Source organism: Candidatus Chlamydia sanziniae (assembly GCF_001653975.1).
GTDB lineage: Bacteria > Chlamydiota > Chlamydiia > Chlamydiales > Chlamydiaceae > Chlamydia > Chlamydia sanziniae.
In genome coordinates, this window is the sequence record NZ_CP014639.1 from 57,672 (window position 1) to 115,342 (window position 57,671).

The window sequence follows — 57,671 nt, forward strand, 5'->3', positions numbered from 1 at the left end:
CTTCTTCCATATTACAATCAGAAATTCCCAAGTAATCGAGTAGGGAGACGAGTGCTGTGACATAGGCAACAGCATCATCAGTACAAAACATACAAGGTTTCGAGACAATTTCTATGAGAGGTACTCCGGCACGGTTGTAGTCTACACCGGCGAATTCTCCAAAATGCTTTAACATGCCTGCGTCATCTTCCAGGTGTGTTTGTGCTAGTTCGAAATAACGTTCTTCACCATGGATGAGAGCTTTTACCCGACCCCCACGCACGATAGGATGGTCAAACTGGGTAATTTGGAAATTTCTAGGGCTATCGGGATAAAAATAAGATTTCCTATCAAAACGACTGAGCAAGGAGATTTCCCCTTCGATAGCACAGCCAAAAAGTACAGCTTTCCTCACAGCAGCTTTGTTCAATACAGGTAGAGAGCCAGGCAAGCCTGTACATACAGGAGAAATATTGGTATTAGGTTCATCTCCAAACCGATTTAGAGCAGAACTGAATAACTTCGATGTTGTATTCAACTCAACATGGACTTCAAGTCCAATAACGGCTTCCCAATCTGCATAGGTAGTATCCATTATTTATTCCCTTTGTCGAGAGGTTGGGCAAATTTTTCAGCACAGAGGTTTTTTATTTTCGCATGTTCTTGAAAACTGTAACCTACCTGGCATATGCGCTGATCTTTGCCTTGTGGGCCGATGAGTTGGAATCCTAAAGGAAGTCCTTCCTTAGAGAAACCTGAGGGAACAGCAATGGCAGGAAGATACGCAAGATTCATACCCACAGTATAGATATCTTGCAAATACAACGAAACTGGATCTAAGATCTCATCATACTTAAACGCAGGACTAGAACAGACAGGCATTGCGATGACGTCACATCTTTCAAAGGCAATAGCAAATGTTTGTGTAATTTTTGCTCGTATTGCTGTAGCTTTTTTATAATATACATTTTGCCTATCTGCAGAGAGAACATAGTTTCCCAACAAAATTCTACGTATGACTTCCTTTCCAAAACCTTCATGACGTGATAACTCATATACCTCACGCACCGTATGCGCGTCCGTCGAACGCAAGCCATAGCGGATGCCATCAAACCTCGCAAGATTCGTCGCTGCTTCTGCAGAAGCGATGACATAATATATGGCAACTCCATGTTTCACAATGTCTAAGTCTACGTCTATGATGTGACTTCCCTGACGTTCTAAAATCGCCAGTGAGGAGAAGAAATTTTCTTTTACATCGTCACACAGGCCTTCTAAAAATCCTCGGCATATACCGATAAGTTTTGGCACCTCAAGAGATAAGCTCTCTGTAAAAGAGCTTGTGAAGAACTTCCGTGAGGTAGCATCTTTACTATCTTTGCCAGCACAGACGTCCATGATGAGAGCTATGTCTTCAACTATAGTAGCTATAGGACCGATCTGATCTAATGAGGAGCCAAAAGCTACGAGTCCGTAGCGGGATACAGCCCCATAAGAAGGTTTAAATCCTACCACACCACAAAAAGCGGCGGGCTGGCGGATAGAGCCTCCGGTGTCTGAACCTAAGGTTATGGGGCAAAACCTTGCAGCTACGGCAGCTGCAGAGCCCCCGGAAGACCCCCCGGGGACTCGAGATACATCCCACGGATTGTGTGTAGGATGAAATGCAGAATAGCGCGTTGTCGATCCCATGGCAAACTCATCCATGTTGAGTTTTCCCAAAATAATTCCATCTGCAGCTTCGATTTTTTCTACGACAGTGGCGTTAAAGGGAGCCTGATAATTTTCTAACATACGCGATGCACATGTAGTACATAAACCTTCTACATGAATGTTATCCTTAATTCCTACAGGCACACCTGCGAGTTTTCCTAAGTTCTCCCCACGTGTGCGCTTGGCATCGATAGCTGCGGCTTTTTCTAATGCCCGCTCTTCACACAAAGAAAGGAAAGCGCCTATTTCTTCTTCCCCTTGTTGGATCCTATTTAAAAAATATTGTGTAATTTCCGTTGCTGTCAGCTCACCAGAAACTACAGCATGTGTTAAGTCTAAAGCGCTATTTTGATACATTGATTCCTTTAATCCTGACCTACTTAATCACTGTAGGAACTTTCACTAGCCCACCTAAAGATTCGGGAACGTTACGTAAAAATTCTTCACGAGAGAAATTGTCTTTAGCAATATCGTCCCGCAAATCTTCAGGGTTAATAGTATAAACAGAAAAAGATTCCGCAGGGGTATCTAGGATATCGAGAGCGAGAGCTTTTTCCATAGAAGCAATCACCTCATTTAATGAGATTTCATATTCCCGAATCATCTCCTCACTCAACTGTATTGCTGAGCTTTTAGCTAAGATTGCGATTTCTTCCTTATCCACATAGGATCGTTTCATAAAATATCATCCTAAATTGTGGTTTCTAAGACTACAAAAGCAATCTTTTGTGCGGTCCAAAAACTTCCTGCCCAACATAACCCTTTGTATGCAAAAAGTCAATGCTCCCCGAAAATTTTGAGAAAGAAGTCTTTTGAAAAAAAGTTTATTAAATTACAAAAAAGATTAAAGATGAAATTCAATACACATCACTTAGGAGAAAAGCAATGCTAGGCAAATTTGTTCGGGGATTATCCTCACTTATCCTTGTTCTTTCTGCATTGAATGTAGGAATTCTAGGCATCACCCATCAAAAAGTCAACCTGATTGCCAAGTTGTGCGGAGGCGCTGCCACTTCAGCTACGCAACTTGCTTATATTGTCATTGGAATCGCAGGAATCATTTGCTTGTTTAGCTTTTTCCGTGGTTGCTGTATCAAAAAGTCCTCGTGTTCAAAGGGTGACAGTTGTTCCACAGGCAGCTGTTCTACCCACCACCCCACAAGGAATGAGTAAAATTTCTAACCCTCAAGTTCCTTGAGGGTTAGCTGCTTTTCATTATTAAGTTATCCTTTATACACAGTGTCCTTAACCAGAAAGTTTTTTCATGTATAACCCTATATAACCCTAACCAGTGCTGAGAACTAAATGAAGACTCTCTTATGCTATGCATTTATATATGCAGCTCCAATGTTTTTCATGCCGTGTGTCATCGCAACAGACAAGATAACAAATTTAACATCATCTGATAGCTTCGACGGTTCTTCAAGTGTTAGTGGAGGGAAAAGTGAGGACAAAGCCTTTACTGCGAAACAAACTTCAGAGGCCTCGGGAACGACTTACCACCTCAATGATAATGTTACGATCCAAAATGTCTCTTCCATAACTCCTAGCGGCAAAAGTTGTTTTGACAATAGTATGGGAAGTTTGACTTTTATAGGAGGAGCACGTTATTTTATCTTTCAAGCTCTAAACTTATCTTCCCCTCCTGAGGGCGCAGCGATTAAAAATACAAACACAGCTCTTTCTTTCTCTAATTTCTCTGCTCTCGTATTTAAAAATGCCTCTGGGCGCAAGTCCAAAGCACAAGGTGCTGTTTTTGTAACAAACACAGCAGGTGGCAAAGTTACATTTACTACAAATGCAGATATAATTTTTGATAGCAATCACTCAACAAAAGAAGGCGGAGCCGTATCTGCTCATACTATTGATTTAACCAAAACAAGTCGCATAAGCCTCCTCAAAAATTCAAGTAACCAAAATGGCGGAGCACTAGCTGCAGCGGACAAGATAAACTTCCAAAATGTTGTGAGAATAATATTTGATTCAAATACTGCGAAAGAAAAAGGAGGGGCCCTTTACAGCAAATCTGGAGAGATAACTTTCACTTCCAATATACTTAATAATAATACGGTTGGTAATGAGTATACTACAACAATTAAGGCAAATAAGGCAAAAACCGGAGGCGCTTTGTATGTGGAGGAAAACTGCTCAATTACTAAAAGTGGTCCAATCCAATTTGCTAAAAATAAAGCTACAAGCACGACAACAACCCCTACAGATCATGAAGGCTGTGGCGGGGCTATTTGCTGTTTTATCCCTACTACAAAATTAACTTCAAAAACAGGCCTCACAATCTCAGACAATCAACGGCTTAGCTTCGACGGCAATACGGCTACAGAGAATGGGGGTGGAATCTATGCAACAAAGGGTGTTCTATCAAAGAGTCCATTCACAGAGTTTATAGGCAATACTGCAAAAAGAGGAGGCGCTTTGTATGCAGAAAACGACTTCTCAATAACCAATAACGTCCTGTTCTTCTTTGGTAGCAATCAAGCTAAAGTCACGTCAACATCTCCTACAGATCATGAAGGTTGTGGAGGCGCGATTTATAACATTACCACGGATCCAGCCTCAACAGGCCTTACAATCACAGAAAATAGAACCCTTAACTTCACTGGCAATGTAGCTATGGCCAGTGGAGGTGCAATTTATGCAACACAATGTACTTTGTCAAATCATGCATCTTTAACATTTTTCACAAATTTGTCTACAGAAAAGGGAGGTGCGATCTGCACAACAAAGGGCACCCTATCAAACAATCCCTACGTGGAATTTATGTTCAATAATGCAAAAAGAGGCGGTGCTTTGTATGCAGAAAACACCCTCTCAATTACCAATAGTGAGTACATTTTCTTGAAGGGCAATCAAGCTAAAATCACGTCAGCATCTCCTACAGATCATGAAGGCTGTGGAGGCGGGATTCATAACATTCCCACGGATCCAGCCTCAACAGGCCTTACAATGACAGGACATACAATCCTCAACTTCACCAATAATAATGCTTTCTTCAGAGGGGGCGCAATTTATGCAACAAAATGCACTCTTTCAGATAACGCATCTTTGACATTTTTCCAAAATTCTTCTGCAGAAAGTGGCGGTGCAATTTATGCGAAAATTCTTCACCTGACTTCAGGAGGTCCGACTCTTTTTACCAAAAACCAAATAGGTACAGGAGGAGTTATTGAAATTTCTGCCGACGGAGAATTAGAACTGGTAGCTGCTAAGGGAGATATTACTTTTCTAGATAATGAGACAGGCAAAGTAATTGGAATTCCGAAGACCTATATAAAAATGGGACATGCGAATAGCATACATTTAGGAACGGGTGCTAAGATCTCAAAGCTGGATGCTCGAAAAGGGTATTCTATCTATTTCTATGACCCCATTACGACTGAGCCTCCTAAGAGTGGTGCCGTAGTAGAACCCCTAAAAATCAATGCTCTTAAAGTGACTCCTTCTACTATCTCGTCTGGGGAGAAACCTACCCCAGCAGCTCTAAAAATGAGTATTTCCAAGGAGACTTCTTCTGGAACTCTAGTATTTTCGGGGGAAAAACTTACTCCTAAAGAAGCTGCCCTACCTGTGAATACAACAAGCACAATTCACCAAGATATTAGTTTTGAATCTGGAAATTTAGTGTTGAAAAGTGACGCAGTTTTAGCGGTACGTTCCTTTATACAACAACCCGATTCTATGCTTTTTATGGATACAGGAACAAGCTTGGAAACTACCACAAAAAGTAATGCAAAGGGTGACATTACCGTAACAAATCTATCTGTAAACCTTAAATCCTTAAGTGACAAGAAACTAGCAAAAATCGCTGTAAAAAGTCCCAACGGAAAATTAAAGCTTTCCGGAGATTTAATCCTCTACAGTCATAGATACGATTATTATGAAAATCCCATCTTAAATAAAGACCTATGTGTGCCACTTCTAGAGCTCTCCGCACTTTCAGGAGATGTAAATACAAGAAACTTCAATTCCCTCATACCTGAAGAGCTAAATACTACAACTTATGGATATCAAGGAACATGGAGCCTAATCTCCAAAAAACTCCCAGATAGCACGATGACACTCTCCTTGCTTTGGAAAGCTACCGGATACAAACCTACTCTCGAACGCCGTGCTTCTCTAGTGCCAAACAGTTTATGGACTGCAGCGATCGACCTTCATTCTATTCAAGATGCCTTGACTACACACATGCACAACGTCAGTGCATATCAAAATTTATGGGTTATAGGCATCTCCAATTTCTTCCATAAGAATAGGACTGCAAGCAATGCAGGTTTCCGTCATATCTCTGGAGGCTACATTATCGGAGGCAGTATGCTCACCCCTTCCGATACTGCCTTCGCTATCGCGATAGGACAGCTCTTCGGTAAAGCCAAGGATTATGTCGTCTCTAACATCAAATCCCGAATTTATACAGGCTCCTTATATGGACAACATCAAGGAAGTTTGCGACTCCATTCTTCACTACGTCGCTATGCCCCATCAAAAATTCTCCTTAAAATCCCTGAAGAACTCCCCCTCGTCTTAAACGCTCAAGTCACTTATGCAAGAAATCGCAACAACATGACGACAAAATATACCGTACCACCTCCAGGGATCTCTAGCTGGAACAACCAGGGCTTTGCCGCAGAACTCGGAAGTTTCCTTCCCATAGACATTAAAGATTCTTACTTCACGAGCTCTACTCCGTTCTTGAAACTACAATTGGTTTATGCAAACCAAAAGAGCTGCGAAGAAAAAGCAACAACCGCAAGAGGATTTTCCAGCAGCCATCTCGTTAATCTCTCCATGCCCCTAGGAGCTACCTTCACCCAACGCTCACCATCATCACGCCATGCGATCCAGGGTACGTTAAGCTACATTCTAGACATTTATCGTATCCAACCTCAGTGCTTAACCTCTTTACTTATCTCGGGGGTTTCTTGGATGACATGGGCAACGAATCTTGAGCGACACGCAGGTAAAATACAGATAGCCTCACACCACAGCCCCCTCCCCAACTTTAACTTTTCCATGCAGGGAAGTTTTGAAATCCGCGCCTCCTCAAGAAATTACAATGCCAATTGCAATGGAAATTATTCCTTTTAATACCTTTTTCTCAAAATTTTATTTAAGAATATCTCGATTCGCAATTCGTATCGCAATTGCAGACAAAAAGCTTATCTTATCAGAATCTTTTATGTAAAAAACCAAAGATTCTAGAAAATTTTGAGAAAGAAGTCTTTTGAAAAAAAGTTTATTAAATTACAAAAAAGATTAAAGATGAAATTCAATACACATCACTTAGGAGAAAAGCAATGCTAGGCAAATTTGTTCGGGGATTATCCTCACTTATCCTTGTTCTTTCTGCATTGAATGTAGGAATTCTAGGCATCACCCATCAAAAAGTCAACCTGATTGCCAAGTTGTGCGGAGGCACTGCCACTCCAGCTACGCAACTTGCTTATATTGTCATTGGAATCGCAGGAATCATTTACTTGTTCAGCTTCTTCCGCAATTGCTGTGCCAAGAAGTCCTCGTGTTCAAAGGGCAGCAGCTGTTCCACAGGCAGCTGTTCTACCCACCACCCCACAGGGAATGAGTAAAATTTCCAACCCTCAAGTTCCTTGAGGGTTAGCTGCTTTTCATTATTAAGTTATCCTTTATAGATGCAATACTTTTAGCTAAAAAGCTTTGAATCTTTAAGTATAACCTTAACCAGGACTCAGAACTAAATGAAGATGCACTTATATTATGCATTCACGCATGCAACTTTAATATTTTTCATGCCGTGTGGTCGGGCAGCAGCCGCGGCAATAAATTTAGGATCATCTGATAGCTTCGACGGTTCTTCAAGTAGTAGTAGCGGGGTTAGTAAAGGTGGATTTACTTCAAAACAAACTTCAGATGCCTCAGGGACAACTTATACATTCACTAGTGATGTTATAATCCAAAATGTCTCTTCCATAATTCCTGAAGGCAAAAGTTGTTTTGACAATAGTGCAGGAAGTCTGACCTTTATAGGAGGAGGACACAGTCTTACCTTTCAAACTCTACACTCCCCTCCCTTCCAAGCAGCAGTGATCAAAAATACAAACACAGCTCTTTCTTTCTCTAATTTCTCTTCTCTTACAGTTAAAAATACCACTAGAATCTACGATAGTATCTACAGCATTCCCGATGACGAGAGCACTGATTTTGTAACAAATTATGAGAGTGCTGTTTTTGTAACAAATACAACAGGTGGCGATGTTACATTCACTCAATGTAATTTAGAATTTACAAATAACGTTTCAAAACAGTCGGGGGGATGTATATCGGCTCACACCATTACAGTCACCGAGTGTGGTGTGACATTTGAAAACAGCCGAAGCGAACAAAATGGCGGAACACTAGCTGCAATAGGAAACATAGTTTTCAAAAATAACAAGAAAATAGATTTTAAGGTTGGTATGGCAGAAGAACATGGAGGAATTCTTTATAGTAAATCTGGAGAAATAGCTTTGATATCCGAGGGCCATAATAATGCTGAGTTTTATTTTCATGACGGTGGGGCAAAAGCTGGAGGTGCTTGGTATGCAGAAAACAACTGTTCTATTATCAATACGAATCTGACCCACTTCCATCTTAATCAAACTATAACTTCATCAATAGGATCTCTTCCAAATCATGAGGGCTGTGGTGGAGCCATTTGCTGTTATATTGCCCCCACGGATTTGGATTTAAAAACAGGTCTCACAATCTCAAAAAATCGAAAAATTGATTTCGATAGCAATGGAGGAATAAACGGGGGCGCAATCTATGCAACAAAATGTAACTTATCAGAGAACACAACTCTAATGTGTCGTAACAATGTGGCATCTAGAGGCGGGGGTTTGTATGTAGAAAATGACTGCTCAATTAACAATAACGTTTCTTTCCTTCTTTTCAAAAATTTCGTTAGGAAAAACTTACCATTCTTTATAGATCAGGAAGGCTGTGGAGGTGCGATTTATAACATTACCACGGATTCGGCCACAACTTCAGGCCTCACAATCTCAGGAAATCAAGCCGTCGTCATCGCTAAGAGTGAAGCTGTTATAAATGGGGGTGCAATTTATGCAACAAAATGTACTCTTTCAGATAATAAATTTTTGTACTGTCAAGGAAACTCAGCATCTTTAGGAGGCGCAATTTATGCTAAAATTCTTCATCTAATTTCGGGAGGTCCGCATATCTTTTTCAGCAATACAGGGGGAGCTATTGAAATCACTTCCGACGGAGAATTAGAATTGGTCGCCGCTAAGGGGGATATTATCTTTCTCGGCAATGGAACGGGAGTTCCTGTTTCTATTTCCGAAGAACAAGCATCCGAGATACTTACCTTAGCTACCGCGGATCCAAACAACCCCTTTCCTAAATCGATGGGTGGAGATATAAAAGGTTGGGAAGCTTGGATAGATAAAGAGTCAAAAAAGAATCTCGATCCTTCAAGTTTATATTTATTCAGTGGCATACATTTAGGAACGGGTGCTAAGATCTCAAAGCTGGATGCTCGAAAAGGGTATTCTATCTATTTCTATGATCCCCTTACGACTGAGCCTCCTAAGAGTGGTGCCGTAGTAGAACCCCTAAAAATCAATGCTCTTAAAGTGACTCCTTCTATTATCTCGTCTGGGGAGAAACCTACTCCAGAAGCTCTAAAAATGAGTATTTCCAAGGAGATTTCTTCTGGAACTCTAGTATTTTCTGGAGAAAAACTTACTCCTAAAGAAGCTGCCCGACCCGAAAATAGAACAAGCACAATTCACCAAAATATTAGCCTTGAATCTGGAAATTTAGTGCTACAAGGTGACGCAGTCTTAGCAGTACATTCCTTTACACAACAACCTGACTCCATGCTTTTTATGGACACGGGAACAAGCTTAGAAACTACCTCAAAAAGTAACGCAGAGGGTAGCATTACCATAACAAATCTATCTGTAGACCTTAAATCCTTAAATGACAAGAAGCTAGCGAAAATTGCTGTAAAAAGTCCCAACGGAAAATTAAAGCTTTCCGGAACCCTAACACTCTACAGCAACAGCGCCGATTATTACGAAAATCTCATCTTAGGTAAAGACCTAAGTCTACCACTTCTAGAGCTCTCCGCATTTTCAGGAGATATAAACACGAAGAACTTCGATCCTATACCTAAAGGAACAGATGTTTCAACTTATGGACATCAAGGAACATGGAGCCTAGTCTCCAATACAAAGCCGAATGGTACGATGACATTTTCCTTAATTTGGAAAGTCACCGGATACAAACCGGCTCCCGAACGCCACACGTCTCTAGTGCCAAACAGCTTATGGAGTGTAGCCATCGACCTCTATTCTATCCACGATGTCTTGACTACACATATGCACAACATCCCCTCAAATCGAAACCTATGGATCGTGGGCATCTCCAATTTCTTCCATAAGGATAAGACCACCACAAATACAGGTTTCCGTCATATCTCTGGAGGCTACATCATTGGAGGCAGTAGGCTCACCCCCTCCGACACTGCCTTCGCTATCGCTATAGGACAGCTCTCCAGAACAGCCAAGGATTCTGTCATCTCTAATATTAAATCCCGAATTTATACAGGCTCCTTGTGTGGACAGCACCAAGAAAGTTTACGACTCCATTCTTCACTACGTCGCTATGCCCTATCAAAAATTTCCCTTAAAATTCCTGAAGAACTCCCCCTCGTCTTAAACACTCAAGTCACTTATACAAGAAATCATAACGACATGACAACAAAATACGCCAAGCTCCCTCCAGGGACTTCTAGCTGGAACAACCAGGGCTTTGCCGCAGAACTCGGAAGTTCCCTCCCTCTAGACTTTAAAAGTCCTTACTTCACAAGCTCTACCCCCTTCCTAAAATTGCAACTGGTCTATGCAAACCAAAAGAGCTTCGAAGAAAAAACAACAACCGCAAGAGGATTCACCAGCAGCCACCTCGTCAATCTCTCCATACCCTTAGGGGTTACCTTCACCCAACACTCAACATCGTCATACCAGGCAATCCAGGCTACGTTAAGCTACATCCTAGACGTTTATCGTATCCAACCTAAGTGTTTAACTTCTTTCCCCACCTCAGGAGTCTCTTGGATGACATGGGCGACGAATCTCGAGCGACATGCAGGTAAAATACAGATAGCCTCACACCATAGCCCCCTCCCCAACTTTAACTTTTCCATGCAGGGAAGCTTTGAAAGCCGTGCCTCCTCAAGAAATTACAATGCCAATTGCGTCGGAAGTTATTCCTTTTAATATCCTCTCCTCAACCCACAGGATAAGGAAATCCCCTTCCCTAACTCTTCCACAACATTTACGAAATCAGCGTTTTGTATTTTCCTTGATTTCTTTGTTTTTTTACAGTATCTACTGAAATCATTTCTTTGTTTCAAAAAGTATTTACAATGAAACTCTCCATTTTCTGGTTACTTCCTTTTGTCTTATTCTTGTCCCCTCGCGACTTCTCACTAACTGCTGCAGAAGCAACATTAGACAGCAGTGATGGCTATGAAGGAACTGATGGAACAACATTTATCCCCAAAAGCACAAATGATTCTGCAGGAACCCGCTATTCCCTGCTCAAGGATGTCTCGATTAACCACGCGGGATCTACAACCACACCTTTAACTACGAGTTGCTTTAAAGAAGAAGGTGGCGACCTTGCCTTTATAGGAAACGGCTACTCGCTATTTTTCAACACAATTAACGCCGGTGCTCAACCTGGCACAGCAATCAGCACGACAACTGCGGACAAAAATCTTACCTTATCCGGATTCCACACTCTTTATTTCTTCTCTAGCCCCGCATCCACAGTGACTACGGGCCAAGGCACAATCAAGTGCAGTGGAAACGTAACTTTTGAGAATAACACCCGGATTACATGTACACAAAACTTCTCAACAGAAGATGGGGGCGTAATCTCTACAAAAAACTTTTCGTTATTAGAGACCTCAGGATCTGCAGTTTTCATACAAAACCAAGCGACAGCAGCAAAGAAAGGCGGTGCCATCTATGCTAGTGGAACTATAAACATAGCAGACAACACAGGATCTATTTTCTTTATTAAGAATACTTCTGGAGACGCCGGAGGAGGATTATCTAGCGTAGGCAACTGTTCTATAAAAAACAATACCTATGTGATGTTCGATGGGAATAGCGCACTAGGAACCGCAGCAAGTGGGGGTGCGATCTCTTGTCATAGTACAACAGGAACTCCTCCTGAAGTCACTCTTATTGGAAATAGTGCTTTAACTTTCGTAGGCAATTCAGCAGTTGTGCAGGGTGGGGCAATCTATACCACTAAACTGATTCTCTCTTCTGGAGGTCCGACTCTCTTCTGGAGGAATACGGTGGGCAATACTACAGCAGGGAAGGGAGGAGCTATTGCTATTCCTAATAATGGGGAATTGCATCTATCCGCAGATAATGGAGATATCATCTTCGGAAACAATACAACGACAACAAGTGGTGTATCTACAAGAAATGCCATAGATCTAGGAGATACAGCTAAAGTCATCAAGCTACGTGCCAGTGTTGATCATTCGATCTTTTTTTACGACCCTATAACTCATACAGGCACTTCAGCAGTCACCGAGGCTCTTGCTTTAAACTCTTCGGATGCAAGTAGTGATACTATTTATTCTGGCTCTATAATCTTTTCTGGAGAGAAGCTCTCCCCTACGGAAATCACAAATACTGCCAACCTCATATCTAAGATAAAGCAAGAAACTACACTCACTAGAGGAAGCCTAGTTCTCAAACAAGGAGTCACTGTTCAATTTAAAGGGTTGACACAAAGCCAAGATTCGATGATCTTTCTGGATGCTGGAACAACACTAGAAGCTCTAGAGGAAAGCCTCTCGCTTACAAACTTAGCCATCAACTTAAATTCGTTAAAGAACAAGAGTATCGTTACTTTAAAAGCGCCGACAACGAATAAAACCATTACCCTGTTAGGTCTTATTCAATTAGTTGATAACAATGGGAATTTTTATGAAAGTCACGCGTTAAAAAGCAGGCAGGACTACCCTCTTCTGACGCTTTCTACACCAGGAACGAGTACGGTAGCTGCGGTCCCTCTTCTTCTTCCTCAGGAGCCTACGTCACACTATGGCTATCAAGGAAATTGGACTTTGGTGTGGTCAGACGCTGCACACGCGAAGATGGGCCACATTACTTGGACAAGAACGGGTTATGTCCCCAATCCTGAGAGGCTTGCTCCCCTAGTTCCCAACAGCTTATGGGGAAACTTTGTAGACATACGCTCCCTCCATCAACTTATGGAAACTCGAGCTTCGGGAATTCCTTACCGTCGAGGAATGTGGGTTTCAGGAATGGCAAATTTCTTTCATAAAGATCGATCCGGGAAACACCGCGGCTTCCGTCACATAGGAGGGGGTTATGTTCTAGGTGTTACGGCAACCACGGCCTCCGAAGATGTTTTAAGCGCTGCCTTCTGTCAATTCTTTGATAGAGATCAAGACCATTTAATTACTAAAAATCACTCTGACGTTTACGGTGCTTCACTCTATTTTCAACATACCGATCTGTTATATAACCTAGCCCAATTCCTATGGGGAAAGGCAGCTCAATCTCCCCCTGTACTTACAGCAATATCCCAGGATACGGAGATATTTTTTAATATGCAAATCAGTTACCTTCATGCTGACAACCATATGAAAACCCGTTATACGGCTTATCCTCTTGTTAAAGCGGCCTGGAAAAACGAATGCCTTGGTATTGAGTTTGGAACGAGCTTACCTTCTTCAGTAGTCTCCTCATTCTTTTTTAAAGCCTACGCTCCTTTTATTAAAATACAAGGGACCTATGCCCACCAGGAAGATTTCCAAGAACGTGGTAGTGAAGGACGTGCTTTAGGAAGCAGCCGTCTTATTAATATTGCCATCCCTATAGGTATTAAACTAGAAAAAGACTCTCATACAGAACCAGGCACCTATGATCTCACTTTGATGTATGTTATCGATGCTTACCGACAACATCCGCATTGTTCAACTTATCTTTTATCCAGCGATGTACAATGGACGACAGAGGCCACGCATCTTGCAAGACAGGCTCTCATTGTACGCGCAGCAAACCATTATCAGTGGAATCCTTACATGGAGATGTGTGGACAATTTGCGTTTGAATTGCGCAGTTCTTCGCGCAGTTACAACGTAGGTCTTGGCACCAAATTCCGCTTCTAATTCTATTTATATTTTTGAGTGGAAATTGCTTATTAAAGACCCACTTTCCACTCTATACAAAATCTTAATCACCCTTGTATTAATAAGCATGAAACCTTACGTCAAGTATGTTCTACAACATCTTCGTTTCACAAATGCTTAATTTCTTCGATATACTTTACTCTTCATTCCAGAATATAACACAGAAGAATCTCTTTCTTTTATCACTAGTCTTGTTGGATTCGACGATGAACCTGAAATCCTCAAATCACTCCCGATACCTTTAAACCCTAGACTCCCTCTCGCAATAACCTAGCGAGGCAAGCTTCCTTTATCCATGTAAGCAATTATTCTTTGTTCCAAGAAAAGGTAGAATTCTCAAGCCAAGTTGCTCTTAACATCTGCAGTTCCTTCTACATCTCTAATCTTTAATACTTCCATTTCTATTGCTTTCTTTATTTTATTAATGTAATTCGTAAAATAATTTGTTAAACTGTCTGTAGTATCCTCAGATGAAGTTCTCATTTTATTGGTTGCTAATTACTTCTTCTTTAGTACTTCCTTTATCCTGCAGTTTTTCCACGGTAGGGGATGCGGTAGAAAGTACATTAAGATCTAATAAAAACTTTCAAAGTCCTGGTACTTTTACCTCTAGGTCTACGAGCAATGTTGATGACACTATCTACAACCTAACAAACGACGCTACAATAAACAATGCGAAGATTTCTACAACTTTCAATGTAAGTTGCATTAAAAAGATTGACATTTCCAAATTTGAACTCAGTTCTATACAGATTATTGAACCTCACTTTGGATATCCAAGTATCTGGGCTAACAATCGTAAAGAACCTAGAAAAGCCGTTGTTCCTACCTGGGAAAAAACGGGGTACATTCCCCACCTTGAGAACCAAACTTCTTTAGTTCCTAACATGCTTTGGGGAGCCTTCATCGACATCCGCTCCTTGCAACAACTAGTTCAAACTAGTGTGCGAGGAGAAAATACAAGGCAAAATCTCTGGGGTGCTGGTCTCTCCAATTTCTTTCATAGAGATCATACTAAAGAAAATCGTGGATTTCGCCATGTCAACGCAGGTTATGCTGTAGGTATAACAACATCTACGTTTTCTGAAAATATTGTTAGCTTAACTTTTTGCCAACTTTTTGGAAAAGATAAAGACCACTTCATCACCAAAAATGACTCTCAGGTCTACGCAGGTTCTTTCCTTTTTCAGCACATAGGACATCTTTATTGTCCGGTTTGGTTTCTTTTTAGCAACTATTCCGCAAAAGACCCGATTCTACCTTTCATTTTCAATACCCAATTGAGCTACAGCTATACAAGCAATAATATGAAAATAGATTACTTCGAGGCTCCTCAAAGTAAAAGCACCTGGAGTCATGATTGTTTTGCTTTAGAATTTACTGGTATGGTACCTACCCCACTCTTTGATGATATCTACTTTCTTAAGAAATACACTCCTTTTCTCAAGGTAGAGGTTATCTATGCCCATCAAGAAAAATTCAAAGAGCGTGGGAACAACACACCAAGAGTTTTCGAAAGCAGCAATCTTATCAACGTTGCTCTCCCCCTAGGAATTACCTTCGAAGGACAATCAAGGAATAACAAAGCTTCATACGACACTACAGTTATGTATATTCCGGATATTTACCGTAAAAACCCTGACTGCACAACTTCTTTTCGTATAAAAGGTACATCTTGGGAAACTTTAGGGACGAATCTTTCCAGGCGAGCTGCTGTAATTCGCATCGGCCAAGGTTATGCCTTCACACCAAACACGGCTATGTTTAGTAAATTTACTGTTGAACTGCGTGGATCATCACAAAGCTATACTGTTAACCTTGGAAGTAAATTATTCTTCTAAGTTTAGAGTTTATCTTAAAATATCATCCAAAGTGTGAAAAAACTTGCCTGAAGGAAAACACAGTTTTAAACTAGCTTCCAATCAATTCAAACAGAAAACTTTAAGATTTTTCTTGTTTTTTTTTACTTTATTTGTTTATAGGCTTGACTAACCTTTACTATAAACAAAGTCCCATATGAAATCTTACCTTCCTTGGATATTTATTTCTTCAGTGATTGTCTCTTCGCATAGTTTCTCTTCTCTAGCTACAGTGGTAGAAGAAAGCCTTGGCCCTACCCATAGCTTTAACCAAGAAACTAACTCCACAACATTCAGCCCTAAAAACACATCCACCGGTGTTATTTATACTTTGACGGGGGATGTATATTTTATGAACCTAGGAAAAACAACACCCCTAACCAATGGATGTTTATCCGATTCTGCAGAAGGTCTCACCTTTATAGGAAATGGTTACTCCCTTCTCTTTAGTAACATCGCGTCTTCTGCAACAGGTGCGGCAATTAGTGTTTCAACAGCAGACAAAAACATTGCTGTATCAGGCTTTTCAAAGATTTCTTTCCTCCAAAGTCCTTCAACAATAGGCTCTTCTCCTAGTGGAAAAGGAGCGACTAAATGTGGTGGCAATCTTACATTTAAAAATAATGTGGATATCGTATTTTTTCAGAATTTCTCCTCAGAAGATGGTGGAGCGATTAATACCAAAAAACTGTCTTTAACAGGGAGTCAAGGTTCTATAACGTTTGCTGAAAATAAAGCAACTACAGCAAAGAAAGGCGGAGCGATTCATGCTTCAGAAACTATAGATATTTCTTCTAATTCCGGGTCTCTTATTTTTAAAGGTAATACTTCTGAGGAAGGTGGAGCGATAGCAAGTACAGGAATTTCTTCTCTTAAAGACAACCAACACATTTTGTTTTCTAATAACAATGTGACAGGGACTACAGGGAAAGGTGGGGCAATTTCTTGTGGGGATACTTCAGACTTGGTCTGTACGGGCAATGGGACTGTTGTCTTTATGAATAACTCTGCTATTGTAAGTGGCGGTGCAGTGCATGCTAAGAAAGTTCTGCTCTCTTCTGGGGGGGGGGGGGGGTCCTCTTTGTTAACAACACTGTTTCCAATACAACCGCGGGTAAAGGCGGAGCAATTGCTATAGCTGCAAGTGGAGAGTGTAGTCTTTCTGCTACAAGTGGCAACATTACTTTTGACAGCAATACGATTGTCGCTACTTCTGCAACGCCTTCAATAACTAGAAACGCAATTAATTTAGGTAGTAACGCGAAGTTTACAGCGTTACGAGCAGCACCAGGAAATACAGTTTTCTTTTATGATCCCATTACTGGTGAGGGCACTTCAGCCGATGTATTAAGTATCAACGCTGCGGATACAGATAGTTCTATAACCTATAGTGGTTCTATAGTATTTTCTGGAGAGAAGCTTTCTAAAGAAGAAGCTAAAATTGCTGGGAATTTAGCGTCAACATTCAAACAACCTGTGACGTTAGCTGCGGGAAGTTTGTTTCTTAAGGATGGAGTGACGTTTACTGCAAATACGTTTACACAGACTGCAGGTTCTGCTCTTGTCATGGATGTGGGCACAACGTTAGCCGCTGATACCGAAGGAGTTACCCTTAATCACTTAGCAATCAATTTAGCGTCTATGGAAGGTACGAAGGTAGCTTTAGTAAAAGCTTCTGCAGCAGATAAAAATGTTACAGTATCGGGTCCTATTCATTTTCTAGATAGTGATGGCTACTATTATGAAAACCATAGCTTATCCAAGTCTCAGGAATTTTCTTTTCTTGAGTTTTCCGCTTTGGGAACCGTCACCCTCACGAATGTTCCTGCGGTTCCTGTGGAGAGTCATCCTCAGCACTTTGGCTACCAAGGGACTTGGGCGTTGACATGGGTTCCGGACACGACAAGTTCTCCTAAAACGAATAAGGCTACAGCAACTTGGACGAAGACGGGCTACATTCCTAATCCTGAGAGGCGGGGACCTTTAGTTCCCAATAGTCTATGGGGTGCGTTTGTCGATATTCGCGGTTTACAGGCTATGTTAGAAAGAAGTGCCAATACTCTTTACCAACAGCGAGGATTCTGGGTAGCAGGATTAGCAAACTTTTTACATAAGGATAAAACAGAAACGCGCCGTGGATACCGTCACACGAGTGCAGGTTATGTCTTAGGAGCAGGCACACAAACAGCGAGTGAGGATGTGTTTCAAGTTGCTTTTTGCCAGCTTTTTGGTAGGGATCAGGATCATTTAGTGGCTAAAAACCGTGCCGATATGTATTCCGGTGCCGTGTACTACCAACATACAGGAGTTACGAAAGATTTTTCTCGATTTTTTTCCCAGGACGCGGGGTTAGAAACGCATCCTTTAGTTTTGGAAGCACAACTTGCGTATGGCCATACGAGCAATGAGATGAAGACACGGTATACGCGGTATTCTGAAGTACAGGGAAACTGGGGCAATGATATGCTTAGTGTGGAGCTTGGGGGTAGAGTGTTGTACTCCCCCAAGTCTGTGTCATGGTTAGACAGTTATGCGCCGTATGTGAAGTTACAAGTGGTGTATGCACATCAAGAAGATTTTGAAGAACAAGGTCGGGAAGGGCGTGTCTTTACTAACAGCAATTTATTTAATGTTGCTGTGCCTTTAGGATTACGCATGGAGAAATTTTTAGAGAATGAGGAGGGCTCTTTTGACGTTACGGTGGCGTATGTTCCCGATGTAATTCGCAGCAATCCAGATAGTACAACTTCATTAGTGATTAGTGGGGTTTCGTGGAAGACTTTGAGTGCAGATTTGTCAAGACAAGCGGTGGTATTCCGTGGAGGAAGCCATTATGCTTTAGGTTCTGAGTTGGAAGTGTTTGGGCAATGTGCTTTTGAGTTGCGAGGTTCCTCGCGGAGCTACACTATTGATTTGGGTGGGAAACTGCACTTTTAAAGATAGTGGAAGTTTGTAGAGTTTAAGGGAACTTCGATTCAAGTTTTTATCCATAAGATGTGTTTTGCAGAGCAGGAATTTTTTTGGTTTTGTTATTGTATTTTTGTACGACCAAGATTAACCTTGCCATTAAAAATGTGATAAAAATTTTTGATATGAAGTTTTCTTTTTTTATTTCTCTGCTGTTTTCAATCTACCTCTATTCTTTACGTGCTGCACATGCTGCTACTGAGCTGCCTCTAGGTTTCAGTGATAGCTTTGATGGAAATGCACATAAGGAAGCTTTTGTTCCGAAAACGACGACTGGAGGAGCTACCTATACTCTTACGGGAAACGTCGAATTTTTTAATTTGGGGCAAAGCACATCCCTGTCTAGTTCATGTTTTAGCGATAGCACCGGAGACTTAACATTTATTGGTAGGGGCTATGATCTTTCCTTTCGTTCTATAGATGCAGGGGCTAATGTGACTGCGGTTTCTGTTTCTGGGGCGACACAGACGCTGCAGTTTTCAGGATTTTCTTTGCTTTCTTTTATTTTGTCTCCTTCAGTGCGTGTGACTACAGCACGGGGGGCTGTGAAATCTACACATGCTTTAGTATTTCAAGACAATAAAGACTTAGTGTTTGTGCAAAATTTTTCTATCGAGGATGGGGGCGCTGTAAACACAAAGACATTGACGTTGACTGGGACGCAAGGACAGGTGTTATTTCTTCAAAACCAGGCCACTACGGGAAAGAAAGGTGGGGCTTTGTATACTTCCGATGCTGCTACCCTAACAGGAAATACAGGAACACTCACCTTCACTGCCAATACTGCTGGAAGTGATGGAGGTGCCTTATCTGTTGCTAAAAATTGTACGATTACAAACAACACTTCTGTAGTTTTCTCTGCCAATAGCGTTGCCTCAGGGCACGGTGGAGCTTTATGTTGTGATACCGAACCTCTAATGCTTTCTGGGAATGGCACAGTAAAGTTTGAAGAGAATGTTGCGACAGAAAAAGGCGGAGCGATTTATGCAAAACAATTGACGCTTTCTTCTGGAGGTCCTGGGGGCATCTTCTTCGTAAATAATAAGGTGGTAGGAACAACGCCATTAGGAGGGGGCATTGCGATTGCTCCTCAAGGGACAGTATCGCTTTCTGCCGACGCTGGAGACATTACTTTTGTAGGCAACACTACGGCAACAACGGGAAGCAGTGCGATAACGAAGCGTAGCGCCTTAGATTTAGGGTCTACAGCGAAGTTCACGGCGTTGCGAGCAGCTCTCAAGGCCAATCGATTTTCTTTTACGATCCCCTTATAGCAAATGCTACGGGGTCTTCCGAAGCTTTTAGCATGAACAAAGAAGATGCACGTTCTTCCTTAATGTATACGGGCTCTATAGTATTTTCTGGGGAGAAGCTCTCTGAAGAAGAAGCTAAAATCGCTGAGAATTTAGTTTCAACATTCAAGCAACCTGTGATGTTGGCTGCAGGAAGTCTAGTTCTTAAAGACGGAGTGACATTAATTACACACACGTTTACGCAGACCGCGGGTTCTGTTCTCGTTATGGACGCAGATACAACGTTAGTCGCTAATACCGAAGGGATAACTCTTACGAATTTAGGGATTTCTACGGATTCTCTGAATACTACGAAGGGAGTGAACATCAAGGCTACGGGTAAGGATAAAGGTGTCACGCTTACAGGTCCTCTTTTACTTTTGGATAGTTCGGGGAATTTTTATGAGCAACATAGTTTGCATCTTCCTCAAGAATATGCTTTGTTGAATGTGACTGTAGGTGAAGGAGGCTCTGTTGTTTATACCGAGGTTCCTCATGTTCCCGAAGAGAGTGCTCCAAAACATTACGGTTATCAGGGAAAATGGGAGATTCTTTGGACCCCAAACACTGGTACTGGAAATCCTACAACAGCAAAATTAGTTTGGACGAAGACGGGCTACCTTCCTAATCCTGAAAGACGCGGGCCTTTAGTTCCCAATAGTCTGTGGGGAGTTTTTTTTGATATGCGAGCTTTTCAAGACGTCATGGAGAGCACCAGCCAAGTTCTTCATGAAGGGAGAATTCTTTGGTCTTCAGGAATGGTGAGTGTTTTCCAAAGAAGGAAGCACTTCTGTACATAAAAGATACCGCCATGCCACTGTGGGGTATGCTGTAGGTGCAAGCACGCGCACCCCAGAAGAACACGGTTTTAGTTTTGCTTTTTGTCAACTTTTTGGTGGAGATAAAGATCCTGTAGTTGCGAGGAATCAGACTAAGTTCTATGGAGGAGCGCTATATTTTCAACACTTTGGTACATTGCAGGATTCTCCTTTTCTTTTCAGCGGACAACTCACTTATGGCCATACAAGTAACAAGATGAAAACACGCTATACCCTATACCCAGAAGCTCAAGGAAGTTGGGGAAATGATGCCTTTGGAGTGGAACTCTCTGGGACTACTATCCACATTCCGGGATACACACGCTGGTTTGCTACCTATGCGCCCTATCTAAAGCTACAACTTACCTACGCACACCAAGAAGATTTTAAAGAGACAGGAACAGAAGGTCGCACCTTTGAGAAGAGTGATCTTTTCAATCTTGCGCTCCCTATGGGTATGAAATTTGACAAAGCTTTAGCGGACAACAAGGTTGCTTATGGAATTTGTTTAGCGTATGTTCCTGATCTTGTTCGTGTCAATCCCACAAGCACTACAACACTTGTCACTAGTGGGTTTTTCTGGGAAACACCAGGAATACGCTTAGCGCGACAAGCCTTTCTTGCTCATGCGAGCAGTCACTACGCACCAAATCAAACTTTTGAGATCTCCAACCAATGTACCCTGGAATTGCGAAAATCCTCACAAAACTACAACATACATCTTAAAGGAAATCTATACTTCTAACTCATGTATATGCACAGTAAACTTCTTCCCCCAACTACAAGTAATTCTAAGGGGAACTCTACTAAAAATACGAAAACTCTGATCCTGAGGGTTACCTAGGTATTTTAGTTCCCAAAGACTTGGTATTGATCTTGATTTCTTTATTTTCTTTATTTATTTATTCAAATAGTTCCAGAAAAAACAACAAGCATATAAAATGAAACCTTCTTTTCATTGGTTTTTGATCTCTTCAACACTCGCATGTCTTTTAAACACGTGGTTAGTCGCAGATGACCCTCAGCTTAGTCCAACAAATAGTTATAACGGAACTCTCACTTCAGATGCTTTTGTAATTAAATCTACGAGTGACACTCAAGGCACTACCTACTCTCTAACCGGGAATGTTTCCTTTCTCTATCCTGGGAAAACAACTCCTTTAACAGATAGTTGTTTCAAGCAAACCGGAGGAGATTTAACTTTCATAGGGAATAACTATGCCCTACAGTTTGGCTTTGTTAATGCGGGAGCACATGCAAGTGTAGCTTCTACTAGTACAACGAATAAAGCACTGACATTCTCAGGATTTTCCTCACTTACTTTTGATCTTTCCCCCTCCGTTGGGGTAACCACAGGTCAAGGCACACTTTCTAGCACAGGTGCTATGGTGATAAAAAATACTGGAAACGTAATAGTCTCTGGGAATTTCTCTACAGAAGATGGTGGAGCAATTAAAGCAGACTCCTTCACTCTTAAAGAAACTGTAACTCGAGCAATTTTTACCAATAATACATCGTCAAAAAAGGGAGGGGCTATTGCTACAACAAATGGGGCTACAATATCATCTAATTTAGGGTCGGTAAGATTTACATCAAATTCAGCCCCAACTTCGGGTGGAGCTATAAATTGCGAAGCAAACTCTACATTGTTTGATAACAAAAATCTTTTTTTTGAAAATAATACAGCCCTAGGAACCTCAGGAATGGGTGGGGCAATTTCTTGTACAAAATCGGGAGCCACTCCTGTTTTATCTTTACATCACAACGAAAAAATTACTTTTATGAACAATAGAGCTTCAAGTGGTGGAGCTATTTATGCGAATAAGCTTACCTTTGCTTCTGGAGGCCCTACAGAGTTCTTACAAAATCATGCGTCAGGAGCTACACCTAAAGGTGGGGCAATCAGTATTGCAAGTTCTGGAGAGCTTAGTCTCTCTGCAGACAGAGGCGACATTATCTTTTCAAAGAATACAACTACTAAGACTAACTCAACAGCAACAAGAAATGCAATTCATATAGGAAGTAATGGAAAAATCACCCAATTGCGGGCAAGTACAGGCCATAAAATCGCTTTCTATGATCCCATTACAACAGAGGGCACTTCATCAGATGTATTAATTTTGAATCAACCTGAAAAAAGTCCGACCACTTACCATGGTACCCTACTTTTTTCTGGAGCTAATCTTACAACAGAAGAACAAACTGAAGCCAATCTAAAATCTTCTTTTACACAGCCTATTCGGTTAGCCGGAGGCAAACTTCTATTACAAGATGGTGTTATCTTAGAAGCTAAAAGCTTTTCACAAGATGAAAGCTCTTTATTAGGGGTGGATGCGGGAACAACGTTGCAAACAACAAGCGGAAACATTACCCTCAATGGTTTGGGAATCAATGTACATTCTTTACATATAAAGAAACCTGTAAAACTCGTAGCCAAAGGAAGTGGAAGCCAGGTCACCTTATCAGGACAGCTTAGTCTTATTGATCCTTTGGGGAATTTCTATGAAAACCATACCCTCAGCCAAGATCAGATATTTTCTCTTTTAGAAATTACTGTTGATGCGAGTGTAGATACTAACGTTATCACTACAGATCTGACGCCTACTCCGGAAAAAATTCCTAGTAAGGAATATGGATACCAAGGAACTTGGACTTTGGGATGGACAGAAGATACAGCTAAGAATACAAAAGAAGCCTCCATTACCTGGACAAAAACAGGATTTATCCCCAATCCTGAAAGAAAGGCTGCTTTAGTCTCCAATACTCTATGGGGAACATTTATAGATGCGCGTTCTTTTTTTCAACTCATGGAAATCAGTGCTGAAGGGATGGAACACCGTCAGGGATTCTGGGTCTCCGGACTCAGTAACTTCTTTTATAGAGATGATACGAAAGATAAGCAAGGATTCCGCCATATTTCTGCAGGCTATGCATTAGGAGGTAGTGCCCACACTCCAAAAGACGATTTATTCACTTTTGCCTTCTGCCAACTTTTGACAAGAGATAAAGATTACCTTGTAACTAAAAATCATGCAAAAACATATGCTGGAGCCTTTTTTTTCAAACATACCCTTACCCTAACGCCCCGAGATTACTTTAAATTAGGAAGATCTAAACTTCCCGCAGCAGCTACAGACACGCTTCCTAAGGAAATCCCCTTAGCTTTAGACATACAATGTTTTTTCAGCCATTCTGACAATTCTATGAAGACCCTCTACACAACTTTCCCCACTCCTATGGTTAGAGGTTCTTGGGGAAATGAATGTGTAGCTGGAGAAATTGGTACTAGCTTACCTATAACAATTTCTCATCCTATGCCTCTTTTTGAAGAGTTTACTCCCCTCCTCAAAGTCCAAATGGTTTACGTAAATCAAAATAAATTTTCAGAATCTACAGTAGAAGGACGTTCTTTCGATAGCGGAAAACTCCTAAACCTCTCCATTCCTGTAGGAATAAAATTTGCCAAACAAAATGTAGGAGATAAAAATTCTTACGACCTTTCCATCCTCTATGCTCCTGATGTATATCGTTATAATCCCCGCTCACGAGTTTCCTTAGTCTTTAGTGGAGATAGCTGGACGATACACGGTACAAATCTTGCGCGCCAAGCTGTCGTAATCCGCGCTGCCAATAATCATATATTCAACCCTTATTGCGAGCTCTTTGGCCATTACGCTTTAGAACTTCGAACCTCATCTCGCAATTACAACGTAGATCTAGGAGGAAAACTACGCTTCTAAAATTTCGTTATCTTCAAAAATGATGAAACTCTTCATAAAACGAAAGAAGGTCTCCCACTCTACTTAACGAGAAGGATCCGTTTTTTATTATTAGTTTCTTAACTAAGTAAATCATGATAAAGCATTTCCCTTGATTTCTTTCTTTAGCCTTCGCTAACATCTTCTTTTTTCACTTTACCAACACTTAGAGACTGTATGATTTCTTGGCGCTACTTACTTATATCATCTACTTTAGTCTTAACATTGCAAGCATCAGCAAATGTGATTTACCTTTCTGAACATGATAGCTATGATGAGACTACCAGCAATACAAATTTTACTCCCAAAACTACACTAGACGAAGGAGGAACTTCTTACATACTCAAAGAAGATGTGTACATCGCCAATTTGGGAGTAAAAAATAGCACTAAATCTCGTGTTTTTAATAACCATGCGGGGAATCTCACCTTCCTAGGCAATCACCATGTCTTAAAATTTGATAACCTCAAGACAACAGCTTTTGGTTCTGCTATCTGTAATAACATTGGAAATACTACCTTAACCTTATCAGACTTTTCAATTTTAGCATGCAATGCAGCCCCATCGTTTAATGAAGGATGCGGAGCTATTTACAGCCTTGGCTCTATTGTTATGCAAAACAATGATTCCATAAGCTTTACGAATACTAGAAATAAAATGAAGGGGGGTGCAATCCAAACTCCTTATCTTCTTGGTTCTACAGTAGACCACCCTACAGTTACTTTTTCCAATAATGGTCATATGATCTTTGAAAATAACACAACAGAAGAAGAGGGGGGTGCCATCTTTGCCCACAAACTCATCATTTCTGCAGGGGGTCCTACTATTTTCAAAAATAACCACGTCCATAGGAATGTGAATGCTAGAGGCGGTGCGATCTCCATCCCTCCAGGAGGAGAAATTTCCCTTTCCGCAGACCAGGGGGATATCATTTTTTTAGGTAATACCGTAATTTCTACATCTAAAGCTGTGAAAAACTCCATCCATCTTGATAGTTACGCTACCTTTACCCAACTCCGTGCCAAGGAAAAGTATGGGATTACATTCTATGATCCCATTACAAGCTCAGAGCACTCTTCCACTCCTACAAAGCTGATCATCATCAATGCTCCGGGTCTGGATGCACAAGCTTATAAAGGTCGCATTTGTTTTTCTGGAGGCCTGTTATCTGATGAAGAACGCACCCTAGATAACCTTACCTCAACACTCCCACAAAATGTACAATTAGCAGGAGGAGTTCTTGCTTTAGAAAATGATGCTATTCTAAAAATATCTTCCTTCACACAAAACGAAGACTCTAAATTATTTATGGATCGTGGAACAACATTACAATGTAAGGAGCATGTTACATTACAAAACCTCTGGATTAACTTGGGTAATCTTGAGAACAAAAAAACAGTAAAGATCACAACAGAGGGCACGCATACCAAGATCTTTTTAGCCAATCCCCTGGTCATTTACGATCCCACACAACTATGCTATGAAGATACAAAATTTAAAGATGAGTTTACCCTAGACACTTTGGAACTCTCGGGAGCCTCTTTAAATAATCTCACTATTGAAGATCAAGCTTTACGTACTGTCCTCGAGGAAGCTCCTCACCATGGTTACCAAGGAAACTGGTCTCTATCGTGGGAACACCAGCCTTCTTCTTCAGAAGCCTATGCGGCTCCCGCGATGGCAAGCAAAAAGGCACAGCTGAGTTGGTATCCTACGGGCTATAACCTCAACCCTGAACGTTTAGGTTCCTTAGTCCCTACGAGTTCATGGGATGCAACTCTAGATATGCGCGCTGTTCATCAGCTTATAGATACAAATGCTGACAGCCCGCGTCATGCTGCAGGGATCTGGGCTGCGAGTTTAGCTACTTATTTCCAACAACAAGGAGAAAATAAAGAGAAGCTATTTCGCCATGAAAGTTTTGGTGGGGCCTTCGGAGCCAATGCTTACTTCTGTTTAAATCATGTTTTAGGCGTTGCTTTTGGCCAACTTAAAGGACACGCTCAAGACTTTGCCGTAGCTAAGAACACCTTCACCACGAGGTTTGGTGTTGTCTATGCGCGTTTTAATAATCAATCTGGCTTGCCGCTTTTCTTATCTATACAAGCGGGATACAGCATGTTAACAAACGACCTAGCTACACGCTATACGTTTACAAATACGCAGAATAGCTCTTGGACAAATGTCTGCTTGTCTGGTGAAATTGCTATGGGGCTTCCCTTCACCATGCATAACAATTCTTCAGAATACAAAATTACACCCTTTGTGAAAGTCAACAGTATTTACGTAGACCAGCCAGCAGTGGAAGAGCAGGGTTCTGATGCCCGAGATTTTACAGGCACTACTTTAACAAATATTTGGGTACCTGTAGGATTCAAGTTAGAGAGGCACTCTACAATTTCTCCTAGCTCCGTACAGCTATCTGTAGCTTGGACCTCTGACGTCTATCGTAAGCAAGCAGCAAACCAAGTGACCTTGCATAGGAACAACATTTCGTGGAAAACACAAGCTACAGACTTTGATCACCAAGCTCTGGTTCTACAACTTTCCAATCATCATCCGCTTTTCTATAATATTGAGCTCTTCGAACAAGGCACTTGGGAGTTAGGATTACATTCCCAGTCCTATCATGCAGGTATTGGAGCTAAAATCCTCTTTTAATTCTCAACATTCTAGTTCTCTCTTCTCTCTTAGGGGAGAAGAGAGGGCTTTCTTCCTACCCATTTCCACTCGAGATGCGTGCTTATTTAAATGAATCTAATGGGAATACAGTTCTTAAAGATGTCCTAAAGTTTTCTTTATAAACACCATTGCTTTTTTACTTTTTTTCTTTTATTTGTAGAGCAATTCAGTTATTTCTTCACCCGAAAATGAAAATGTTTCTTCGCAAGTGCTTAACTTCTACGGCTTTAATCATGCCCTTTACCATGCAAGCTATCGAGATCTTTATGCCTTCGGGTAACTTTGATGGACTCCAAGGAAGTCTCTTCCCCTACACAACACTTGCCAATCCTGAGGGAACTACCGCCCGGTTCTCCGGGGATCTCTTTATTGCGAACGTTGACGATTCGATTTCAAGAACAGCTTCTAGCTGCTTTAGCAATACAAAAGGCGCCCTTACGGCAATTGGGAAAGGATCTACCCTATCTTTTACCAATATCCGCACTTCTACTAACGGTGCAGCAATCAGCAACCTAGTCACTGACTCTCCAGAAACTTATTCCCTAAGTTTTTTCGGTTTTAAGAGACTCATTTTCTCCAATTGTGAAGCGTTAACCTCAGACACAGCAACAGCAGGAAAAACATTAGTACATTCCTCTGCGATTTACTCTACAACGCCTACGATCTTCAAGAATAACTCTACTATCCTATTCCAACATAACCGTTCTGCAGGTAGTGGTAGTAGTATAAATGCTACTAGCATTACCCTACAGGGTACAGAACACTCTATCATTTTTAAGGCTAATGGTTCGATTACTTTTGGAGGAGTTCTAACAAGTACAGGACCGATTACCTTTACTAAGAATACAGCTCCTATTCTCTTTGACAGCAATGCTGCTGCGATTTATGGAGGAGCAATTTTCCTTGGAGTTCCTACAGCTTCTCTGACCTCGTTAGGAAATCGCCAGGGCTTGACATTCCTGAATAATAGTGCACGTACAGGAGGGGCGATATTCTCCTACGGGAATCTCACTTTCACAGACAATAATCAACTTATCTTCTGGAATAATACGGCGTCTCCAGAAAATTCTGTTCTCCCACTGCCTACTACAGTACCGCCAATTATCGCAGGATATGGAGGAGCGATTTACTGTACTGACCGGCCTACAAGAGAAAGTGAAGAAGCAGGAACAACTCCGCGAGTCACACTCAAAGGAGAACAGTATATTACTTTTAAAACAAATGTTTCTGCTTTAGAAGGAGGTGCTATCTATGGTAAAAAAATCTTCATACTATCTAATGGTCCGACAAATTTTACCAGAAACATTTCTGGTAAAGGAGCCGCTATTGCAATTGCTAGCTCTGGGGAGCTCTCCTTATCTGCAGACCAAGGCAACATCATTTTTAATGAAAATGTCACTGTAAAACAGGGTAGCTCCGTAACAGTAACGCGCAATGCCATACATTTCAATGAAAATGCAAAATTTGCTCTTTTAGGAGCAGGTACAGATCATGGTGTATTTTTCTATGACCCCATTACCTCTGCATCTCTTGCTTCTGGGACTACAGCTCCAAATCTTATTATCAACCCTAAGCCTGTAGGAAACGCTAACATTAACTATCAAGGGAGGATTGTTTTTTCAGGAGAGACACTCACCCCAGGCCAAATAGGAAATGCTGACAACTCTACATCTACACTGCATCAAAAAGTAACCTTACAGGGGGGAACTTTAGCCTTAAAAAAAGGCGCGACTCTTGCCGTACATACTTTGATACAAGAAGAGAATTCTACAATCATTATGGATGCGGGGACGACGTTAGCGACAACAGATGGGACCACGGACAAAAATACAGACGGCAATATTATCCTGACTAACCTAGTGATCAACTTACGTTCTCTGGATGCTACGAAAGTAGCACGCGTTGATGTGAGGAGCACAAGCGGTACTCTCACCCTGTCAGGGAGTCTAGGTCTTATAGATGACAAGGAAGACTTTTATGAAAACCATGGTCTTCTAAATCAAGAATCCCTTACGCTTCCTATCGTAGAGCTTAAAACCTCTACGGGGACATCGACTCTCTCTGACTTCTCACTCAATCCAGCAGGATACACAACTTCTCCTTATGGCTACCAAGGCTCTTGGAAACTTACCTGGGACGCCACGAATAAGAGAGTCATGGGAACATGGACTAAGGCAGGTTATATTCCTAGTCCTCGACGTTTAGCTCCTCTTGTGCCTAATAGCCTATGGGGAAATCTTGTTGATTTACGTGTTGTGAATCAGGTAGCAACAGCGGGAAGTGATGGCTTCTCTTATAGCAAGGGCTTTTGCCTTACAGGAATTTCCAACTTCTTCCATAGCGATCGTAGTGCGGAGGCTCGTGCCTATCGCCATATGAGTGGGGGGTACCTGATCACTGCAAATTCTCAAACAGTCTCTGATTCTATTTTTGGTATCGGATTTGGCCAGCTTTTTACAAAATCTAAAGATTACTTAATTGCCAATGCACAATCCAAGGTGTATTTCGGTACAGTATACTCTAGCTTCACCCAACCTCTTTGGTTTTCTACGGGGGTTTTCTCCTCGTTTTCCGCACGTATTAGCTATAGTCGAAGTAATGAGAATTTGAAAACACCCTACACAAATTTCACTAAAGGACGTGCCAGCTGGAGCAACAATTGCTGGCTTGGAGAGTTCGGGGGTAGCTTCCCTATAATTCTGTCTTCACCTCTCTTAAATCTCAAGCAGATTGTCCCCTTTATACAAGGTGAAGTTGCTTATGCCCACCATGGAAAATTCCAAGAAAAAGGAACTGAAGGACGGGTCTTTAATCCTGGTCGTCTCATCAATGTCGCTATTCCCTTAGGAATACGATTAGATAAGAATTCTCATCGTCGGCCTGATTTTTATAGCATAATGATAGCGTATGTTCCTGATGTGTATCGCCGAAATCCTAATTGCATGACCACCTTATCTATCAATGGTGCAGCCTGGACATCAGTAGCAACGAATCTGGCAAGGCATGCCCTGCGAATACAAGCATCCAGCCATACTTCAGTAAACAATAACATAGAGCTCTTTGGCCACGGAGGATGTGATATTCGCACTACCTCATGTCAATATACTCTAGATGTAGGAAGCAAACTACGGTTTTAAATCTCATTTAACGACAGGGTTGAGGCATGCCTCTTTCTTTTAAGTCTTCATCTTTTTATTTTTTTGCCTGTTTATGTGGCACGAGCTGGGCATCTGGTCCACAAACACTTTATGGGCAGCCGTTCTCCCCTCCTTTTTTTGATCAAGGGGAGGAACTCAAATTTCGCTCTGACTATATTTACTCGCAAATCTCAGGAATAGAATTTCCAACTTCCTTTTTGGGGAGCTCCGGGAATCTTTCTCTCTTAGGCAATGGCCACTCGTTATGTTTTTCTTTTTGTCAAGCTCCGATGACTTCTAGTACCCGAGCTCTACTTTCTGCTACGAAAACGTTGACGTTTACAAACTTTTCCACAATCACTATTCATGGAAGCCAAACTTCAGGTGAAGGAGGATTAATTCATGGAAGTAAAATTTCTTTTCGTTTCAATAAGAATCTAATTTTCACTAACAATAAATGCGCATACTCTCCTGCGTCTACTACGAGCACAGGCTCTCCGACAGTAACAACGGTAAATATAAGTTCCTCTGTAATCCAACCTACCGATGCATTAGAGATTACAGGAACCACAGGGAAAATTTCTTTCCTTAGCAATATAGCGAACTTCGGCTCTGCGATTGGCTGTTATCCCACTGCGAGTGTGATTATTTCCAACAACTCAGCCCCTATGGAGTTTGCTCATAATTTCAGTACTTGTGCTGGAGGAGTCCTACATTACGGAAGCTCAATCATCTTTAAAAACAACTCTGGAGATATTGTCTTTACAGGAAATTCTACAGCCAACAGTTTAAAAGGGATTACCCCGGGTCATGGCATGACATTTGCTCTAGGAGCGGGTGGGGCTATCTGTATTCCTACGGGATCCCTTATTTTTACGGGAAATACAGGGGCGTGTACGTTTAGTTATAATGCCACTGCAGATTCAGCGGGAGCGATTTACGCTCAGCAATGTGTTTTGGCGAATCGAGGTCCTTTTACATTCCATAGCAATACTGCGACAAAAAATGGAGGGGCTATCTGTGCTAAATCTCTCGATATTGACGCTTATGGGCCTATGGTATTTAAAAATAACAGGGCAGAAAAAGGCGGAGCTATTTACATTAGTCCTACTATAGGAGGAACAGATACAACATCAAAGCTACGTATTGCAGCCTCTCGGGGGGATGTGATCTTTACTGGGAACATGCTCAACACTAAACCAGGAATTCGCAATGCCATTACTGTAGATTCCGGCGATATTACAGATCTTTGTGCGACTAGCACCTCGCGGCTTATTTTCTATGATCCCATTACCCAAACCTTACCCTCAACCGGAGCGACTTCTAAACCCATTATCATTAATTCTGAGGGAAGCTTAGGATCTGTAATCTTTTCCTCGGAGAATCTTTCTACGGCAGAGTTGTTACTTCCTGGGAACAAAACAACAACCCTCCTAGGGAATGTGACTGTTGCTGGAGGAGAGTTACGCATTACACAAAACGCGATTGTCAAAGTTCTTCGGTTTACAGCTTCAGCAGGACAACTGACTTTGGGAACAGGGGCGACTCTAGAGCTAGGAACTCCTACTGGGGGAGCTACAACAAATAATATTACCATTGGGAAATTAGGATTTGATGTTGCTTCTTTCTTAGATTCTAATTTTGCTACAGCAGCTGTGAATGCTTCGGGAAAAACAGTGACTGTTTCAGGAGGGCTAACTCTTGTTTCTGATGACAATGATGAACTTTATGATATAACATTATTAAAAAATTCTTTAGCCATTCCTGTGGTTACATTTACTGGAACTACAGTAACCCATACAGATTTTCCCGATGGAGATATCTTCGCTTCAGACCATTACGGCTATCAAGGAAGATGGACGGCAACCTGGTTACGCCCTAATCTCGTTCCTGCTCCTGATGGAAGTCTTCCTGGGGGGACAACACCTCCGACAAATACCCTTTATGCATTGTGGACGACTTCCTCTCAAGATAAAGCTATGTATCTTTTTTCTCCTGAGCGTCGCGGCGAACTTGTCAGCAATACATTATGGATTTCCTTTTTAGCTAACCAAGCCTGTGCTGATGCTTTGCAAGAAACCCTCTTAACAGATTCCGAGGGTCTTTCTCTCAGAATAAAGGGACTGGGGGTCTATGCAAAACACAATAGCAAAAACAATCACGAAGGATTTGGAGGACGCTACGGAGGATACCAAGCCATTCTTTCTATGCATTATCCTGACAACACGACTCTAGGCGGTGCCTTTGGACAGCTTTATGGCACAACATACGCACACCCCTACGATTCTCATGATTCAGGACAAATTTCTATTTTGTCATTCTTTGGAAGATTTCCTCTAGTTACCCAACAATCTGAAACCCTGATTTCTTGGGAGGCGTGTTATGGCTACACCACGAACAATTTCACGACACAATACAAAACCTTAAGAAAAACTTCCACGGCGAAAGGACGCTGGCATAACAATAGTTACTCTGTGTTGATCTCTGCAGAGCATCCTTTCCTCCATTGGTGTCTTCTCACTAGAAATCTTGCACAAGCCTGGGGTCTCTCTGGATTTATCTCAGCAGAATTCCTTGGAGGTTGGCAACATGCATTCACAGAAAAAGGAGCTCTAGCTCGTCATTTTAGTCGTGGGCGGGGTTACAATGTTGCCTTGCCTTTTGGGTGTTCAGCACAATGGCAGTCACCATTTAAAAAGGCTCCTTCTTTACTCTCCCTGAAGGTTGCCTATAAGCCGGATATTCTTAGGGTGAATCCCCACAATGTTGTTACTATAGTTTCTAATCAGGAGAGTACTTCTATCTCTGGAGCAGCATTACGCCGCCATGGTATGTTTGTACAAATTCATGATATTGTAGATCTCTCCAAGCATACCAAAGCATTTATAGACTACACCTTAGAAGGCAGAAGAGGTTATACAAACAATCGCATTTCTCTAGGTTGGCACGGATCCTTTTAAACAGGAAATACTAAGATTCTGAGAAAGTACAGGCTACTCTGTAGTTGCCTTGTAATAGAATCCGCGTATCTTTAAGGATTCTCCCTCTTTTAGATATCCAAGGTATTCATGAGCTTAGGACTTGAAGCTTTCTGTATTTTAGGTTTTATGAACTCAAGCTTTTTAAAAGTCCTCACTGTCTGGTGAGTAGCATCTAAAATAGGAGTAAAGCTCTTTTCTGAAGCCATTTTTGTACATAAACTGCTGAAAATCTTTGGGAAGCCGCAGGTAGGATAACGTGATTTGAATGTTACTCCGATGAAAAAATTAGAAAACCCTCACGATCTCTTTAGCATAGACACAAAGAAATTTTGGAGAGCCTCCTCCAAATCTTTGAAGTCCACTACAAACTTATAACTTGACATAGCTATATGAGTGGAAAGTGTTTTATTTTCATAACTATCAATATACTGAGTGATGCTATCCAAGCATGGCTCTCCTAAAGCCTTCTGCTCCATAACGATAAGTTCAGGATGACGGCTTGTCCAAATTGCCTGGCGCACGGCGGTATCTAAGACATAACTAAAATCTTTACAAGCAACGGCGGTTTCACAGAACGTGCGGCACGCTTTATGAAGATTTGGATTCTTCAGTTGTGGTAGGAGCCGAATCAATTTTTTATTTTCATGGGCAATTGTATCAAAGAAGCGTTCGAGATCAGAAGATATCCTACTTGCAAATATCGCTTGTTCCTCTTGCCAGCAGTGTTTATGCTCTAAAGTCTCATAGACAAAAAGCTTACATCCCGCTGCCATAGATTCAAAAGCGCTATTATCTCCAGTGGCTAACATTCTATCCGAGGCGAGCTGTAAATTTCTCACATCACTTCCATCAAGTGTGGATGTTAGGATCAAAGTATAGGCCCGTCCTTTTGTTTCATTCAACACAACACGTTCTTTTACCTCAATGCTTTGATCACAACAATGGATAACATTAAGATGGGAATACCCTCTATTTGCCATAAGGAGACACTTACGCTCGTTAAATACCGTTTGATCGTGCTCTGTCATTCGTATCCCCGTTTCCACTTTGTGATTACAAACGACAACAACATCTTTTTCGGTTTCATCAAGCATAACAATATCTATAAATAAACGGCGTAGACTCAAACCGTAGGAATCTCCGTAGTTTATGGAAACAGAACGCAAGACGGTAGGATCCTTCTTCTCGTAGTCTATAAATGCGGCAAGAAGAAGCTTTCTTAAGTTCACGTGTTTTATATCCACAAGATAGGAGGGGCAGCAGTGTCCTTCAGAAAGAGGGGCTTCTGCTCTTTCTGCATCTATGAGAATGCCTGTCCCTTGAGAAAAACCGAGGGAGATGCTGGGTGTAAGATCGCCCATCCCATAAGTAAGAAAGCGGTAGAGAGCTGTATGTCCTTCTAGACTCGCAGCCACTAAAGCGTTAAGATAAACATCGTCATCACGATAGAGGTTCATTAATCCCGCTTCTCCAATATCAATACAGGGCACGTTGTGAGAGAGAGCGAATATCTTGTTTAACTCCGATTTGTGGTACCCCTGATTCTTAGATTGAATGTTAACAATCAAGTCAGGGACGAGAGTATTTGTACTCGTGGTCCCATCGTATATTAAGTCCAGGTCAACATAACGTATACTAGGCATTATTTGAGAAAGTACATGATCATAAAAAGATAGAGGAGTCTCACTAGCTTTAAAATAAATTACAATATCGGCTTGAGGATAATGCACATGCAAGAGATTCGCAATGCGAATCGCAGTGGTAATATCTTCGCTCCCTATGCTGATCCTACAGGTGACATATATTGCCCCAATGTTAGGCTTAGGAGTTACAGCATAAGCTCCGAGAACTCCAAGTCGGATGGGAGCAAAAAAAACAGACAAATCGGAGAGTTGCTGATCTTTGAGAAGGTTCACCTCATACACAACTCCATGATCTATACGTTCCACTTTAGGGAGGATACCATGGATTTTTCCTTGATCTTCAAAAGCAAGGGAACCTCGAGAGTTGTGAAGCATCTGAGCTACGATTTGAGAACGTCTCTGGCAGGGAAACCATGTGGCCTTCTCTGCTTGCATGATATCAGAGACGAAGCGTGGTTTTGTTAGTGACCGTGTTTTGAAATCGGAAACCATCTTTTCAAGACATACATAAAGAGGTCCAAGAACAGGGAAACTTTTGATCACACCCAAAGCAAAGTTGGAAATACGTGAGCATAACGACATGTTCGTATCGAATGCTTTGTGAAAATGTTCTCTAACGACTCCAAACCAGTAGGAAAAATATATGCCCACTTATGTAATTAAATTAGTTTAACAAAAATTCTGATCAATTATATGGAAAATAATATAAAAAAATAGTGACAAAGATTTTTTCTAATTTTACCATTAAACTATTTATTTCAAGATTAGGATAGTAAGAATTTGAAAAGGACACTATAAGGAAAGTTTCAAAAAATTTTATTTCTACCTACCTCAGACGTATACCGATAAAAAGGCTATTCCCCAATTCATGACACAGGGTATCGACTCTATACACATCCCCGAATGCAAAGAAAATTCCCTATATAAATATAGAGAATGTTCTTTCTTTTTAAGGGGGTCTGCACCGTGGCATCAAAACTTGATCGCTGTTCCTGTGTGTAAGTAATGTGTTGAAGTCGACGAAGATACAGATCCCTGATAATTGAAGAAAAAAGAGACGTGGGAGAAGAGCTGTGTTTCATGACTTCCCTTAAAGGCTAAAGCATGGCGAGCAGGAGCGGATGTTGAGGTGAGCCATGAGCCTCCACTTGCCAGTAGGACCACTCCAATCTTAGGGTTTTGTTGATAGACGATAGGTTGGTAAGCAATGACAATCCTCCACTTTGTGGGGAGGTGGAAGTGGGACTTCCATTGAGTCTGCATACCGATGGGCAAGGTGAGGTTATACAGAGGTCGATGTGTTGCGAAATGGCGAGGACGATTTCCGATTTCTGTGAAAGTAGACTGCGAAGCGCGGATCCCTATAGCTTGTACAAAAGGTGTTAAGAAGAGGCGTTGTGTAGCTCGCTGTGTGGGCAGAGTAAGAGAGAGCAGAGCTCCTAAAGTGTGGCTTCGACATCTGCCTTCTGAGGTTCCACTAGACGTGGGGTGAGAACTTTGTAAGTGATGGACACCATAGTTGTAGGCTAAGGCTGCTGAGGTAACCATGGCGTCATGAATCCAAGGCAGTTCTATACGCATAGCAGCTAAAGTAGTCTGGGACGCTGCCGTGTTGGAGTTATGATCTTCGTGAGTTTGACTAAACGTGTGTTCGAAGTTTAGCGAAATTTTATGGTTTAGAGCAGTTTGTGTTGAGGTTTCCAAGGCATATCCCGTAGCATCAATGCGGAATCCTGCAGCATGTGCTGTGCTGTTTTGATGGACAAAGAGGCCACAAGAGCCTCCTTGTCCTTGCATTTTCAGAGAAGAAGTCCATGGGATAGGAGTAAAAATGGTATCATAGTTTTTTAATCCTACCAGAGTAGTATAGAATGCTTGCCAGAGAGTGGCAGCAGCGAGTTCTCCTCGGTATTCTGGATTGGGAAGGTAACCCAAGGGCGTCCAATCGGTGTAAAGGTACCTGTGGAGTGTGTTTGCAGTTTCTGCAGATGTTGCGTCGGTTACTGTAATGACCTCTAGCCAATACGGAGACCACACACCTTGATACCCATAATGTTTTGTTGCATTTAATCCTTGGGGTTCAAAATTTGTCGTATCGATATGACGAGCTGTTACATCACAAAGATAAATTAAGGGGACGTTCTGCAATGGCTCAGAAAGATTGAGGCTGTCGTAAGGATCTTGATTATGTTCATTGAGGAGGGACAAGGGTCCCGAGAGAATGATTGTCGGGTTGGGATCCTCTGTAAAGGTACGTGTGGATCCGGAGACTGTTACAGCAGGATAAATCCAAAGTTTGGGAGCCTGTCCTTCTTGACGTAAAATAGAAGGAAGATTCAAGGCAAGGTTGTTAATAGTAAGCGAAGAATTTACAGTACTGTTATTTTTTGAATTGGTGGTAAGGACTCCTGCGTTTCCTAACCGTAAGGTCCCTCCTACTTGCTGCAATTGGTAAACAGCGAGTCCTGCACGATCTTCAATAGCAAGAACGCCATTGTTTAGAATGGCGGTGTTTTTTGAATACGTAAAGAAGTTTCTTTCTTGCGCAAACAATTCTTTAGGAACATGAATTGCAGAAAATAACACAGTACCTTGATGATGACTCTGTGGGTTGATTTGTAGAGGGTTGTCAGTTGAGTGTTCATGCTCTATAGGATCATAAAAGGCAATTGTACGCCCACGACTCGCTCCTAGAGTTAAAGAAACCCCTGCAGTGCAATGGATAGCATTTCTCCTACCAAACTGATCATCTTGGAATACATTGTTATTATTAAATACAATGTCACCCTGATCGGCAAAAAAAGATCCCATACCACGAGAATAGAACATGATTGCTCCACCCCAGTTTGCATAGTTATTGATAAAATAGACGGGTCCGCTATCGCGAATGGTGACATTTTGACTGTAGATGGCTCCGCCACTGCGACCCGCAGCATTGTTATTAAAAACAACAACACTTGGATTCTTCTCTATTGTTAGGTTTGTGCAATAAACAGCACCTCCTGAAGCATTCACAATAATGCTTGTTGAAGTACCTGCGCTTTCTCTAGTATCCGCCACACTTTCATAAAAAGCAGCATTGTCATTAAAGACAACAATGCCGCTATTGTTTTGGATGAAAAGATCTTTGGTATAGATACCTCCAGCATGCCTTCCTCGGTTGTTTATAAAGTAGATAGGAGAGGCATTTCCAGAAATTGTTGAGTTTGCCGAACACACAGCTCCCCCTTGTCCCTGATTTACAGTGTTGTGGAAGAAAAGTATAGGGGCAATATTATCCAGAAGATCCAATCTCCCTAGGGTATGAATAGCACCTCCTATATTTGTGGCAATATTATCCATAAAGTAAAGGGTTCCTTGGTTCTTCGAGATCTCTCCATTTGTATTACAGTAGATAGCTCCTCCCGTATTCGTATTGGTAAAAGAGGGCATGTTGAATGCTTGATTTCGAACGAACAGAATGTTTGCACTATTTTTTGTAATGACACATGCGGCTTCTGTGTATAATGCTCCCCCACGATTGCTTGTGGAGTTTTCAATTAAAAATACATTGTCTGTTGCATTTGTTAGTATGAAGTTTCTACAAACAAAACTACCTCCAGAGGTCATAGCATTATTACGAGCTATTATAGAATTAAAATCTGAAAAAACAAAGTCATGGGTAGAGTCCCAAGTGTTACCAGTGAATGTATTTTTTACATACTGCTCTAGGGAGAATCCTACATCCTTGGCCAAAGGGAAATAGTGGGCAAACTCAGAAGAATTTATGGAAAAAACGTTTTGAGGTAGAGAAGTCAGATCAGCATACAAAAATGAAGAGGAGCTGAGCACTAGTGCAAATAATCGACAATACGACTGCACTCCAGATATTGTTCTTAAGACTCGCATGGATATTTTCACTTAGCCTTCACTAAATTATATTAAAATTTTAATCTCCACTTTCCTTGTAAGTCATGACTTAATGTAGAGGTAGAGGCCTCTCCCGAGTAATCTAAAGCTATACTAACATTAAGGAAAAGATCTGCGGTATGTTTTACTCTTAGTGCAAAGCCATGTCGAGCTACAGAAGCTGCAGGAGTAGACCATGAACCTCCACTTACCAGCAATGTTGTTTGTATTTTAGGGTTTTGACGGTAGACTGAGGGGAGGTAAGCCGCTTCTACTTCCCACCTCATAGGTAAATGAGTTGAGGACGATTCCAAATAAAAACGTGCCCCAACAGGAAGTAAGACATTTCTTAGAGGATGTTGCATAGCAAAGACTCGCTCTCCATCTCCTACCTCTTTAAACATAGCTTGTGTTGCATGGATAACGACTGCCCTAGCAAAAGGAGTGAGGTGGAGAGATTTCGTAATTGCTGTGGGTAAGAAAGTACAAGAGAATGCTGCCCCCAAAGTGTGGCTGTGAAATGCCCCTTGAGAGCTTTCTTTAAGTGTGATGTAATTGCTAGAAAGCTGATGAGAGCCGTGAGTATAGGCTAAAGAACAAGAAACCTCTATTTCATTCCATAAAGAACTTTCTAGTTGCATACTAGCAAAATAACTGTGTGAGGAAACTGTATTTTTTGTAGTATATTCCTTCATTTTTGAGAAGAACTGTGCAAAGCCTAACGACACCTTATTGTGCGCTGCTGTTGTTGCAGCACTTGTTACAGCGTAGCCTGTAGCCTGGCTATGAAATCCTTGTACATCTCCAGAGCTCTGCTGGTGAACAAAGAGTCTCAAGCCATGTCCCGAAGTTGCTACCGTATACTGTGCAGATTCAGGAGAGAGGATTCTCATTCCTGCCAATGTTGTATAAGCAGACTGCCATAACGTATTAACAACAAGTTCCCCTCTTCGCATAGGATCAGGAAAATACGTAATCGGAGTCCAATCAGCATAAAGAACTCGGTGTTGTGTATTTACAGAAAGCGGAGAAGTTGGATTTGTTGTTGTTGTTGTCTCCATCCAATATGGAGACCAGAGACCTTGATACCCATAGTGTTGCCCCATATTTAAAGCAGTGATGTCCAACTCTGAAGTATCTATATGTTTTGCTGTCACATCCAAAATATAAAGAAGAGGAACTTGGTGCAAAGGCTGAGAAAGATCTAAACTATCATAGGGACTTGTATTGTCGCTATTTGTTACTGTTAAAGGGCCTGATACCGTAATGCTAGGATGATTGTCTTCTATATATGTCGGACTCAATTTCGCTCCAGACCTTGTAGGATAAATCCAAATTTTTGGAGGTTGAGCATTTTTTGCAAGAATCGAAGGTAGATTGATAGCAATGTTATTCAAAGTCAAAACACTCCCTATAGTCGACCATGTTTCTGATGTTGGGTTGGGTACCTCTGCTATCATACGTCCCATCGTAGAAATTACCGCACCATTGCCAAGACGCACTGTACCTCCCATCTGTGAGAATTGGTAAAGCACTAGCCCGGCCTTATCTTCAACGGCAAGAACACCGTGGTGGAGTTCTGAACGATTTCCTGAATAAGTAAAATAATTTTTATCCGCAGTCAAATTAAGATCCGTAGTCAAATTAAGATCCACAGTCTTTCCTGAGAATAATACCGTTCCTTGATGATGAGGCTCAGGGTTAAAAAGCCACGTCTCCCTAGTGGGGTGAACATGCTCTATAGGATCATACAAAATGACACTATAGCCAGCGCGTGCCCCTATCTGCAAATTTACATTCGGTGTGGTATGTATCGCATTTCTATAACTAGCTAATGTACCATTTGCAGTGAAATTGTAATTAAAAATAATATCTCCATAATCGGCAAAGAATACAAATTTTGAAGTACTATCTTCCCTAGTCGGCTGATTGATTATAGCTCCGCCCCAACGTGCCAGATTATTCGTGAAATATACAGGCCCATTCCCTTGAATGGTAAGTTGCTTGCAATTGAAAACACCTCCATTGCGATAACTGTGATTATTGTCGAAAATAAGCCCACGACGATTATTTTCTAGAATGCAAGAGAGACTCATTATCGCTCCTCCCCCTGGATTCCAACCTACTTCCCACACATTCCCAAATGCCGTGTTGTTGGCAAACTCGATGATTTCTTCATTGTCAGATATAACAAGATTTTCTTCGGCAAAGATAGCCCCTCCTTGACCTGCCGTATTATTAAGAATCACGATGGGTTGTTTATTCCCCGAGACAATCATAGACCCTGCAGTATAGACAGCGCCTCCTAAGCTTTTTGCAGCATTACACTGATTGCTATTGATGAGAATCGCCTTTGTGTTATTGAGAATTGTAAGATTGTTCGTAGTATAAATTGCTCCTCCCTTACTCAGAGCAAGGTTATTGGAGAAATTCCCTTTGCCTAAATTGTTAGAAATGGTGCACCCATCTGCATAGATAGCTCCGCCACTGCAAGTATTCGACGGATTGGAGACATTTTTTTGCGTGTAATTTCTAGCAAATGTGTAATTACGATTATTCGAAACAATACAGGCTTGAGCTGCGTAAATCGCCCCTCCCATATCAGCCGAAGCGTTTTGCTCAAAAAAGATATCCCCTACATTATTGGAGATATTGATGTTTCTACAAGCCAGGCCTCCTCCACTCAAAGAAGAGTAATAGGAGTTCACGCGATAAGACTCACGATATTCTGAAATTATAACATCGCGGGTAATGTCGTAGCGGGACCCTTGGGGAAGGGTTGGGGAATGTGTAGGATCAGAACCAGCATAGATTGCCAAAGAAAACGGGGAAAAAATTAAGGATGAAGTTTTAGATATATCATGAACAAACGAAGAATCATGAATCGTTTCACTTCCATAAAAAAGACAGTTGTATAGAAGAGGAAATAAAATCCCTAAATTACCAAATCGCATAGACAAGATATAAATGTAGAATCTAAGTGGTATCCGCATCGCATAGTCTATATTTTTTTTGTTGTCTAGGATTTTGATTAAGAGGTGGCTTATAGAAAAAATTTACAAAAAGAAATCACCAAGAATTTAGCAAGTAGCAACTTCGTTTGAAGATTCTGTGCTGAGGAAGATGAAATAGAGCATAAACAATCCAAAGAGAATCTTCCTAGTGAGGAGAGTATTCCTATACTCGTGGCTTTGAAGAAAGCTCCATAACTTAAGAAAATTCTTAGTTAAAAAAACGTTCAAACGCTGTGGAAATTCCCTTTCTCCATAGAGATCGAGGGGGATAGCTATTATTTACCCATCTAGGACAACTATCAAGTTTTGATGCCATACAAGTTTCATAAAGATAACGACGGTAATCTTAAACAAAGAATAAGGTAAATCACATCTTTTCCTTATTCTTTTCTTTATCTTAAACTTCTGACTCTTCTTCAGAAGAAGGAGCTGGGCCTTGCAGGATCATTGTAGTTGTTCCCAATTCCGATAAAACATCTATATAATCTGAAGGGGTAGAAGGAGGTGGGGAAGATAGAGGCGTCCTCATTATCTGGTCTCTTGCTGTTGTTGTTACCAGGGCAACTAATAATGCATAGGCTTCGGACAGGAATCCTTCGGGGATTTCAACTAGTGGAGACGGCAATGGTTGTGGGGGTTCCGCTATCCTAAAAACATAGGACCGGCTACCATCCTCGTGAGTATAAGTGCTAAAAAATGGATCCTCAGAAGGAGATATCGTAGGGAGAGTTGAATTAGAAGAACTTTCACTAGAAGATTGGCTTTTCTTTACGTTATCCAGATCTTCATATACGGGTTCGTCGTTTAGATCTTCGTATATAGATTCATCATCCATAGATTCCTCTTGCAAGCGAGAATTCCCATGATCGTCTGGGGTTGGCCTTACGAAGGGCTTCATTTCTTCATATACAGATGGTCCATCGGATCCATGCCATCGCAAGTGGGAATACCCTTGACTATCTACGATTGGATCCCTCTTTTGCTCAGTTTCTATGAATGAAATAGAACTGTGCTGCCATTCTTCAACCTGGTCTTCTTTAATCCAATACGCGCCTTCTCTATAATTAGAAGATTCCCTACTGAACCATTCACCTAGAGAAGACAAAAAATCGCGGTGTGTATGGGGTTCGTGGGGTCCCCCTATACCAGGAATCTCTGTTTTTGAAAATTCCTGAGAATTATCATTCCCTTCTAAATTTACATACCAAGTTGTTGAAGGATACGGCTCCCCACTCACGCTATCTGTATCGTGACTACAACAAGCAATACAACGACGCACTGCTTCAGCAGCTGCATGACGGGCAAGTCTCAGCCTAGCCATGAGATTTCTAAAGAAATTTATAATTAAATTTAAAAATCCCAGGATAAGACCTCTCACGCCAAGCCAGACCCTTTGTGTTTGGCTCAGAGGTGGTGCTGCACTTGCTTTAGGAACTTCGGAAGCTTGAGAACTGGAAGGCCTGCTGGGTCCCCCGGAGTCCTCCGGGCCTGCAAAACCTTCGGCGCCCTCAAGAAGGGAAGGACTCACTAATGATTCCTCGAAACTTTCTTCTGGTAAGACCAGAGGAGGAAAAAGCGCATTAATCATGTCAACAGAACTGTATAGAAATTCATCTACATCTTCTAGCTTAGAAACAGCACTTTCCCCCGCACTTAAAATAGAGTCGATATCTTCATCACTAAAAGCGGTTACATAACTCGTGAGCTCCATTTCACCCAAAGAGCCTATTATTTCTGTATCTAGCAGGACTTCTTGCGATTTACCCATGTCATCAGGTAGATAAACTTTTGCTATAACATCCGCTGTCTCACCTGTTTCTCCGCGGGATTCTTTAATTTGCTGTCGGGTAATCTCTATTAATTTCATCAGCTCAATTTGCTCTTCACTACTGTCGGCCATGTCAGAAAGCATCTTCTGTAACGAAGATAATCTACTTTCCAGATCAGAAGAAGATAGGGGCTCAACATCTGGAGGAGGCGGATCTGTAGGCAATGTCCATTGGTTAAATGTGTGCTTCAATTTGTTAAAAGCCCGCATTTTCTTGTTGAAAGCCCGCATTTTGGAATGAGACGCGCCTGCCTGTGATGAAAATGTGGAAGTACCTTCTAAAGGATCCGACTCTGTAGGACTTGTACGACCGGTTTCTTCTTCCTTTTCCTCTTCCCCTGATGTCTCTATCTCTGTTGTTCCTTGAGGTGTTTGTTTAGACTGCTCTGCGATTTCTTCTTTAAAAATTGTAGAAAACGAATGCCGCACTTCCGCAGCTTTGTTGCTTCCTTCTCCAGAAGACAAGTCCAATACTCTCTGTACTCCAGAACGAATACGATCAAAAATTCCTCCTGATCTTTTAGCCGCTAAAGAGTTTCCTTTTCCTTTCGAAATCCCGTGTGTTCCAAGTAGACCTGTTTCCTCCTCTAGCTGGGGATTATCTTCCCCCTCTGGATAAGGTACATCTTGTGTTCTTCTTGGTCCTCCTGGACCTATGCCTGATGCCATGTGACTTACTTCCTAAAATAAAAACAAATACAACACATAATTTATGCTTTTAAAAATAAAATTATTCAGAATCAAACTCAAAAGAGTTTTATCCTGAATAATTTTAATCTTCATTTTCCGATATTCTAAACATGCGTTCTGATAAACGCGCATTTAATTCCTCCATAAAACTGAGATTTACAATAGAAGAAACAGGGGGACTGGGATTTACAGGACTTTCAGGAGGAGTTGGAGTAGTGGGAGCAGTTGGAATAGCCGAGATAGTGGGAGCAGTTGGAGTAGCAGCAGGAAAAGATGCGGATTGTCCATGATACAAATACAGCGCGCTCCTAACTTGCTGGTCGAGAACTTGAACTAGTATCTCCTCTTGAAAAGCAGGAAAGTCATCACTAGAACCTAGTGACGAGCTCTCTAACATCTCCACATCCTCTTCAGGAATCACCATGTTCCCCTGGCTGTCAAAAGTTCCCATCTGCTGTCTTTCCAGCCAACTTTGAACTTTCTCCTTAGTAGATTGAGGTCTTTGTAATCCGGGGAGATTATCACCACCTCTTCGTGAGACAAAAAATCCCTGAGTTCGATTAAAAGTGCGTCTTATGCCCACGGCTACAGCATGACGTGCTGCTTGCAACTTCTCGAGCACCATGCTGAGAAATTTTTGAACTGCAGCAAGTACACTCAAGAAAAAATCTCTTACTTTCTGAGCGCGAGATTTGTGCACTCCACCTGAAGAAGACTGCGCTTCTTGAACATCTTGAGTAGCAGATTGTTGGGATTCACCGGTCTGAATAGCTGTGTATTCTACTGCTGTTTCTTGCCTAGGATGTACTTCAGAAGTTGACTGTAGATTCAGTTGCGCGTAGAGAACATCATCCCTATCATGGTCTGGCCCCCGAAAAGCTGAAAGTTGATCCGAAGCTTTCTCACCATCGAGTATCAGTTCTTCAAGTGCGTTGTCATTGACATCCTGAGGATCTGAGGTGATTGCATCTCTTAGCTCTTCGAGGCTCTGAGAGGAGTTATCTGAATGTTCAGTAAGCTGGAGATCTTTATCTGTTTTCTTTAGCCATTCGCGTACTAAGACCTGCTGGCTTGGGGGTAAGCTTTCTCCCTTATTCGGGTCCAATAGCTCATTAAAATTTTTTGTGCGTGTTTCCAACTCTGATAGTGAAAACCCACTCTGAGAACTGATATTACGAGGATGCTCTTCCAAGTGCGATCTTATCTCATCAATTCCACTTAACCGCACTCCATGTCGGACATATCCTGGAGGTATTGGCGACGAAATCGTAGGTGCTGCCACTCGTTCAAAGGTAAAGAAATTCTTTACGCTCTTCCAAATACGTGTGAATACGTTAGGACCCGAGGAAGAAGAGGTTCTCTGATCCTGATCTTCTGGAGTACGCATCTGTAGCTTGGAAAGCCGCTCTCTTGTCTCACCAAAAGACAACCCCGAAGTAGACTCCTCTTCTCCTTGATTTACCTCGATCACGTTATGTCCCCCTAAATTGTTCGAAGAACCACTCTCTACATCTTCAGCTTCCTGCCTACGTTTAGGAGGTAATCTTGGGGGTCCTCCGCCAGGACCGCTTACACCATGAATTCCCATAATTGCAATCACTCAATTTTTATTTAAAAAAAACCAATATTTTATATCTAAATTTTAAAACAAATAGAAAAAAATAAAATTAAAATAACAAATTATCTTATTAACAATACTAAACACATCGAAGAACAAAAATCTCTATCTAAAATCCTTTCTTCCCTCTTTATTTCTAGAAATTCAAAGGGACGCGGTAATGCCAAGTCTTTAAAAATGAAGGGAGAAGCACTTAGTATCTAAAGAAATTAGTTATTGAAGATACTATCGGCATCGATAACTTCTTCTGTCTCTTGGAATAGGCCGCTTTGACTAGTGGCCATGGCTTCAACAAGGATATCGGCAGCGATGGAGTCGAGTCCACCACTGGTAATGTTGTTAGGGTTATAGAGACATTCGCGACATTTGCGACGACGATTTCGTAATTTTATAAGTTCCTTATAAAGCCAATCGACGAGTTTTTGCATTAAGATTCCTCCGCCAATAGCGAGTGCTGCGCCACCAATAGTAAGTAACCCGGGGATAATCGGAGTAAAGACAGGCACTAAGGCGAGGAGCATAATTCCAACACCAACGCCGATGAGGATACCTCCAACAATCACACTGTTGCCCTCTTTGTGCATTTCGAAATTTCGAACTTCCTGACGGATGGCGGCATCAGTTTCCCTTACCTGCTTCTTATAGACTTTCTGCCAAGCATCGTTGAACTCTTTATCCGTATATGTAGATCCTGCGGCAGCTAAAAAATTGCGAACATAAGATTTATTTTTTGCTTCTTTCCATCGTAACCGGCTAATGCGCAGCCTTGTTTTTAGTTGGTACGCTGTATAGGCAAGTCCCGAGGATACCATAGGGAAAGTTGTAGAAGCAACTGCGGAACCTATCGTTGCCACTAATAATATTTGTAATGCTGTCAGTCCTCCGAATCCAGAAACCATCAAAGCTGCGACTCCTGCTAATAACAATAGTGTTGCTATTGCAAAGAAGATCTTTTGTTGCATGGTTAATGCTAATCTTTGTTCCACTTCTTCTGAAGAAATCCGCGATGTAGCATTTATTGCCTCGAGGTTTTCTTCTGGAATTTCTATTTCTATAGAAGCTTGGACATCCATGCTTGGTTCCTCTTCCTTGCTTTCTTTAACCTCGTTCACCCAATTCCACTCCTGATCGCGGATACTTTTTAGTGAGGTTCCTACGAAAAGTACTTGATTCTGTTGTGAGGTGAAGAAGGTACGCCATTTGCTTACACTACTGTGTAGTAAAGATTGAAGAATTGCCGTTATTCCTATGGAAATCAGAGGAGGGGCGAGAACGATAGCAATGACCGCGGGAATTCCTGCTAAGAATAAGGTTCCTGCAATTGCAAGAAGGACACCGAGGATGACTAAGCCAACGCCAATTAAGGTAACAGCTAGAGAAATGTAATGAAGTTTTTGCGCTTCTTTTAGAGTTTCTTCGAGAGTAAGGGCCTCACCACGAGCGACTTTCTCGGAACGAAAATACTTACTATAAAGATAATGGCTGAAACTCGCCAAGGCTGTTTGACTTCCTCGTGAGTAAGCACTAGATCCCACAGGACCTAGGAGATTCCCGTATCCTCCTGGAATAAAGGCGGCTCCTAGTTTTGCAGCCAATCCGAAGCCTGTGAAACCTATACCTATAGATATGGCGCTCTTCACACGACGATGTTCTTTCATTTTTGGAGAAATGAGATCACGAGCAATATAAACTAAACTCTTCATAACAGCAAAGCCTCCAATGCTAACTCCTGCAAAGGCAACACTTAATAAAATGCTTTGCGGCAGGCCAGGAGCTAGAATTGTCAAGGCAACGACAACAACGATGATGGCTACTGTGAGGACAATCAAACCAGCAAGGAGAGTGACGGAGTGGTTGAACATTCTTCCTTCCAACTCTGCAATGTACACTTGAGAGCGAGCAGTCGGAGCAAGTAGTAAACAAGTTTTATCTGCAGGTCCTGAAACTGACGGACTTGGAGTTTTAGGTACAGAATGATTATTATCGCTAGGATTTATTCGAAAAACTGGCATAAGAAAAAAAATAAAAACAGTTATTTCTATTATAAAATAGCTTTTCGATATCGACTAGAGAACAAAATCCTTAAGGAATTTAACAAAGATAATACAAGTTACTTAAAAAAGCTTAGAATATAGAATTGTTTAATAGAAGGTCACTCGGAAAATCAAAGTAGCAATTGGGGGAAGTTCTATATCAATACCCCAACCATGGTTAGGATTTTCACAGATTTTGGGAGGACGCCTGCCTTTTCCCGATCCCCCAAAATGTTGATCATCTGTATTGAACAACAATTCACAGCTGGCGAGATTGCAGCAATGGAATTCATAGGAAGGAAATGTTCCCCCACTCAAGTGGTGCACACAAAGGAGAGCACTTTTCCGTTCTCCTCTAGCGAAACGGTAATAGGCAATGACATTATTTTCTATATCCTGGAAGTCTACCCAAAGGAAGGAATCTCGAGTGCCATCTCCCAGCCATAGGTAGGGCTGCTGAAAATAGAAAGCATTCAATTCTGCAGCGCACTGCTGGAGCGCTTTATGCTCGGGATGTTTTAAAAGCTCCCAATCTAAGGCACGATCCGGGGTCCATTCATTCCATTGTCCGAACTCTCCCCCCATAAAGAGTAGTTTTACCCCTGGGAGACAAAGTTGATAGCTCAGCAGCAGCCGGAGGTGGGCGAAGCGTGTCCAAGAATCTCCAACCATCTTATTCATTAGGCTACCTTTTCCATGAACGACCTCATCATGTGAGAGGGGGAGAACAAAGCTTTCATCAAAGGCATACCACAAACTGAAGGTCAGATCTTTTTGGTGATATCTACGATAAATAGGGTCCTTAGTAAAATAGTGAAAGGTATCATGCATCCACCCTAAATTCCATTTATAATCGAATCCTAACCCTTGAGCTTCTGGGGTGTCTGTAACTCCAGGAAATGCTGTAGATTCCTCAGCAAATGTTAATACTCCGGGATACTCACGATGAACTACAGAGTTTAGATGTTTAAAAAATTCGATAGCTTCGAGATTTTCTCTACCTCCATGGATATTGGGGGACCACTCTCCGTTTTGACGTCCGTAATCACGGTAGAGCATGGAGGCAACAGCATCTACGCGTAGGCCGTCTATATGCATTTTGTCGAGCCAGAACAATGCGCTTCCCAATAAGAAGTTTGAGACTTCCTTACGGCCATAATTAAAAGTGTAGGTATGCCAATGAGGATGGAAAGGATTGCGATGTCCCATATATTCATAGAGAGAGTCCCCATCAAAAGAAGCTAAGGCAAAGCTATCTGTGGGGAAATGGCCAGGGACCCAGTCCAGGATAACCCCGAGATTGTGTCTGTGTAGGTAGTCTACGAAATACTGAAAATCCTCGGGAGGGCCGTAGCGAAACGTGGGTGCGTAATAACCCGTCACCTGATATCCCCAAGATTCATTTAAAGGGTGTTCCGTTATGGGGAGTAGTTCGATGTGGGTGTAGTGCATCTTCTTACAGTACTGAGCGAGCTGTTGCGCGCACTTGCGATAATTTAATGGGGTTCCATTTTCCCATTGCCAGGAACCAAGATGTATTTCGTAAATTGCCAAAGGACGTTCTCTTTGTTCTCTACGCTGTTTCATCCAAGTGTCATCACTCCAACGGTACCGATCACTATTCACGACGATAGCAGCGGCTTCGGGAGGAGAATCAAAACTTTTCCCATAGGGGTCTGTCTTAATGACAAGCTCTCCTGATACTGTGATTATCTCCCATTTGTATCGATTTCCTTCTTCAAGGCCGGGAACAAAGAGCTCCCAAACCCCCTCTATAGAGACTTTACGTAAGGGGTTGACAAGGCCGTGCCAGAAATTGAAATCTCCGATTACAGAGACCCTTTGTGCTCTTGGAGCCCAAACGGTAAAGAGCACACCGGGAATCCCCTCTACTTGCCAAGGAATGGCCCCCATATGTTCATAAATACGATAATGTGTCCCTTGAAGGAATAAAAAATTATCCATTTCACTCCAAAGGGGAGGAAAAGCATAAGGATCATGGGCTAGCAATCCATTTTGATGATAGATGCGGTAATCTTTGGAGGTGATTCCTTTAGGTACGGAGATAGAAAAGAGCCCAGAGTGATGAGGAATAGCCGCATGGTGTTTTCCTAAGAGTTCAATGGTAACATGGCAAGCGCCTGGGCGAAAAAGAACAATACGATCTTGGAGGGCATCTTCAGGTACGATACCTAAAAGCTCATGAGGATTACTTTGCTTTCCTGAGATGAGCAAAGTAAGATCTTGAGCATTGAACAGACGGTCAACCATAGAAGGGCGCTATCTATTTACAAAAACAATCCCATAGATAAGTTGTTCCTGCTTTTATCTCCACATTTTCTCCTAAAGCTATTTGTTTAAATCCCGAAAAACGCCTCCGGGTCCACTGGCGTAGGCGGGCAGTGCGCAAAGAAGAACAAAACTGCAGAAACAATGGTGTCGTATGATAAGCCTCTAAGCTCACTTGACGAATGGTCTTTTTTGTCCAGATCATGGACAAAGTCCCGATATTAGGGAGATGCACTCCTACTAAACGCCCGCAAGGAAATTCGGGAGGTAAAGCAGGAAGGATTTGTATGAACTTCCCTTGATAGGAAATGAAAATTTCTTGCAGCATGACAAAGCTATGAGCAAGAAGCGAAAAAGGCACTTCCAATTCGTGATTTGGGGTGATATCGGGGAGGATCCCCTGCCATTCTGTATCATAAAGGCGAGGAAGGAAACATTCTGAAAATCCTGACAGTACTAGGGAGAGTAGAGTTGGAACGATTTCTGTAATTTTTTTTTCACGAATTTTTTGATGTGCCCTAGCGAGCAGCCTTCCTGTTCCGTAGGTAGGGAGAGGATCTTCATGCTTTTCTTTAGGGACCATAGCGGCTAACCGCAGCCATAAAGGAAGCATTTCTTTGAGGTCCTGACGCTGCCGGATCTTTTGCCAATCAGCATGTTTATGCACACCGAGGGAAAGGAGAGGTACTGCTAAAGATGCTGAGGGGAGCTTTCCTTTTAAAGATGTGGTATATTCTCCTGAAGGAAGAAGGTAATATTTGTAGCACTCCGAGGTAATTGCCAATCCTCCGCGATGTAAATCCTGAAATACTACGAAACGCTTCAAAGGGCCCTGCATAACCACAGATTCTTTAGCGAGAAGCTCATGGGTTGAGGAGAAGAGGCTCCAACAACTAGGAAATACTCTTGCATAGAGTGTGGCGCCTGGGATGGGTAGGGCTTTACCAGGAATTCGGGTGTAAGGTTTGAAATATTGTGTTAGAGAAATCATAGACATTCTCCACATAGGCTTGCATTTCTGATAGTGTTAAGTCGTATAGAAACTAATGTGTTTATCTGGGTGTTGGGAAAGGCAGAGAAAAAGACCTTCTCAAAATATGGGGAATGCCCTACGGCCACACCGTCGTGGATTTGTTCAACGAGTACCTGGGTTATAGCGCCTAGGCGTTTGACCATTTCCTTATGGGCCACTTGCTTTGCCACTTCAGCAAGAAGCTTCTTACGTTCTGTTATGACCTTCTGCGTTACTTGGTGTTCGAAGCTTGCTGCTTTCGTTCGACGGCGAGAACTGTAGGGGAAAATATGCACTTTGATAAAGCCTATATCTTCGATTAGCCGCAAGGTATCTTCAAAATCCTGTTCACTTTCTCCTGGGAATCCTACAATCACATCTGTGGTAAAAGCATATTGAGAATCGTAGGTACGTAAGTCTTCCACACAGTTTAAAAAATCCTGGCGTGTATATTTGCGATTCATCCGTCTTAAGATACTATTCGATCCCGATTGAAGAACAAGGTGGGAGGAGGGACACGTATGCTCACAAGAAGTCAGTGCTCTGCGTAGCTCTTCAGTAACATCCTCTGGATCTATAGAGGAAATACGGATTCTTTCTATCCCCTGGATTTTATCTATCTCGTAGATGAGAGCAGCTAAGGAGATGTCTTTGTCGCAATAATCTCCCACGTTAATTCCCGTAATGACGACTTCGCGATAACCTCGTGAGATAAGACCTGAGATTTCCTCTAAAATTTCTTGTGCAGGCCGGGAGATGGAACGTCCTCGCAAATAGGGAATAATGCAGTAGGAGCAAAAAGAGTTGCACCCATCTTGAATCTTAATACAGGCTCGGGATTTTCCTTCAAAATTACGAATTTGGAATTCTGGAAGCATCTCGGTGTAGGGGAAAATTTTCTCTATAAGTCGAGACTTATCTTTATTTGGGATAATCAAGCATTGTCGTCCTAGGGAAGAGAAGAATTCCTTATCAGATTCTCCCAAACACCCTGTGATTACCAAACATGCATGTGGATTTTGCCGACAAAGTTGGCGTACAGTGTGGCGGCTTGCGCTTTCTGCAGCTCCCGTTACAGCACAAGTATTTACTATACATAAATCCACAGGCTTCTGAGGATCTAGGATCTCATGATATCCTAGAATAGTCAGTTGGTCTCTATACCCCTGGATCTCATATTGATTTACACGACATCCCAAACAGATAAGCTTAAAGGTGACTTCTGTTTTTCCAACCACCACATACTCCTGTTGTACCTAAAAAGATTGGCAATGCCCAGGCATTTTAAAATATCAACCTTTTTCTCACTAACAAAGATTCCTCTCAATGAAGAAAAGCTTGTAATCTTTTTTAAAAAAACGTTTATTTTCAGTTACTCGGGAGGATTTTCAGACAAGCCTTCGACAACAAAAGAATGAAATCTTTTTTGGAACTTCTTAGGAAGATAAGCTTCTACTAATAAATAATCTTCTTGATATCGGTGTGAGACAATCAAACCGGAGTCACAAAGCTCAGCGAATTTCCCATATTCTGTATAGGGAAAGTGGAGGGTAACCTCAGTATAATCTTCTTGGATGATATTCGTCATGGCAGCTAGAAGGCTCTGGATTCCTTCTCCTCTTTTCGCTGAAATAAGAACAGGACGTGAGGAAAGAAGTCGCAACTTGGAGGGGATCTTTCCTTCAGAAAGAACATCGATTTTATTTAGCACTGTAATGATCTTGGGATTATGAATGCCCAACTCTTCAAGAATGTCGTAGGTTGTTTGTACATGTTCCGAAGCTAAAGGATGGGAAACATCCACAATATGGAGGAGTACCTTTTCGTGTAAGGCGGCTTCTAAAGTACTTTTGAATGCTGCCACTAGGGTGTGGGGTAATTTTCGAATAAAACCTACAGTGTCGGTAATGAGGACACGACACCCTCCGGGAAGTCTACATCTTCGTGTTTTAGGATCTAGGGTAGCAAACAGCTTATCTTCAACGCAGGTATCTGCAGCAGTGAGTAAGTTTAACAGGGTACTCTTTCCTGAATTTGTATAACCGATCAAAGCGAACGTAGGGATTTCCTGTCGTTCTTTAGCTTTACGACGTTGTTCGCGCTGCCTGACAACAGCGTTGAGTTCCGTTGTCAGTTTGTGGATTTTCTCCCAAATCATCCTACGATCGAGTTCAATTTGCTTTTCTCCCTCACCTTTGACGAATCCTCCGCTTCCGCCTCCAGATTTCTGACGTGATAAGTGGCCCCACATTCTTTTTAAGCGGGGAAGGAGGTACCGCGCCTGTGCTAGCTCTACCTGAAGGCGCGCTTCTGCCGTTAGAGCACGGTTGGCAAAGATTTCCAAGATAAGCTCGGTTCTATCTAAGACGGCAATTTTCAGACGTTTTTCTAGATTGCGTTGCTGTGATGCGGTAATCTCATCATCTATCACTACAGTTCCTATGAAGGGAAAGGCTTTGAGGATCTCTTCGATTTCTACAAGTTTCCCTTCATTTATGTAGGTGGAAGCTATGGGTGTCTTCAAAATCCATGAGCGGGTTTTTATAACGGCAATCCCACAAGATTCTGCAAGAGAAACAAGTTCTTCCAAATGTTCTAGAACAATGCTGGGATCTGTTTTACTGCTGTAACAGGAGACTGCAAGAGCTTGGAAAGTATCTTGCTTTTCATGAGGTGAGGGAAGCTTTTCCTCTAGGGTATTGTTGTGATTCGGTATGTTCTTGCCCTTGTGTTTATCTTTTTTTATATTCTCCAAGAAACCTCCATGCCGTCATAAGCAAACACCACATGAGGATAATTCTCACGTTCCTCTTCTAAATTATGGCCTATATGAGTAATGATTAGGTGTTTGGCTCCCACATGTTCTGCGAAGGCTTCTGCTTGTGGGACAGTAAGGTGTGAGGGCAAGCGTCCACGAAAGACCTCAGGAAGTTCTTCTGTGCATGCCGAAAGTATCACAGTATCCACATTGTGCAGATAATTAAAAATCTCACGATCATAGCGAGCCAAATCCGTAAGGTAGGCGAGATTTCCAAAACGGTATCCTAGAACATGACAAGATTTTTGGTAATAAGAAAGATAAGTGTAAGGAAGGTCTCTGAAGATATCTTCGCCATACAGTTTATGTAAAATCTTAAATTCTAAAACAGCGGGAAGAGCTTCTTCCTTCGTGGCAGAGAGAACCAAATGTGCTTTTGACTTTTCTAAGTATCTATACGTACTTGCTGACAGGACTAGGGGTAAGGAATCCCGCGTTACAATATACCAGGCACGCAAATCATCAATCCCACCGATATGATCGTAATGAGGATGTGTCAGGAATACACCATCGAGCTTAGAAATTCCTGAGGTAAGCATCTGCTCTCGGAAATCTGGGCCTGTATCGATGATATAATTCTTGTCCTGATATTGAATGAGTACGGAGGGACGCCAACGTTGTACTTTCTTTCCTATACAGACAGAACACATACAAAAGGGCACGGGAATTCCTTCAGAGTTTCCTGTCCCCAGAAAAATCAATTTTCCTACCGCAACATCATGACCGCCATCTGTTTTCATAAGTTTGCCATTGCTTAATCGTAACAGAAATTGTAGCTGCCGGGAAAATTAAGAAAAAGGAGAAGCCGTCTTAGAAAAAAAAAGTATTAAAGTATTACTGTACTTCCTTCTATTTTAACGAAGCTTCTATAGGAATTCCTAACGAACAAGTCGGTGGGAAATCTGTGATTACTACGTAGTTATTAGAACCTTGCTGTATTTGACGTAGTTGACAATAGGTTTTGTATTCTTCAGCAAGTTTTACCCATTGTTTGATATGTTTTTTTCCCATGTAATTGAACAATTTTCCACATATACACAAAATTAGACCTATGCCTATAAGAATTGTTGGGAGTACCCAGACACTTAAGCCAACAATGATAGGACCAGCAACTATAATACTGAGAATGAGACCTGTAAGAATAAGAAGACCTCCCAACACGGCGCTAAGTATTGTAAAGATATCGAATTCCCTAACACGAGAACACAATTGCACCATTCTGTCTTGTAACTGATGGACCTGTTCATCTTGGGGTTCTAAAACCCACAGAGAGGTTATCGCACCGTGAATAACCAATCCTTTTATTCTATGTATTTTACAGCGCATTACCTTGATAATTTCAGAACACTCTCCTTTCCTATCAAGAACAGAGAGAGAAACCTCACAAGGATGAACTATTGCAGAACATAAGGTACAATAAAAATACCTATCCTTATAAATATCGTTATTCCCAGCTCCAGGATAACAAGGAAAAGAACCAAGCATAATTACTATCCTAAAAAATAAAACGACCTTGAGAACATATTATTATATAGAGATTTAGGAAAGTTGACCATCCTCAATCAACCTTGTAAATTCCCGCATTACAAAAGGCTGCATAAAAGGCCTATGCTTTTTGAACTTTTCGGGAGATTTGAAAAAAGATTTTATCGTACGCCTTTTTTCAGATGTACCTTAAGTTACTCGAATTTCCTTGCTTTATAGTGATTTTTCATAAATGTACAACTTGTCTTATAAAGGAAGTGTCCGAATTAACTTTGGATAAAGTTTCTCAAATCTTCATAAAACAGGAGATTTTCAAGTGGGGGCAATATATCTTCCCAAACCAATTTATTAAAGTTGAGCAAGCGGATTAATGTTTTAAGAGCTTTAAGAGAAAGTCCTTGCCGTGCCAAATGGAACAGTCTTTGCCTCCATAAAGAAACCGAGGAATTGTCATGTGGAATGTAGGGCATTTTCCCCTGTCTTATACGAGAGGAAAACCAACACAACAAGGCATCTACAGCTTGAAAGCAAAGATGGTAATCCTCTTGAGAATCCCTAGGGATTCTCCCGCCTCGGGTTAAATCAAGAACGTCTAACAAAACAACAAAATCATTCGTATGAAAGTGGAAAGACATGCCCCGGACAAACCGTTCCTTGGTTTCTAAAATCTTATTATAGTGGGAAATAAATTTCGTGAGAGCCTTCCAGGTAGTTCTCTCTATGAGATTGTTATGTATTAGTCGTTTCAGCGCTTTTATAGCAGCAGAAAATTGAATAAAGAGCTGTACCCATTTCTGATTCATTGTGGTATAGCATTCGGCACCCTCGGGAATGTGGTGCCCCCAATGCAATACCATGTCATAGACGAGTTCCATTCGCAGTCTACAGCATGCTAAAAACTTTTCAAGTTTCTCTACTTCGAAATTAATGCCTCGGGCAAGACAGTGGCCTGGATCTCGCTGTATTAAGTGTTTAAAATGCTGATATAAAAAATCTTTAATAAAATAAAAGTCACAGACATAACTCAAGAAAGAATCCTTTTGGAAAAGAATATCAGGATTTTCCAGAGAGAAAAGATGCTCCAGTGCTGCCCATGTCTCTGCAACAGGAGCCTGAGTTTCCATAAATTCATAGCAAAAAGTGTTATCTTCGCGGATCGAAAATTTCCCTTGCTTTGCGTATTTTAGAAGAGATGAATCTTCAGTGTCAAAAATACGCACATGATGAATGAGTACCAAGAGTTCTGGAGCGGGATAGCAAAGCTCCATAAGACGATATAACAGTTGTTCCCCCAACTTTTTATTTCTTTTGTTAATCGAGATAAAGCATATTTGAGATATTAATTGCCGGGCTATGTGCAACAGTATGTTGGTATATATACGCTTCTGTTTGAGGAGATCAAGGCAGGGTTGTAAGGAATTCAAACACATTATATTTGCTAAGGAGGCATGCGCGTCTAAGGTACCCTCCCTATGGTATACGGCAAGATCCTTGGAGAGGTAGCCACGCAAAAACACCTCGGCAAGTTCTCTTTTCCACACACTGTCCCCTAATATATCTTTTTCTTCTGTCCATTGCGGTTTCTCAAATTTTACTTCTAATTTTTTTAAAGAAAGCGCGTACATACTAGCAAGTATAGCTAAACTTAGGAGAAGAATACCTCCGCAGATACTAACAATTCCCACCCACAAGACAATGTGAGGGTAGAGCACTAGCACAGCTAGGAAAACTAGGCAACTTAAAATAGCAAAAATAACCGTAAAACAATCAGCAATCAAACGCTTACAAGCGAGTTTTCTGTTCACGATGTTCTGTTCTACTAAAACAGGATTCAATCGAGAGAGGAGGGGGGTAGCGGTTTGTATTACCATCGGAGATATGAGTCATAAAACATCCTAATAGGGAACATCATATAAAAATCTAAGA

32 protein-coding genes (2 of these 32 cut by a window edge) are annotated in these 57,671 nt (G+C 41.6%); 15 read left to right on the forward strand and 17 right to left on the reverse strand.

From position 1 onward, the window contains the following. The 3 genes in view from gatB to Cs308_RS00275 are tightly spaced (at most 19 nt apart) and all read right to left on the reverse strand, a layout consistent with a single transcriptional unit that may run on beyond the window. On the reverse strand, positions 1–574 hold the beginning of the coding sequence (gene gatB, locus Cs308_RS00265; protein WP_066481240.1) for an Asp-tRNA(Asn)/Glu-tRNA(Gln) amidotransferase subunit GatB. It extends 905 nt beyond the left edge of the window; 574 of the gene's 1,479 nt are visible here — the first part of the coding sequence; its start codon is at positions 572–574; its stop codon lies off the left edge, out of view. Beyond that, the gene (gene gatA / locus Cs308_RS00270) at positions 574–2,049 is read right to left on the reverse strand and encodes an Asp-tRNA(Asn)/Glu-tRNA(Gln) amidotransferase subunit GatA (protein ID WP_066481242.1); all 1,476 of its coding nucleotides are present in this window, start codon (positions 2,047–2,049) and stop codon (positions 574–576) included. Before gatA ends, gatB begins: the two co-directional genes overlap by 1 nt. Before the next feature lie 19 nt (positions 2,050–2,068). Further along, on the reverse strand, positions 2,069–2,371 hold the full coding sequence (locus Cs308_RS00275; protein WP_066481245.1) for an Asp-tRNA(Asn)/Glu-tRNA(Gln) amidotransferase subunit GatC: 303 nt from the start codon (positions 2,369–2,371) through the stop codon (positions 2,069–2,071). 206 nt (positions 2,372–2,577) lie between these two features. On the opposite strand from Cs308_RS00275, the gene Cs308_RS00285 reads away from it, so the two are divergent. From Cs308_RS00285 to Cs308_RS00340, 15 genes are all read left to right on the forward strand, one after another. Next, entirely contained in the window at positions 2,578–2,865 is a 288-nt protein-coding gene (locus Cs308_RS00285) for a DUF378 domain-containing protein (protein ID WP_066481251.1), read from the forward strand. A gap of 183 nt (positions 2,866–3,048) precedes the next feature. After that, positions 3,049–6,792, forward strand: a complete 3,744-nt coding sequence (locus Cs308_RS00290) for a polymorphic outer membrane protein middle domain-containing protein (RefSeq protein WP_197481288.1) — start codon at positions 3,049–3,051, stop codon at positions 6,790–6,792. Between the two features lie 209 nt (positions 6,793–7,001). After that, entirely contained in the window at positions 7,002–7,289 is a 288-nt protein-coding gene (locus Cs308_RS00295; protein ID WP_066481254.1) for a DUF378 domain-containing protein, read from the forward strand. Positions 7,290–7,469: 180 nt separating this feature from the next. Continuing rightward, on the forward strand, positions 7,470–10,964 hold the full coding sequence (locus Cs308_RS00300) for a polymorphic outer membrane protein middle domain-containing protein (protein ID WP_197481290.1): 3,495 nt from the start codon (positions 7,470–7,472) through the stop codon (positions 10,962–10,964). 149 nt (positions 10,965–11,113) lie between these two features. Next, the gene (locus Cs308_RS00305) at positions 11,114–13,912 is read left to right on the forward strand and encodes a polymorphic outer membrane protein middle domain-containing protein (RefSeq protein ID WP_066481256.1); all 2,799 of its coding nucleotides are present in this window, start codon (positions 11,114–11,116) and stop codon (positions 13,910–13,912) included. Between the two features lie 491 nt (positions 13,913–14,403). Next, entirely contained in the window at positions 14,404–15,774 is a 1,371-nt protein-coding gene (locus Cs308_RS00310; RefSeq protein WP_066481258.1) for an autotransporter outer membrane beta-barrel domain-containing protein, read from the forward strand. 175 nt (positions 15,775–15,949) lie between these two features. Continuing rightward, the gene (locus Cs308_RS05080) at positions 15,950–16,930 is read left to right on the forward strand and encodes a hypothetical protein (RefSeq protein ID WP_231881966.1); all 981 of its coding nucleotides are present in this window, start codon (positions 15,950–15,952) and stop codon (positions 16,928–16,930) included. A gap of 338 nt (positions 16,931–17,268) precedes the next feature. Beyond that, positions 17,269–18,729 (forward strand): polymorphic outer membrane protein middle domain-containing protein, encoded by a 1,461-nt coding sequence (locus tag Cs308_RS05085; protein WP_231881967.1) that lies wholly within the window; start codon positions 17,269–17,271, stop codon positions 18,727–18,729. A 155-nt stretch (positions 18,730–18,884) separates the two neighbouring features. After that, complete coding sequence (locus Cs308_RS04925; protein ID WP_156506718.1) at positions 18,885–20,033, forward strand: Pmp family polymorphic membrane protein autotransporter adhesin; 1,149 nt, start codon at positions 18,885–18,887, stop codon at positions 20,031–20,033. Positions 20,034–20,065: 32 nt separating this feature from the next. After that, the gene (locus tag Cs308_RS04930; protein ID WP_082904985.1) at positions 20,066–20,851 is read left to right on the forward strand and encodes a polymorphic outer membrane protein middle domain-containing protein; all 786 of its coding nucleotides are present in this window, start codon (positions 20,066–20,068) and stop codon (positions 20,849–20,851) included. After that, on the forward strand, positions 20,817–21,614 hold the full coding sequence (locus Cs308_RS04935; protein WP_082904986.1) for an autotransporter outer membrane beta-barrel domain-containing protein: 798 nt from the start codon (positions 20,817–20,819) through the stop codon (positions 21,612–21,614). Before Cs308_RS04930 ends, Cs308_RS04935 begins: the two co-directional genes overlap by 35 nt. Positions 21,615–21,810: 196 nt before the next feature. After that, complete coding sequence (locus tag Cs308_RS00325; protein WP_066481262.1) at positions 21,811–24,609, forward strand: polymorphic outer membrane protein middle domain-containing protein; 2,799 nt, start codon at positions 21,811–21,813, stop codon at positions 24,607–24,609. Between the two features lie 195 nt (positions 24,610–24,804). Beyond that, positions 24,805–27,288 carry an autotransporter domain-containing protein gene (locus Cs308_RS00330; protein ID WP_066481264.1) on the forward strand — a complete coding sequence of 828 codons (2,484 nt, stop codon included), beginning with the start codon at positions 24,805–24,807 and terminating at the stop codon, positions 27,286–27,288. A gap of 209 nt (positions 27,289–27,497) precedes the next feature. Beyond that, positions 27,498–30,446, forward strand: a complete 2,949-nt coding sequence (locus tag Cs308_RS00335; RefSeq protein ID WP_066483291.1) for a polymorphic outer membrane protein middle domain-containing protein — start codon at positions 27,498–27,500, stop codon at positions 30,444–30,446. 26 nt (positions 30,447–30,472) lie between these two features. Next, complete coding sequence (locus Cs308_RS00340; protein WP_066481269.1) at positions 30,473–33,406, forward strand: polymorphic outer membrane protein middle domain-containing protein; 2,934 nt, start codon at positions 30,473–30,475, stop codon at positions 33,404–33,406. Positions 33,407–33,723: 317 nt separating this feature from the next. Here the strand turns inward: Cs308_RS00340 and Cs308_RS00345 are convergent, their stop codons facing one another. The 14 genes from Cs308_RS00345 to Cs308_RS00410 form a co-directional block, all read right to left on the reverse strand. After that, positions 33,724–35,721 (reverse strand): DUF562 domain-containing protein, encoded by a 1,998-nt coding sequence (locus Cs308_RS00345; protein WP_255362665.1) that lies wholly within the window; start codon positions 35,719–35,721, stop codon positions 33,724–33,726. A gap of 321 nt (positions 35,722–36,042) precedes the next feature. Continuing rightward, a complete protein-coding gene (locus Cs308_RS00350; RefSeq protein ID WP_066481273.1) occupies positions 36,043–38,958 on the reverse strand; it encodes a polymorphic outer membrane protein middle domain-containing protein in 2,916 nt (971 codons plus the stop codon). A gap of 32 nt (positions 38,959–38,990) precedes the next feature. Then, entirely contained in the window at positions 38,991–41,912 is a 2,922-nt protein-coding gene (locus Cs308_RS00355; protein WP_066481276.1) for a polymorphic outer membrane protein middle domain-containing protein, read from the reverse strand. 457 nt (positions 41,913–42,369) lie between these two features. Beyond that, positions 42,370–44,469: a hypothetical protein gene (locus Cs308_RS00360; protein WP_066481278.1), complete on the reverse strand. Its 2,100-nt coding sequence runs from the start codon at positions 44,467–44,469 to the stop codon at positions 42,370–42,372. A gap of 103 nt (positions 44,470–44,572) precedes the next feature. Beyond that, positions 44,573–46,078, reverse strand: coding sequence for a hypothetical protein (locus Cs308_RS00365; RefSeq protein ID WP_156506719.1), 1,506 nt, complete (start codon positions 46,076–46,078; stop codon positions 44,573–44,575). A gap of 239 nt (positions 46,079–46,317) precedes the next feature. Continuing rightward, positions 46,318–48,120 (reverse strand): hypothetical protein, encoded by a 1,803-nt coding sequence (locus tag Cs308_RS00370; protein WP_066481283.1) that lies wholly within the window; start codon positions 48,118–48,120, stop codon positions 46,318–46,320. Between the two features lie 129 nt (positions 48,121–48,249). Continuing rightward, entirely contained in the window at positions 48,250–50,412 is a 2,163-nt protein-coding gene (glgB, locus tag Cs308_RS00375) for a 1,4-alpha-glucan branching protein GlgB (protein WP_066481285.1), read from the reverse strand. Positions 50,413–50,425: 13 nt separating this feature from the next. Then, entirely contained in the window at positions 50,426–51,421 is a 996-nt protein-coding gene (locus tag Cs308_RS00380; protein ID WP_066481287.1) for a hypothetical protein, read from the reverse strand. After that, on the reverse strand, positions 51,418–52,683 hold the full coding sequence (mtaB, locus tag Cs308_RS00385; RefSeq protein ID WP_066481289.1) for a tRNA (N(6)-L-threonylcarbamoyladenosine(37)-C(2))-methylthiotransferase MtaB: 1,266 nt from the start codon (positions 52,681–52,683) through the stop codon (positions 51,418–51,420). Before mtaB ends, Cs308_RS00380 begins: the two co-directional genes overlap by 4 nt. A gap of 131 nt (positions 52,684–52,814) precedes the next feature. Beyond that, positions 52,815–54,158 (reverse strand): GTPase HflX, encoded by a 1,344-nt coding sequence (gene hflX, locus Cs308_RS00390; protein ID WP_420834802.1) that lies wholly within the window; start codon positions 54,156–54,158, stop codon positions 52,815–52,817. Between the two features lie 26 nt (positions 54,159–54,184). Further along, entirely contained in the window at positions 54,185–55,000 is an 816-nt protein-coding gene (locus tag Cs308_RS00395) for an MBL fold metallo-hydrolase (RefSeq protein WP_066481295.1), read from the reverse strand. Between the two features lie 109 nt (positions 55,001–55,109). Further along, positions 55,110–55,745: a hypothetical protein gene (locus tag Cs308_RS00400; RefSeq protein WP_066481302.1), complete on the reverse strand. Its 636-nt coding sequence runs from the start codon at positions 55,743–55,745 to the stop codon at positions 55,110–55,112. Between the two features lie 266 nt (positions 55,746–56,011). Further along, entirely contained in the window at positions 56,012–57,616 is a 1,605-nt protein-coding gene (locus Cs308_RS00405) for a hypothetical protein (protein ID WP_066481304.1), read from the reverse strand. 49 nt (positions 57,617–57,665) lie between these two features. Continuing rightward, positions 57,666–57,671: the end of a hypothetical protein gene (locus Cs308_RS00410; protein ID WP_066481306.1), read on the reverse strand. 1,467 nt of this gene lie beyond the right edge of the window; only the last 6 of its 1,473 coding nucleotides appear in the window; its start codon lies off the right edge, out of view; its stop codon occupies positions 57,666–57,668.

What these genes read in the sequence shown, in the direction of transcription:
- Cs308_RS00290 (WP_197481288.1), top strand. Translation starts at nt 3,049, where the DNA reads ATGCCGTGTGTCATCGCAACAGACAAGATAACAAATTTAACATCATCT.
- Cs308_RS04925 (WP_156506718.1), top strand. Translation starts at nt 18,885, where the DNA reads ATGAAGTTTTCTTTTTTTATTTCTCTGCTGTTTTCAATCTACCTCTAT.
- glgB (WP_066481285.1), bottom strand. Translation starts at nt 50,412, where the DNA reads ATGGTTGACCGTCTGTTCAATGCTCAAGATCTTACTTTGCTCATCTCA.
- Cs308_RS00330 (WP_066481264.1), top strand. Translation starts at nt 24,805, where the DNA reads ATGATTTCTTGGCGCTACTTACTTATATCATCTACTTTAGTCTTAACA.
- Cs308_RS00405 (WP_066481304.1), bottom strand. Translation starts at nt 57,616, where the DNA reads ATGGTAATACAAACCGCTACCCCCCTCCTCTCTCGATTGAATCCTGTT.
- Cs308_RS00360 (WP_066481278.1), bottom strand. Translation starts at nt 44,469, where the DNA reads ATGGCATCAGGCATAGGTCCAGGAGGACCAAGAAGAACACAAGATGTA.
- Cs308_RS00365 (WP_156506719.1), bottom strand. Translation starts at nt 46,078, where the DNA reads ATGGGAATTCATGGTGTAAGCGGTCCTGGCGGAGGACCCCCAAGATTA.
- Cs308_RS00380 (WP_066481287.1), bottom strand. Translation starts at nt 51,421, where the DNA reads ATGATTTCTCTAACACAATATTTCAAACCTTACACCCGAATTCCTGGT.
- Cs308_RS00370 (WP_066481283.1), bottom strand. Translation starts at nt 48,120, where the DNA reads ATGCCAGTTTTTCGAATAAATCCTAGCGATAATAATCATTCTGTACCT.
- Cs308_RS00340 (WP_066481269.1), top strand. Translation starts at nt 30,473, where the DNA reads ATGCCTCTTTCTTTTAAGTCTTCATCTTTTTATTTTTTTGCCTGTTTA.
- Cs308_RS00335 (WP_066483291.1), top strand. Translation starts at nt 27,498, where the DNA reads ATGAAAATGTTTCTTCGCAAGTGCTTAACTTCTACGGCTTTAATCATG.
- Cs308_RS04930 (WP_082904985.1), top strand. Translation starts at nt 20,066, where the DNA reads ATGAACAAAGAAGATGCACGTTCTTCCTTAATGTATACGGGCTCTATA.
- Cs308_RS00285 (WP_066481251.1), top strand. Translation starts at nt 2,578, where the DNA reads ATGCTAGGCAAATTTGTTCGGGGATTATCCTCACTTATCCTTGTTCTT.
- Cs308_RS05080 (WP_231881966.1), top strand. Translation starts at nt 15,950, where the DNA reads ATGAAATCTTACCTTCCTTGGATATTTATTTCTTCAGTGATTGTCTCT.
- Cs308_RS00355 (WP_066481276.1), bottom strand. Translation starts at nt 41,912, where the DNA reads ATGCGATTTGGTAATTTAGGGATTTTATTTCCTCTTCTATACAACTGT.
- Cs308_RS00350 (WP_066481273.1), bottom strand. Translation starts at nt 38,958, where the DNA reads ATGCGAGTCTTAAGAACAATATCTGGAGTGCAGTCGTATTGTCGATTA.
- Cs308_RS00295 (WP_066481254.1), top strand. Translation starts at nt 7,002, where the DNA reads ATGCTAGGCAAATTTGTTCGGGGATTATCCTCACTTATCCTTGTTCTT.
- Cs308_RS00300 (WP_197481290.1), top strand. Translation starts at nt 7,470, where the DNA reads ATGCCGTGTGGTCGGGCAGCAGCCGCGGCAATAAATTTAGGATCATCT.
- Cs308_RS00325 (WP_066481262.1), top strand. Translation starts at nt 21,811, where the DNA reads ATGAAACCTTCTTTTCATTGGTTTTTGATCTCTTCAACACTCGCATGT.
- Cs308_RS00395 (WP_066481295.1), bottom strand. Translation starts at nt 55,000, where the DNA reads ATGAAAACAGATGGCGGTCATGATGTTGCGGTAGGAAAATTGATTTTT.
- Cs308_RS00310 (WP_066481258.1), top strand. Translation starts at nt 14,404, where the DNA reads ATGAAGTTCTCATTTTATTGGTTGCTAATTACTTCTTCTTTAGTACTT.
- Cs308_RS00305 (WP_066481256.1), top strand. Translation starts at nt 11,114, where the DNA reads ATGAAACTCTCCATTTTCTGGTTACTTCCTTTTGTCTTATTCTTGTCC.
- Cs308_RS00275 (WP_066481245.1), bottom strand. Translation starts at nt 2,371, where the DNA reads ATGAAACGATCCTATGTGGATAAGGAAGAAATCGCAATCTTAGCTAAA.
- gatA (WP_066481242.1), bottom strand. Translation starts at nt 2,049, where the DNA reads ATGTATCAAAATAGCGCTTTAGACTTAACACATGCTGTAGTTTCTGGT.
- Cs308_RS00400 (WP_066481302.1), bottom strand. Translation starts at nt 55,745, where the DNA reads ATGCTTGGTTCTTTTCCTTGTTATCCTGGAGCTGGGAATAACGATATT.